34 protein-coding genes and 1 pseudogene (1 of these 35 cut by a window edge) are annotated in these 45,480 nt (G+C 45.3%); 14 read left to right on the top strand and 21 right to left on the bottom strand.

Translation table 11 applies throughout. From position 1 onward, the window contains the following. A partial coding sequence (locus tag ACTHTG_RS06940; protein WP_440360579.1) for a PAAR-like domain-containing protein occupies positions 1 to 494 on the bottom strand: 494 nt, incomplete at its 3' end. Positions 495 to 1,093: 599 nt separating this feature from the next. Here ACTHTG_RS06940 and ACTHTG_RS06935 point away from each other — a divergent pair. The 7 genes and pseudogenes from ACTHTG_RS06935 to ACTHTG_RS06905 form a co-directional block, all read left to right on the top strand. After that, a pseudogene (locus tag ACTHTG_RS06935) lies at positions 1,094 to 2,449 on the top strand (type VI secretion system Vgr family protein); the annotation flags it as partial. A 312-nt stretch (positions 2,450 to 2,761) separates the two neighbouring features. After that, positions 2,762 to 4,024 carry a DNA cytosine methyltransferase gene (locus ACTHTG_RS06930; RefSeq protein WP_004521118.1) on the top strand — a complete coding sequence of 421 codons (1,263 nt, stop codon included), beginning with the start codon at positions 2,762 to 2,764 and terminating at the stop codon, positions 4,022 to 4,024. Beyond that, positions 4,017 to 6,200 carry a sensor histidine kinase gene (locus ACTHTG_RS06925; RefSeq protein WP_004521119.1) on the top strand — a complete coding sequence of 728 codons (2,184 nt, stop codon included), beginning with the start codon at positions 4,017 to 4,019 and terminating at the stop codon, positions 6,198 to 6,200. The genes ACTHTG_RS06930 and ACTHTG_RS06925 overlap by 8 nt, the downstream gene beginning before the upstream one ends. 1 nt (position 6,201) lies before the next feature. Next, the gene (locus ACTHTG_RS06920; RefSeq protein WP_232502774.1) at positions 6,202 to 7,341 is read left to right on the top strand and encodes a response regulator; all 1,140 of its coding nucleotides are present in this window, start codon (positions 6,202 to 6,204) and stop codon (positions 7,339 to 7,341) included. A 100-nt stretch (positions 7,342 to 7,441) separates the two neighbouring features. Then, on the top strand, positions 7,442 to 8,023 hold the full coding sequence (locus ACTHTG_RS06915; protein WP_004521121.1) for a LexA family protein: 582 nt from the start codon (positions 7,442 to 7,444) through the stop codon (positions 8,021 to 8,023). A 1-nt stretch (position 8,024) separates the two neighbouring features. Then, positions 8,025 to 8,441 carry a Y-family DNA polymerase gene (locus ACTHTG_RS06910; RefSeq protein ID WP_440360580.1) on the top strand — a complete coding sequence of 139 codons (417 nt, stop codon included), beginning with the start codon at positions 8,025 to 8,027 and terminating at the stop codon, positions 8,439 to 8,441. A gap of 200 nt (positions 8,442 to 8,641) precedes the next feature. After that, positions 8,642 to 9,211, top strand: a complete 570-nt coding sequence (locus ACTHTG_RS06905; protein ID WP_440360581.1) for a DUF4113 domain-containing protein — start codon at positions 8,642 to 8,644, stop codon at positions 9,209 to 9,211. A 146-nt stretch (positions 9,212 to 9,357) separates the two neighbouring features. Here the strand turns inward: ACTHTG_RS06905 and ACTHTG_RS06900 are convergent, their stop codons facing one another. From ACTHTG_RS06900 to ACTHTG_RS06870, 7 genes are all read right to left on the bottom strand, one after another. Beyond that, positions 9,358 to 10,740: a hypothetical protein gene (locus ACTHTG_RS06900; RefSeq protein ID WP_004521021.1), complete on the bottom strand. Its 1,383-nt coding sequence runs from the start codon at positions 10,738 to 10,740 to the stop codon at positions 9,358 to 9,360. Further along, on the bottom strand, positions 10,737 to 15,698 hold the full coding sequence (locus ACTHTG_RS06895) for an AAA domain-containing protein (protein ID WP_070503864.1): 4,962 nt from the start codon (positions 15,696 to 15,698) through the stop codon (positions 10,737 to 10,739). Before ACTHTG_RS06895 ends, ACTHTG_RS06900 begins: the two co-directional genes overlap by 4 nt. 205 nt (positions 15,699 to 15,903) lie before the next feature. Continuing rightward, entirely contained in the window at positions 15,904 to 16,380 is a 477-nt protein-coding gene (locus ACTHTG_RS06890; protein WP_004521018.1) for a hypothetical protein, read from the bottom strand. Between the two features lie 535 nt (positions 16,381 to 16,915). Then, on the bottom strand, positions 16,916 to 18,382 hold the full coding sequence (locus ACTHTG_RS06885; protein ID WP_049343865.1) for a surface lipoprotein assembly modifier: 1,467 nt from the start codon (positions 18,380 to 18,382) through the stop codon (positions 16,916 to 16,918). Between the two features lie 318 nt (positions 18,383 to 18,700). Beyond that, positions 18,701 to 19,585 (bottom strand): Slam-dependent surface lipoprotein, encoded by an 885-nt coding sequence (locus tag ACTHTG_RS06880; protein ID WP_049343863.1) that lies wholly within the window; start codon positions 19,583 to 19,585, stop codon positions 18,701 to 18,703. A 200-nt stretch (positions 19,586 to 19,785) separates the two neighbouring features. Continuing rightward, positions 19,786 to 23,055 carry a TonB-dependent receptor domain-containing protein gene (locus ACTHTG_RS06875; protein WP_440360582.1) on the bottom strand — a complete coding sequence of 1,090 codons (3,270 nt, stop codon included), beginning with the start codon at positions 23,053 to 23,055 and terminating at the stop codon, positions 19,786 to 19,788. A 665-nt stretch (positions 23,056 to 23,720) separates the two neighbouring features. After that, positions 23,721 to 24,095, bottom strand: coding sequence for an Mth938-like domain-containing protein (locus tag ACTHTG_RS06870; RefSeq protein WP_004520381.1), 375 nt, complete (start codon positions 24,093 to 24,095; stop codon positions 23,721 to 23,723). Positions 24,096 to 24,301: 206 nt separating this feature from the next. Here ACTHTG_RS06870 and ACTHTG_RS06865 point away from each other — a divergent pair, with 206 nt between their 5' ends. The 3 genes from ACTHTG_RS06865 (at position 24,302) to ACTHTG_RS06855 (ending at position 26,678) form a co-directional block, all read left to right on the top strand. Next, positions 24,302 to 25,609 carry a homoserine dehydrogenase gene (locus ACTHTG_RS06865; RefSeq protein WP_004520380.1) on the top strand — a complete coding sequence of 436 codons (1,308 nt, stop codon included), beginning with the start codon at positions 24,302 to 24,304 and terminating at the stop codon, positions 25,607 to 25,609. Beyond that, positions 25,602 to 26,036: a hypothetical protein gene (locus ACTHTG_RS06860; protein ID WP_004520379.1), complete on the top strand. Its 435-nt coding sequence runs from the start codon at positions 25,602 to 25,604 to the stop codon at positions 26,034 to 26,036. The genes ACTHTG_RS06865 and ACTHTG_RS06860 overlap by 8 nt, the downstream gene beginning before the upstream one ends. 147 nt (positions 26,037 to 26,183) lie before the next feature. Next, on the top strand, positions 26,184 to 26,678 hold the full coding sequence (locus tag ACTHTG_RS06855; protein WP_049328665.1) for a hypothetical protein: 495 nt from the start codon (positions 26,184 to 26,186) through the stop codon (positions 26,676 to 26,678). 46 nt (positions 26,679 to 26,724) lie between these two features. Here ACTHTG_RS06855 and ACTHTG_RS06850 read toward each other — a convergent pair whose 3' ends face one another. Further along, complete coding sequence (locus tag ACTHTG_RS06850) at positions 26,725 to 27,441, bottom strand: S-methyl-5'-thioinosine phosphorylase (protein ID WP_049343856.1); 717 nt, start codon at positions 27,439 to 27,441, stop codon at positions 26,725 to 26,727. 66 nt (positions 27,442 to 27,507) lie between these two features. Next, positions 27,508 to 28,578, bottom strand: a complete 1,071-nt coding sequence (locus ACTHTG_RS06845) for an AI-2E family transporter (protein WP_049335191.1) — start codon at positions 28,576 to 28,578, stop codon at positions 27,508 to 27,510. A gap of 203 nt (positions 28,579 to 28,781) precedes the next feature. Here ACTHTG_RS06845 and purM point away from each other — a divergent pair, with 203 nt between their 5' ends. After that, entirely contained in the window at positions 28,782 to 29,816 is a 1,035-nt protein-coding gene (gene purM / locus ACTHTG_RS06840; protein WP_003686290.1) for a phosphoribosylformylglycinamidine cyclo-ligase, read from the top strand. A 74-nt stretch (positions 29,817 to 29,890) separates the two neighbouring features. On the opposite strand, the gene ACTHTG_RS06835 is transcribed toward purM, so the two are convergent. The 10 genes from ACTHTG_RS06835 to recO form a co-directional block, all read right to left on the bottom strand. Continuing rightward, on the bottom strand, positions 29,891 to 31,102 hold the full coding sequence (locus ACTHTG_RS06835; RefSeq protein WP_004520375.1) for an acetate kinase: 1,212 nt from the start codon (positions 31,100 to 31,102) through the stop codon (positions 29,891 to 29,893). 212 nt (positions 31,103 to 31,314) lie between these two features. Next, the gene (gene prpF, locus ACTHTG_RS06830; protein WP_004520374.1) at positions 31,315 to 32,484 is read right to left on the bottom strand and encodes a 2-methylaconitate cis-trans isomerase PrpF; all 1,170 of its coding nucleotides are present in this window, start codon (positions 32,482 to 32,484) and stop codon (positions 31,315 to 31,317) included. A gap of 117 nt (positions 32,485 to 32,601) precedes the next feature. Next, positions 32,602 to 35,208, bottom strand: coding sequence for a Fe/S-dependent 2-methylisocitrate dehydratase AcnD (acnD, locus tag ACTHTG_RS06825; RefSeq protein ID WP_049335194.1), 2,607 nt, complete (start codon positions 35,206 to 35,208; stop codon positions 32,602 to 32,604). A 401-nt stretch (positions 35,209 to 35,609) separates the two neighbouring features. After that, on the bottom strand, positions 35,610 to 36,764 hold the full coding sequence (gene prpC / locus ACTHTG_RS06820; protein WP_063075771.1) for a bifunctional 2-methylcitrate synthase/citrate synthase: 1,155 nt from the start codon (positions 36,762 to 36,764) through the stop codon (positions 35,610 to 35,612). Positions 36,765 to 36,848: 84 nt separating this feature from the next. After that, the gene (gene prpB / locus ACTHTG_RS06815; protein WP_063075772.1) at positions 36,849 to 37,724 is read right to left on the bottom strand and encodes a methylisocitrate lyase; all 876 of its coding nucleotides are present in this window, start codon (positions 37,722 to 37,724) and stop codon (positions 36,849 to 36,851) included. A gap of 766 nt (positions 37,725 to 38,490) precedes the next feature. Beyond that, positions 38,491 to 38,913, bottom strand: a complete 423-nt coding sequence (locus tag ACTHTG_RS06810) for a hypothetical protein (protein ID WP_063075774.1) — start codon at positions 38,911 to 38,913, stop codon at positions 38,491 to 38,493. A gap of 1 nt (position 38,914) precedes the next feature. After that, the gene (locus tag ACTHTG_RS06805; RefSeq protein ID WP_197459415.1) at positions 38,915 to 39,718 is read right to left on the bottom strand and encodes an NUDIX domain-containing protein; all 804 of its coding nucleotides are present in this window, start codon (positions 39,716 to 39,718) and stop codon (positions 38,915 to 38,917) included. A 153-nt stretch (positions 39,719 to 39,871) separates the two neighbouring features. Further along, positions 39,872 to 40,249 carry a holo-ACP synthase gene (acpS, locus tag ACTHTG_RS06800; protein ID WP_003746639.1) on the bottom strand — a complete coding sequence of 126 codons (378 nt, stop codon included), beginning with the start codon at positions 40,247 to 40,249 and terminating at the stop codon, positions 39,872 to 39,874. A gap of 88 nt (positions 40,250 to 40,337) precedes the next feature. Then, positions 40,338 to 41,066, bottom strand: coding sequence for a pyridoxine 5'-phosphate synthase (gene pdxJ, locus ACTHTG_RS06795; protein WP_004520366.1), 729 nt, complete (start codon positions 41,064 to 41,066; stop codon positions 40,338 to 40,340). A gap of 69 nt (positions 41,067 to 41,135) precedes the next feature. Next, complete coding sequence (gene recO, locus ACTHTG_RS06790; RefSeq protein ID WP_049335205.1) at positions 41,136 to 41,879, bottom strand: DNA repair protein RecO; 744 nt, start codon at positions 41,877 to 41,879, stop codon at positions 41,136 to 41,138. A 140-nt stretch (positions 41,880 to 42,019) separates the two neighbouring features. Between recO and ACTHTG_RS06785 the strand changes: the two genes are divergently transcribed. Further along, a complete protein-coding gene (locus tag ACTHTG_RS06785) occupies positions 42,020 to 43,462 on the top strand; it encodes a patatin-like phospholipase family protein (RefSeq protein WP_440360583.1) in 1,443 nt (480 codons plus the stop codon). A 113-nt stretch (positions 43,463 to 43,575) separates the two neighbouring features. Continuing rightward, positions 43,576 to 44,310 (top strand): epoxyqueuosine reductase QueH, encoded by a 735-nt coding sequence (locus ACTHTG_RS06780; RefSeq protein ID WP_004520363.1) that lies wholly within the window; start codon positions 43,576 to 43,578, stop codon positions 44,308 to 44,310. 51 nt (positions 44,311 to 44,361) lie between these two features. Here the strand turns inward: ACTHTG_RS06780 and ACTHTG_RS06775 are convergent, their stop codons facing one another. Then, positions 44,362 to 44,694 carry a hypothetical protein gene (locus ACTHTG_RS06775; protein WP_039862332.1) on the bottom strand — a complete coding sequence of 111 codons (333 nt, stop codon included), beginning with the start codon at positions 44,692 to 44,694 and terminating at the stop codon, positions 44,362 to 44,364. A gap of 391 nt (positions 44,695 to 45,085) precedes the next feature. On the opposite strand from ACTHTG_RS06775, the gene nrdA reads away from it, so the two are divergent. Next, a protein-coding gene (gene nrdA, locus ACTHTG_RS06770) for a class 1a ribonucleoside-diphosphate reductase subunit alpha (protein WP_004520361.1) crosses the window boundary here: on the top strand, positions 45,086 to 45,480 show its beginning. It continues 1,885 nt past the right edge of the window; only the first 395 of its 2,280 coding nucleotides appear in the window; it begins with the start codon at positions 45,086 to 45,088; its stop codon lies beyond the right edge, outside the window.

Below are 45,480 nucleotides of genomic sequence, written 5' to 3'. Positions count from 1 at the left end.
ATACCTTCAAAGGCAAAGTCGGTTTCACCCTCCAAAAACTTCAAACCGTGTATCGGATTGACCGGACGGCCGGCACCGGCAGCCCTTTTGCAGGAAATACAGGGTTTGGGCGGCAGTTTCTTTTTGAACTTATTGTTCATGTGGAACATATCGCCGGCGCGAATGATGTAGCGCTTGCGGATTTTAACCGAGGAAGAATGGCGCATCGGCCAGGCAGGCTTGGTGGCGGTGCGGCTTTTTACCCCTTTACGGCCAGGAAGGGCGATTTCATCGCCATAAGTTTTGTGCGTCTTACTGGCATTAAAGACAAAAGCAGGCTTGCGGTTGAGGCGTACGTCTTTGGCGACGGTTTTGGCACCGCCGAGATCAGCAAAGAGTGGGAAGGGGATGGGTGGAACGGAAGGGGGAGCGGGTGGAGGCGGCCAGCAGAAATCGGGGACGGTAAAGACAACGCGGAACTTGCTGCTTTTACGGGCGATTTTATTGACGGCCATGGGGTGCTTTACTCCAGAGATTGGATAGTGATATGAAGATTGATATCCATTAGCTGAATCTTACTTTATTTAGATATGAAAAGAAAAGCGTACTGAAAAAATTTCAGATAGGCTTTTTGTGTAAGTGATTGTATAGCTAGGAGAAACAGGAATGAATAGACTAAAATACTAGTACTATGAATTTAACATAATATAAATTAATTTCCTTTTCCCTATTCTTCTACAAATTCCGCTGTTTTGTTCCTATATGTCAAATGAGAATTAATGATACTCTAGAGAGTGTGATCATAGTACTCCAATTTTTAGTATAAAATCAATGGTTTTAAGAGAAATGTGGCTACTTAATTTACCACTTTCTCCCTGAATGGTGGAATAGGGCAGGGATAAATATCTCTTTATCCCTTATTTCAACCGTTCAGACGGCCTTTTTTCCATTTGTCCCATTCGCTTTACCATCGGCATTATCCCCGTTACCATACAGTGTTCATCGTCAGTTGGATATTACCCTTATAACCGCCCGCTAATCCTACCACCTCACCTTCGCCCGTTTTTCCCCCTCACTTTCCGTCCGCTCTTTCAACGCATCCGAAGCGGTCAATACCGCTTACCGTGTCGAAATCACCACTACCTCGACCAATTCCTCGCTGCCTATGTCTTCCTACCTCAACCAACGCGCAGCATTTGAGATTCGTCCGCAGGAAGGCTTACTGTCGGAAGTGGCAGGAGCATTCGGGTCTGCTTCAGATGACCCGCCGGCGAAGCAATGGCAGGGCATTATCACCTCATGCGAGAAGTTGTCGGTATTCAAGGATGAAACCGTTTACCGCTTTGTTTTAGAGCCGCGCTTCGCGGCTTTAAAACATTTCCAAACTTCCCGGCTGTTCCAACACCAAACCATTCCCGACATCGTTGCCGCCGTCTTCAAGCACCACGGCTTCTCCGGTGTCGACTACCGTTTCCAAAAAAGCCGCAACTACGCTGTACGCGAGTATGTCACCCAGTATCTTGAAAGCGACTTCGACTTTATCAACCGTCTGTGTGAAGAAGAGGGCATCTGGTATGCCTTCGAACAGCATGAACAACATGGCGACGTAGTCGTCTTCGGCGACAGCCCCGAACACTACTTGCGCAGCCAAGGCTTACCCGTTTTCTACCGTCCCCATGCCGGATTGGAGAGTGTCGGTACCGAAGCACTCTTTAACTTAAGCATCCGCCACAACCCCATCGTCGAAGGCATACGTACGGCCGACTACAACTACCGCAGTGCCGATACCAACCTCTTTGCCGAAACCGACAACAAACAGTCGGAAGAATCTGCCGACAATACCGTCTTATTGGGCAAACAGCAGCATTGGGGCCTTCATCCCAAAACAACCGACGAAGCCCAAGTTCAGACGACCCTGTTGAACGAAGCCAACCTTTGCCGTCAAACCGTCGCCAACGGCAGCGGCAACGTCGTTTCCATGACGCCGATGAAGGTGTTCCAAACCGATGTCTCCTCCCCGGAAGCCTCCGACGGCTGGCTGGTACTTTCCATGGAACACAGCGGCAGCCGCGATACCGCCTACAGCCATACCTTTACCGCCATCCCCGCCCAACTCGCCTACCGTCCCGAACGCACCACCCCGCGTCCGCATATCGACGGTACCTTACCGGCACGGGTAACCGCAACGGAGAACTGCACCTACGCCTATATCGACGATATGGGCCGCTACCGTGTCAAACTGCCGTTTGACCTGGACGAATGGAGTCTCGGCGGAGAAAGCCGTCCCGTCCGACTCGCCAAACCCTATGCCGGTCCCGAATACGGCATTCACTTCCCCTTACACGAAGGTACCGAAGTGATGCTGTCCTTCGTCCAGGGTAATCCCGACCGTCCGTATATCTCCGGCGTCATGCACGACAGCGCCCATACCGACCATATCCCTGCCGAGATGAGAACGCTAATCCTCTAATATTGACTTACGTATAGGCGTTATCCACCCTAATAAATATAAGATACTCACCATAATATGCTTTACAAAATGAACATGATTTGCGGAACGGTCACCATAATCCGAGTCAACTCCTTGAAAAGGTATGGATTAGCTTTTAGAGTCTCTCACGCTCCTTTCCTCCTGTTTGGTAATGGTACGACATAGATCAGGTGTACCAAAAATATCAGTTATCTACTGTTATAAAAGGTAACCTGGTATAATGCGCTTTACTCTACTTACATTCTATTTTAGATAATTTGACTGATATTATTCTGAATTAACAGGCATATAATGACAGATTTACGTTTTCTTGATCTTTTTGCTGGCGCTGGCGGACTTTCCGAAGGGTTCATTCAGGCAGGTTTTAAGCCCGTTGCTCATATTGAATCGGACAAGGCTGCCTGTTTTACTCTGCAAACGCGTATGGCTTATCATTGGTTAAAATCAATAGATAAGCTAGATGTTTATGTGGACTACTTAAATGGAAAATTAAGCCGCACAGAATTTTATAAAATCATCCCTGAGCATATTACAAAAACAGTAATTAATATGGAAATCTCAGAGAATACCTTAAAAACTTTATTTAATGAGATTGATGATTTACTTAAAGACTCACCTCTTGATTTGATTGTAGGTGGCCCACCATGCCAAGCCTATTCTCTTGTCGGTAGGTCATGTGATTCTAATAAAATGCTTGGTGATAAACGTAACTATTTATATAAGTTTTACGGAGAATTTCTTCAGCGCTACCAACCTAAATACTTTGTTTTTGAAAATGTATTAGGACTTCTGTCTGCAAAAGATGCTAATGGCAATTATTATTTTCAAGAGATGAGGAACCTTTTTAAAAAATTAGGTTACGAGACTGAATATCGCATACTTAATGCAAATGATTATGGTGCTCTGCAAGCTCGCAAAAGAATCATACTAGTTGGTAGAAGAGGTCATCAAACCGGATTCTATCCTCAATTAGAGATTGATAAACCAAATGTATTAGTTAATGAAATATTTACTGATCTTCCTGCAATCCATGCAGGTGAGGGAAGTGTTCGTCCTTGTAAAATGAAGAAGTATACTGGTAAGTGGCTGCATGATTCAGGCATAAAAAACAATGATATTCCTGTTACATGGCATATTGCACGACCACTCAATCAACAAGACTCTAAAATATATCGTTTGGTAACGGATCTATGGAGCAGAGAGGGGAAAAGGATGGAATATAATGATTTGCCTGAAAATCTTAAAACTCATAAGAATCGAACTGCATTTGCCGACAGATTTAAGGTTGTAGCAGGTAATTTATCTGCATCTCATACGGTATTAGCTCATCTTGCTAAAGATGGACATTACTATATCCATCCTGATTCATATCAGAATAGATCAATTACCCCTAGAGAAGCAGCACGCCTTCAAACTTTTCCTGATGATTATTATTTTGAAGGTGGGACTGACAAACCAAGTAGAACTGCTGCATTTAGGCAGATTGGTAATGCTGTTCCAGTTATACTGGCAAGAAAGATTGCAGAAAATTTGAAGGAGAATTGGCATGAGTGAAAATGTTTATAAAATAAGACCGGCTGGACGGCATTTATTAACTATCGGTAGAGATTTAATTCAGGACAGTTATGCTGCTATCGTTGAGCTTGTAAAAAACGCTTATGATGCGGATTCAGAATCTGTGGAAATACATTTTAAAGCGACTGAAAAACCATCAGAAAATATAAATGGTAATCCTGAGAAAAGAATAGAGATTACTGTCCGTGACTATGGCCATGGGATGTCACAAGATACTGTGATTAACAAGTGGATGGTTCCATCAACGCCGGATAAGCTTGAGCGCAGAACAAGTCCGAATGGTCGAATTATGCAAGGTCGTAAAGGGATAGGACGCTATGCTGCATCTATGCTCGGTTCTACCTTATTACTAGAGACAGTCTCAGAATGTGCAGAAAAAACAACTGTTTTAGTTAACTGGCATGATTTTGAAACATCTGAATACCTAGATGATGTTGAACTTTTAGTTGAAACTCATTTAACTGATGAACACTCAGGAACTACTTTGACAATTGAAGGTGGAGAAGAGTATTACAAAGAATGGAATAAATATCAGTTCACTAAGTTAAATTTCGAATTAAAAAAATTGATATCCCCTGTGCAAAATTTAATAAATAAAGAAGAGGATAAAGAAGACCAGAATTTCAATATTCATCTTAAAATCAGTGGATTCGAAGATATTGAAGATATAGAAGAGACCATCACACCATATCCTATCTTTGATCTATTCGATTATAAAATTTCAGGGAAAATTCATGCAAATGGTAAAGGTACTCTGACTTATGCTTTGCAGAAGGCAAGAAATACAGTAGAAGAGATTATTTCGTTTGATTTAAATAATTATACTGCTTGCGGTGATTTAATCTTTGATATCCGTGTTTACGACAGGGAAAAGGAATCAATAGAACAATTAATTCACCGTGGTCTTAAAGATGATCATGGTAACTATCTAGGAAAATTGCAGGCGAGAAAAATACTTAATGAGTCCAATGGGATTGGGGTATATCGCAATGGATTCCGGATCAGACCTCTTGGTGATCCTGAATTTGATTGGTTAAAACTTAATGAAAAGAGAATCCAAAACCCCTCTTTAAAAATTGGTAATAACCAAGTAATTGGTTATGTACTAATTGGCTCAGAGGAAGAATCAGATTTAATAGAGAAGAGTGCAAGGGATGGTTTGCGCGATAATTACGCTTACAAACAATTACAGAAAATTACAAATGAGGTTATTAAAGAGCTTGAAATACGGAGATTCAGTTTTAGGCGTAAAGCAGGATTGAGTAAACCTACACTTAATGTTGAAAAAGAGCTGAATCGGATTTTCTCTTTTGAAAATTTGAAGCAAACTGTCCGTAAAAAATTAATTGGCGAAGGGATGAATGCAGAATCTGCAGAAGAAGTCATTTTACTAATTAATAAAGAAGAGGAAGATAAAAGTCAGACAGTAGAAGAAATCCGCCAAGCCATTGCAACTTACCAAGGGCAAGCAACTTTGGGAAAAATTATGACTGTAGTTTTACATGAAGGTCGAAGACCATTGAATTATTTTAAAAATGAGATTCCTCGAATTGATAAATTTATCAAGAAATTCAAAGATACAAATAATTTTGAAAATATAGAAAAGATCGAATTAATTGCGAACAATACAGCTATAAATGCTAAAACATTTTCCGATCTATTTAAGCGACTTGATCCTCTTGCTATGGGAAAACGGGGAGCTAAACAAAATTTGTCTATAGAATCAGAAATTTATAACTGTTTTGAAATATTTCGTCAACAAATGGAAGATAAGGGCATTAAATTCGATATTAGCGGAAGTGCAATTATAGAAGCATGGAAACAGGATATTGCTGCTATATTTACTAATCTTATAGAAAATAGCATCTTTTGGCTGTCAGAAAAAAATCCTGATATTAGGAAAATCATAGTCAATATTATTACTGAAGAAAATTCTTTAAGCCATATAGATTTTTGCGATACTGGACCAGGGATAGAGCCTAATCTTATCGAAGATAATCTTATATTTGAACCTCAATTTAGCACCAAACCAGGTGGTACGGGTATTGGCTTGGCAATTGCAGGTGAAGCTGCTGAGAGAAACGGATTGAAACTTACAGCTTTAGAATCTACTAATGGAGCTTATTTTAGACTTTCTATAAAAGGAGATGAATAACATGAAGTTAATTCTTATTGAAGATTATTATCAAGATGCTGAAATGTGTCAAACAGCCGTAGCAGACTTTAATGATGAAAATGGTGATCCCAATGTCGAATTGGAAATTTATGACAATATTAATGACGGATTAGAAGCATTAAATAATTCATATTTTGATGGGGCAATTATAGATATGAAATTAGCCGCTGACGGTGATGAAGGAAATCAAGCTTTGGATCTAATAAGGGAAAATTTAAAGCGGATACCAGTAGCTATATGTACAGGAACTCCTGATTCCATAAGTTTCTCGGACGATATACCTTTAATTGGAGTATTTAAAAAAGGGGAGGTAAAATATATCGATATCATAAAGAATTTTTGGGATATTTATATAACTGGATTAACCAAAATAATGGGAGGTGTAGGTCAAATTGAAAAAAGTCTAAGTCAAATTTTTATAAAGCATCTTCTTCCTGAAATTTTTATAAAATCTACAGTTTCAGATAAGGGGAGTGCTAGTAGTGAAAGTAATTGGGTTCGTTATGCCAAAAAAAATTCACATGAAACAGAAGAAGCCCTTCTACGTCACACAATTAATCATCTAACTCATGAATTATATAAAAGTGATGGTACGTGTTATCCGGATGAGATGCTTATACGCTTACTGGGACCTACACCCATAAATACAGGTTGCATTTTAAAGCATGAAGAAAGTGGTATTTTTTATATTGTTATGAGCCCAGCTTGTGATTTGGCTGAGCGTAAAAGCGAAAGCAGTGAAGGCGAAAGTAGGAAATGTAATACAGACCGAGCAATGTTGGTTGAAATTCAAAATTTGGATGATATTTTGAGTAATAATGAGAAATATAAGAAGGCCTCTACTGACACGCAAAAGGAAAATATAAAACAATCATTATTTGGAGGCATAAAAGCTAATAAGGGAGGCCAATACTACCATTGGCTTCCAATACTCGATTCTTGCCAAGAAGGTGCTGCCATTAATTTCAGAAGGGTCTCTACATATGATGAAGCAGATTTGAATAAATATTTTGGTAGCCCTGTTATTCAAGTGGCCAGTCCATTTCTAAAAGACATAATATCGCGATTTTCATCCTATTATGCACGACAAGGGCAACCTGATATTAATATGGATCTATGATTTCAATTCTTCAATTATGAAAACAATGGCTGTCCGGATAGACGCGACAGCCTTTTTTTTCTGCTAAAATGATTTCGTTACAAATTCAAAATATAGCATCATGTATGTAATTCCTAAAAAACGTGGTGGTCGTAGAGAAGGTGCAGGACGAAAAAGCAAGACCGGCGAAGCGACGACAGTAAAGCGTATTCCTGTGTCACTGATACCGACGGTAGATGCTATGATCGCTTCTACTGCCCTCCCCCTAGGTAGCTTGATACCTGTCAATCGGAAAAAACTAAAGATCCCATTTGCACTCGAGAAAATTCCTGCCGGTTTTCCCTCTCCGGCAGAGCCTTATGTTGCTGACTATCTCGATTTTAACGAATACCTTATCACAAACCCGTCTGCCACCTTTGCCGCACGTTCCGGCGGCTATTCAATGCTCGACGCGGGTATCGGTAAAGACGATATTATGATCATCGACCGATCTAAAACGCCGAAGCACGGCGATATTGTGATGGCCGATGTTGGCAATGAGTTTACGATCAAACGACTGTACAAAGTTCCAGGTCGCAAGCCCGAGCTACACTCTGAAAATGCCTCCGGCGAGTACCCTGACTTTATACCTGATGACAGTGATACCTGGACAGTCGTTGGCGTTGTAACCTTCGTTATCAAAGATGTTCGTCAGGGAAGCTAAGATGTTTGCCCTTATTGATGGGAACAGCTTTTACTGTTCTTGTGAAAGAGTTTTCAGGCCGGAATTGAAGAATGTTCCGATCGTCGTCTTGTCAAACAACGACGGCTGTGTGGTTGCACGATCTACTGAAGCAAAGGCTTTAGGTATTAAGATGGGGGAACCCTATTTCCGTGTGAAACACTTAGTTTCTCAAGGTCGTCTGAAAGCTTATTCGAGCAATTACGAACTCTATGCAGACCTGTCCCGGAGGATGATGGAAACTATTGCCGGTTGTGTACCGGCGGTTGAAGTCTATTCAATAGACGAATGTTTCGCAGATATGTCCGGCATTGAAAATCTCACCGAGCACCGACTAAGACGCTGGCCAAATTTTGCAACCATCTTGCCAAACGTTACCCTGATCACTTTAGAGGAGTAGTGGTTTGGGGCGATTGGAATGAAACTATCCGTCTTCGTGCCTTACGCAGCCAAGGAGTAGATGAAATTTGGGGGATAGGCAGACGGACTGCCGATAAACTATCCGAACAAGGGATACGAACAGCATTAGACTTCGTGGAAGCAGACACAGCCACCATACGCCGACGGTATGGCGTAACAGTGGAGCGGACGCAAAGAGAGATGCAGGGTATTGTCTGTGACGGATTACATCCCAATGCACAACCGAGACAAAACCTTGTTCGTAGTCGAAGTTTTGGAACGCGTATAGAAACATTAGAGGCATTGCAGGCGGCTGTTACGCATCATGTCAGTTTAGGGGCTGAAGCATTGCGTAAGGATGGTTTAACTGCATCCGCCGTTTCTGTATTCTTACATACAGATTTTTTTCGTGAGGATGAGCCTCAATATCACAATAGCCTAGCCCAGAATTTGATTGTATCGACCGCTGATACAGTTCATTTGAACCGAATAGCACAACGACTGCTGGCAGATATTTATCGCAGTGGATACCTCTATAAAAAATGCGGAATTGAATTACATGGTTTGAAACCAGCTATTCAAATGCAGGTAGACTTATGGGAACCGACAAAAGCCAATCCTGTCATGGTGGCATGGGACCAAATCAACCGTCAGCACGGTAGAGGCCGTCTGAAATTGGCCTCAGAATTACTGGCCGATGACTGGAAAATGAACAGAGATAGATTAAGCCAGTGCTATACCACACGGTTTGCGGATTTGCTCGTAGTCTAAGGATATGATTTCCCCAAAACATCCACAAAATCTGTGGATAATATTCTATAGAAAAAAGGTCGTCTGAAGTTCAGACGACCTTTTTTAACTCATCAATACAGCCTTCCTGCTTCGGTATGATTATTCTGTTGAAAAGTTGGATACAGTTATGATTTTAATAAACCAAAATCTTTTTGACCTATTTCATCTTCATTCTTATTAGGGAATAGAGGAGAACTTAGGTAGTTTTTAGCCAAACTAATGATGTGATTTACTTGTCGAATGTTGGTAGTCATAAACCCGATAGGCAATGTCACAGGATAAGAAGATAGTTTTGCATGATAACAAACCACAGCAAATTGATCTTCTAGAAATAGAATTTCAGTATTTCCATCTAAGAAACCTTCACAGAATCCATAAAGTACTTTATCCGATATATCTTTAAAATGATTTAGCCATTCTTGTTTTTCATGGCGATTTCGTTCGGAAGGCAAAGGTAGGTATAAACGGAAATCATAGCCATTTTTTTGTTTATCTATTAGATTTTGAATTTTGCCATGAATTTTCCGTTGTTTTCCCCAGTAAATATCGCTTGGAGCCAACCAATAGAGTTTTTTAGATGATTTTTTGCTTAATTCATCTAAAATTTTATTGATTTGTTGGAACAAGGTTTCTTGATGATAAATTTGCCCTAGAAAATACAAGCCATTTTGTTGTTCATGCTTCTGATAAACTTTTAAATATTCGTTAAAGTCCAATGTTCCGCCGAATAGCACTTTCAAAGTATCGTCATCACTAATTTCTGCCATACTATTACGCAGTTCACGCAAATTATCATGATGACCAAATCGCTCCAGTTGTGCGGTAATGGCTTGCTGGATATTTTCTTGATGAGTAACTGTCGGTACATCATGACGTTCTTTAGCTTCGCCTGTTTCAGGCAACAATTCAAATTGTTGCGTAAAACGGAAATAATCAGGTACGCCTTTGGGTTCTATAGCATCAATTTTATACAAAGAAATATCTTTCTCATCTAACTTGATGATGTCATCTTCTATTAGCTGCCGAAAGCGATTTTGAAATGTTTTTCGTGCAATTTCGCTACTTTCTGATAACACTTTCGGTTCGACAACTAACTCTATGGCTTGCTGGCGATTTTTATCACAGTCGTTTTTTTTCAGAAAATTACTATCTAATAATTCCATACGATATTCACCACCATATTCCTTTAAAGTGGGAATGTGGGGAGAGTCTTGGATATCTTGAAACAGTCTCTGCCCGTCTGCTGATAATGCAATCAAGCCGTTATCCTGCCAAATAATCCATTTATTGCTCTCCAAATCAGCAAGAGCGACTTCGGTTTCATATTGATTAAAACCAAAGTATTGGGCAATTTGTGCAGGTTTGCACGGTGTTACTTTCAAAAGTCGTAACAAATATTCACGCACGAACGCCACACCTTTATCGCTCATATACGAAAATACGATACGAAAACGCGGAGCCTTAACCACAAAATCAATTTGACTGTAAGTTATGTTTTGTTTACTCATTTTTTCGCCCCGTTTTTCAATATCTTAATTGCATAATCTTGCGGATTATTTTGCTCTTGCTCTTGTATAAAACGTAAAACCTTTGCCAATGGAGTTTTGCTGTTTTTTGGATGTTCCCACATGGTTTTTGCTCCAACGATAATAAGTTTATCCATAGCTCGTGATAAGGCTACGTTAATACGGTTTGGTAGATGCAAAAAGCCTGTGCTACATACTTTATCATGACGGGTCAACGACAAGATAATCACGCGGTTTTCTTTGCCTTGATAACTATCTACACTATCAATTTTAACTAAGCCGCGGAATTCGTCATTCCAACTGCGCTCATTGAATTTTTTACGAATAAGTTTCTTCTGTTCGCCGTACATACAAATTACACCAATGGCTTTTTCGTTTTTCTCTAAACATTTTTGTACAGGTTCACTATTCATAAACGTTTCATCGTTTGCCAAGTCTTGTAATATCCTAATAATTACATCGGCTTCAGCACGGTTGGATAAACTACCACTTTTGCCTTGTTCATGATACGTATTTGGTAATGAAGTTGTATCTAACCATGTTACGCAGGATTTTATCTCTTCAGGTAGCCTGAAATAAATATTAGGCACATCATTGTCAGTTTTACCGTTTTCCAAAACATTTTCATAAAAACATGCTGATACTAAACTGCCAATCGCAGGAGCCATTCGGTATTGTGTTTTGAGTGTGGCGCAAGTTTGCTTTCCATATTCGGATAGGAAAACGCGTTCAAAATCACTGCCTAATGCTTGATCTAATTCCTCACCTCGCTTGGAAATCCCTAATCGGCGGGCAAGTGCGTTTTTATGCTCATCTGAATACAAAGGCGGTAGTTGCTTATGGTCGCCTACAAGCAAAATACGCGTACCAGACTGCATAGCAATCGCCAATTCACTGGAAATAGAACGTGCGGCTTCGTCCACAATCACCCAGTCGTAGAGATTGTCAGCAATGCCGATATGGCGTTGCCCGATACCTACGCAAGTGCCAATCACAAGCTGACGGGAACGAGCCAAAAATTCATCATAATTGGTGCGTTCGTTAGATAGGGCTTCCAACATATCCTGAGTTAAATCAATCAATTTACCTGCTTGGATATTTTCAAACTGCTGAATATTATGCTTGTGATTTAATTCACTGATAAATTTTGGCAGAATTTCGTCAATTTCAACCAATTCACGTAGCCCCATTGCTTGGGCTTGTTCTTTAATGCTTTTTTCTAATTTTTTGCGTAAGCGTTTTTCATCTTCATCAATGTTTTCATTTTTTGATGAATTGACAATTTTTTGATAACGGCGGATTTGTATGCCAATATCAAACGCTAATTCAGCTCGCTCGCGCAAATATCTTTCAGGCAGGCTCATGCTACGTCCAAGCTGACAGATATTGCTAATCTTGTTTACATTTAATTGAGCTCTTTTTTGCCCGACCAAATTGGGTGAAAAGACATCTTCCAATATTTCGGAATCGGCAATTTCGCGATTACTAAACCGCACCAGTTGCAAATCTGTTCCCAAACGCTGACAGTGTTTACGGATACGTTCGGCAGCAGTATTGACTGCTTCATGTGATTGGCTGACCAGTAGAATATTCCGCACCTTTTGCACATCAAATAAATAATGTACAAATGCGGCAATAAATTCTGTTTTCCCTGTTCCCGGCGGACCTTGTAATAAAGATAATGGTCCATTGGCAATCAAACGTTGAAAGGCAATACGTTGTGCTTCATTAAGGCTTACATTTTTTTCAGGCTGGTCATAGCGTTCAAATTCTTCATCGCTGACATGAATCTCATATTTTTCAGACGGCAAGTTGCAATGTTCATCAAAATAATGCACTAGATTTTCCACCGCACTTTCACCGTCTAAAATACGTTGTAATGCGTTTTTTCGACGGGTATAAGAAGCCTTGTTCTGTTTACTTTGCAAATAAATAGGCGTATCTGCTTGAATATTATTTGCATAATTGGTCAAACTTTTGGATTTGATGTGTAATTCATTCAATTGACTTTTAGCAATATCTACCACACCATATTTAAAGGTTCTTTCTCCATCTTCACTTTTCCCAATAGCTTCAACAACTTCATCCCGTTTGAATTGATCTAGTGGACTGATTTCACCATCATAGGGAATATAACAGCCCCCATTTTCTGTTTTTTGCAATGCTTCGCTGGCAGTAATAGAAGGTAAAGCTTCGGTTTCAGTCTCTAAAATTGCCTGCCAAAGTTTTTGAATACTAGGACGCTGTTCAATAACCGGCACTGCAATTTCAGCATCAACAATCTCAGTTTCAGAAACTTCAAATGTTTCAATATGTTCTTCTTCGGTTTGTTTGGAAATATGTTTAGTAATAAATTGGTTGATGGTATGGATAAACTGCTCGTTAGTTTTTAGTGAATGATTTAATGTAGTCATTTCACTATAAGCACCATAAGTGATATTTAAGCCTAACGTTAGGCTCATTACACTATTATCTCTATCTCGCTTACTGATGTAAGCACGGTTGATTGGAACCAACGCATGAGTAAATTGCTTATTTTCTACTGAATAAAATGCTTTTAATACACCGCCCAAACCGATAAATTGCACCAGTACATCACCTTGCTTGCTCTTTTCAAATTGAACAAACAATTCACCATTTTCAGGATAAATCGCAATCGGTGGAAAAGACTCGCGCCCGCCCACTGTAATATCAATCATCAGCGTAGACGGTTTTGGATTGAGGGCTTCTTTGAAACGAGCCAATGAAATAAACGCAGTTTGGCTGTCTGAATACTCTTGCTGTATCACTTTAGCAACTTCAGCAAAACTTTCAGACGACCTATTCCATTCAACGCCCAATAATTCACACGCCATTTTCATCACGGCAAAATTATCGCGTTGTTTCTCGGTAGGATGATCGAATTCTGGCGAATATTCGGTATTGAACTGGCTTTGCCCACTTGGCGAAAAATCCAATATATCCAAAATATGCAGTTGAACAGAATCATCTTCAATCGTTACCAGCACATTGTCAGGTTTCAAATCGCCATGAGTGAAACCAAGACTGTGTAAATGTTCAATGCTTTGAATAAATTGATGGATAAGAGTCTGTTTTTGTTTATCCGATAAATCAAGTTTGCAAATATCTTGCCAAGTATGCCCGTCAATAAAATCACTTACTGCAAAAAGGCAGCCTGATTTTTTGGCAATACCGAATTCTCGGATTTTCGGTAAATAATCAGGCGACAGATTTGCCAGTTTTGCCATATTTTCCAACCAATTCAAAACCACTCTGGCTTTTGAATTATCGGTTTGCGGGTCTGTATTCAGCCATGCTTTAACCAACAAACCATTGGAACAGTAAACTTCTTTTTCACTGGTTTCTAAAATAAAATCATCATCTTCACGATAGGCACGGGAATAGTTGATGTCATGTGTGAACGGCTCTAATTTTGTAAAATCAAAAGAAAAATCTACCGCTTGCTCAGGTTTGGTTTGATTAAATTTATCTAAAAAATCCACCGCACTTTTAAAAGGTTTATCAGACAATGCCTCACGCAAAATTTCGGCATACCATGTGGTTTCATCCGCTAATTTATTTTTCATTTCATCAAGACTAACCGGTGAAATGCGTTTTGCCTGAATGATATGCCATCCCAAAACAGCCAAAGAACGTACATCATATTGGTATGATGTGAGTTTGATGCCGTCTGAAAGTGGAAAGTGAGATTTTGCCAAATCGCCGGAGACTTCCAAAATCTCACGAATGTCGCCGACCGTTTCTTCAGATGAAAAATAAGCGGTAGCAAACCCTGATAGCGTAATTTTGTCATCTGCCGAGAGCCAAATGCTGTGATTACCCAAATCACGATGAGCAATACCGATTTTGTGTAACTGGGCAAATTTATCCAACAATAATTGCACCAATCCCAAACGGCGTTCTGTGCTTAGATTTTCGCCATTGTATCCGCCGACAAATTGGTCAAAACGTTTTTGCTGTGGGAACAACTCAAATAAATCAATATGTTCCGCAGTGATTTCGCCTTTTTGCGGGGTAGATTTGTAATTCAAGCAAGCGTGATACAAGTCTTTATTTTGTAATTTAATATGGTTCAATACATCGTATTCACGGCTGACTAGGCGATAACGCCCGTCAGGCGTTTGAGCTTCAGGGCGGTTGATTTTAGTGAAATCCCAACGGCGCAATAAGGCTTGGTCTTGGTGCTTTTTATTCTCGGTTTGGGCAAGATATTCTTGATAAATGTCTTTAGGGTGGGAAAAAATAGCTCCGTCTTCTGCGTAATATCCACCAATACTGATATTTTTCGGTTTGACTGTGTTGCTACTAAAGATTTTTTTATCAAATAATTCAAAATCCTGGTTTAAAGTTTTGCTATTACGATGTGGACGGAAGCGATCGTTAAATTGTTTTTCATCTTTTAATTGCAAAAAATCAGCTAATGTTACAACGTGCAATTTTTCATTGTCTGGCAGTTGGCTGAAATCTGCGTTGCCTGTCATCACAACTAAAAAATGGATCTGCGGACGAAAGCCTTTATTGGTAAATTGCTGTTTGAATTTATCCAATTTCTTTTCCAGCATAAATTGTTTGTTTCGTGTAATAGAAACTGGCGAACGACCCATATCTTTATCATTCAAATACCATTTATCTTGACGGCAAATAATTGTTCCATTCCAATGTTTCAACTCAATAATCAACACATTGCAATGGGTAACAATAACCAAATCAAATTCACCTTCTTTACGCTCTTTTACATCAGCAAAGCGAAAGCCCGAGTATCCTTTCCAAGGAAAAATGGATTTAAGGGATTTTAATGTGTCAAATCCCTGTCCTTTTACTTTCTTGTTATTTTCAGAAGCTTGAAAAGCCTGTTTGATTTTTTCAATGGCCTCAACCTCATGTTGAGTTAAACCGCCGCCCCAATCTTGTACTTCCATCATATTGACCTTTTTCTTATAGGTAAGTAATCAAATTAAAAAAACATTCTGTCATTCTACCGAATTTTTATACTTTAACGGCATTAAAGTTGAAAATTAGATCTCAATACGATATACCCAGAATGTGCTTACTACACTAAGTAACAAATGTGGTCAATCTACAATCATGGTAAAAACGGCTGCCTAGGCAGCCGTTGGTTTTAAATCAATCATCTTGATCGATCAGTTTTTTCAGTTTTGACAAAGGTTCAGTAACAGGAAACGTGTATCCAATAAATTCTTTGAATTGTCCTGTCAAATCCATCTCGTAGAGAGTTCCTGTCCAATCATTAAAAAACTCCAAGAAAAAAGTCATAGACGACGAATAGGGCGTTAAAACCAATCTTTCACATCTCAACTTGCCTTCGAATCCTTCAGAACCCGCATAACAATGTATTGCAAGGTGATGAAGCTTGTTAGGGTTTTCAGCAAGAATCTTGACGGCGTTATAGAGTGACTCAACATCCACACCAACTGACAAATCAGGAACTGAATAGTCGTATTCGTCAGACTGATGGATTTCAAGAAGCTCCTCGCTTTCCTCCGGGAAAACAATCTGCAACTTTTGCACTCCATCTTCTTTAGAAAGAGTGAATTTTGGTTTTTCAGGAATAACATTGCTTTCGGTTTTAATATTACACATGCTAGTCTCCAATGTGGGAGACAACCCTTTCGGGTTGCTCCCGAAAGGGTAGGTTTATTCAAAAATTACAAGTTATGATAACTACTCGGATTAAATAGGAAATTTAACATAATATAAATTATTTTCTTTTTTCCTATTCTTCTACAAATTCCGCTTATTGTTCCTATATGTCAAATGAGAATTAGTGATACTCTAGAGAGTGTGCTCATAGTACTCCAATTTTTAGTATAAAATCAATAGGTTTTAAGAGAAACTTGGCTATTTAATTTTACCTTACCTCTACTTCCTAATTTATTGTGTAGTGGAGTAGGAGAGATATAAGAATACCAAGTACCATCAAACTCTTGTGAAACAAGAAAGTGTAGGGGATAGCTAATTTATACTGCAAAGGCCGTCTGAAACATTAAGTTCAGACGGCCTATTTGCAAATTTTTTTAGCAAGTTGATAAGTTAAACTGTAAGAAATTTGCGAGTTAATCACATTATGAATATAAGATAATAATCTTACAAGAGATCATCTGGCTGACCTTTAATTTCAAAACCTATGCTCTATTTTAATTAGAAATTCATTCCGTTTATAGCGATTTAGCCAGGACGAGCTTTTGTTGTCAGTGTGTTTTACGGTGAGGATGGGTACGAAGCCGCGGAGGAAAGGGCGATCGAATTTGATGTCCAACTGGTAGGTGCGTTCGAAATCACGGCGGCGGGTTTCCAGCCAGGCATGGTAATCCTGATAGGCTGTTTTGCGCCAGATTGCCTGAAAGGTGGCGTCGATGCCGGATTCGAAACGTTTATTGACGCCCGCGCGCAGGCCGTGCCGGCGGTAGGAATCCACTTTTTCGCGGCTGTTTTTGCGCAGGTAGTCGTAGCCGCCGAATACCAGCCAGTCTTTCGGCAGGGCGTAGATGGCGGTGGTGAACAGAAGCGTCTGCGGGCCGTTGAAATGTTTTAATTCACCGCGGTAGCGGTCGTATTTGTGGTCGAGCTGCACGCCCAGCGAGGCTTGGTCGGAAAAGGTGCGGCTGTATGCCGTGCTGATGCCGGCGCTGCTGTCGCGCAGTTTCCCGCCCGACCATTCGTATTGCACCTGCGGGCCGATACTGAAGGAATGGTCTTTGCTCTGAAAACTGTAAGCGGGGCTGACGTTGATATTGTGTTCGCCGTATTCTTTGTTGCCGGGATAGAGCCGGCCCCATGCGTAGCCGCCCAGTTGCAGGCCGTGGTGGCCGTTGAGCGAAATGCGTCTGCTTAAGTTGGCTTCATATACCCACATCCGGTTTTTCAACGCATCGGGCGCGTAGGCGTCAAGCTGTTCGTTGCGGCAGGACAGCATTCCGGCATCGTCCAGAATCGGCTGCCCGTTCGAATCGAAACCGCAGCTTGTCTGATTGCGGACAACCGTCGTGCCCGACGACTGGTTTAAGTTGGTGTCGTAACCCGCGCCGAACGAAACCGAGCCGCTCCACGCATCGCGTTTCTTCAAAGCGTCGGCAAACACTTTGATTTTCTCATTGACGGCGGGCACTTCGGGAATATCGATGCCGTCGAACAATGCCGCCGATTCTTTGTTTTGTTTGTCTATAAACAGCAGCCGCGCCAAATCCAGGCGGCCGCGCAGAAATTCGGGATTTTTGCGGTAAAGCTCGCGGTATTTCGCCAGCGCGGCCTCCAAATCGTCGCGGGACACCGCCTGATTGGCCTCGGCAAACAGCACTATATCGGGGTCGTAATCATCCTGACGGCGGTAAATGTCTAACAGCCGAGCCGTTTCCTCTTCGTTTTGCGCGTTGACCGCCTTCATCAGCGACAACGCCAAATCTTCGCCGTCCTGCACTTCTCCCGCGCCGAATTCGATCGCCGTATTGTCCGCTTCGTTCCTTTCCTGCTGAGCGCGGCGGAGTTCCGTTCCCTGTTTGAGCTGCATGAAGCGGTCTTCCCTGTCGTCGGCAAACGCGTGGGGCAGCAGGCTGATAAAAAAGGGAAGGAGCAAAAGGCGTTTCATAAAATTCTTTCCTGTGTATCGGGCGGCTTTGTTTTTCAGACGACCTTTTCAAAGAAAAACTGACATTTCATCTTTACCGGGCAGAGCATTTTTTTATTTGAATGACGGGTCGTCTGAAAATGAGCTTCTCAAGCCCATCGAAACAGCACGCCTTCAAACTCACGGGCCGTTCGAAAAATACCGGCTTAAACGCATTGCGAAGCCCGATATTTCCGAACGGCCCTGTACGATGTGCATTGTGTGTCGGATGATTTGTGTTTTATAGGCGGACGGAATGGGAAACGACAAAAACCGTCCGCCTTATCGCATTATGATTCATTATTTGCCGATTTTCGTACCGCCAAAGGCAGTGTTATAGGCATGGTTTCGACCAAAATCAGCCACGCCCGCAATCGCTGCGCCTTGATTGCCGAAGAAATGACCGTGGGTCGTACCGGCCACTTTGTTTGCCGTAGCTGTACCGGAGAAGGAAGCCTGAGCCGTATTAATCGTGGCATTGTTGATGGCGACATTCAAACCTGCGCGTTCCATTTCTCCGTTCAGCGTTCGCTTACCGAAATCAGCTTTCAACGTACCGTTTAAGAGGGCTGTATTTTGCGTATGATATTGGTTGATACCCTTAACCGTATAAGTGGCAGTACCCGTAGTCGGCAGATTGGTGGTTCGACCCGTGCCGCTATAGAAGGCAGTGTAATTCGTACCTTTTGTACCGACAGCCGCACCGGAAGGAACGGCAGACCAGTCGCCGAAGTAAACATCCATATTACCGACTTTGGAATAAGACAGACGGCCCAAATGGGAATGGTCGGGCATTTTGGGAATCAGATGCCATGCACCGTTCATCCGATACAGATTGGCAACAGTAACGCCGTTTTTGTCTTTACCCAAAATACCGTGAGCAAACGTTTTAACAAAATATTTGTTCGCTGTCGCATCGATTTTAGCAAAAGAGACAGGCTTGTTATTGGCAATACCTTTCTCTGGAGTTCCTGAGACAGCCTTGGTATCGCTAACAAAAATGGAAGCTTTACCTTTATGCTCACCTTCGTTTTCAAGAGTAACACCAATATGCTTTACCCCTTCGACTTGAATCGATTCGGTCGTCGCACCAGTCGGGTTGGCTTGAAAACCTTTAGGTAGTGCAAACACAGAAGAAGCAGCAAACGCAACACTCAATACCGCAACGGTTTTTACGAGTTCCATAATTCACTCCAAAATAAAAATTTACAAAATCAACAAACTTTCTCAAGAAGAACCTGGATTAATCTTACAAATTCGCCCTCTTGGAAAAGCAAAGTAAGTATATTCCCATTTTTATAAAATAAAAACGGAAATTATTATCATTTATGATAATTTACATTTTACTAATATTAGAATTTTGATAATTGCATCCTGAAACTATTTTAGAACTTACCTGTAATCCCTATCCTGACCGTTCTGCCCGGTGCAGGCAGATAGGAGCGGCTCATCGGGTCGAGGTAGTAGCGGTTGGTCAGGTTGCTGCCCACAAGCTCGGCAGTCAGGTTCTTGCCGATTTTGTAGCGCAGGTAGGCATCCCATACCGCAACAGGCTGCCAGCGCATATCGTTATGCTGGGGCTTCATATTGTCATTCTGATATTTATTGCGCACATCGTAGAATGGCTGCCAAGCATCGTTGCGGTTTTCATAGACGCGGCTGTGGTAATGGAGGCGCACGCCTGTTTCCAGTTTGTTGGCAAGGAAACGGCTGCCCAATTCGGCATCAATCGACCAGCGTGGTTGAAGCGCGCTTGCCAGATAGCCCGAATCGGTCAAGCCGCCGTGGTTGCAGACAGGACGATTCATAGTCTTACCGTTTTTCACAAAATAGCTTGAATCAACCATGCCCTCTGTTGCGGATGTCCAAGTGAAATTTTCGTCGCACATTTTGTTTTTCAGGCTGCGGAATACGTTCAGGCTGCCGAAGACGCGTCCGGTATCGAAGCGGGTGGACAGCTCGACACCACTGCGGATTTGTCTGTCGAATTGTTCGAATTCGAGATTGCTGTCCCTATCGATAACGTTTTCGGTCTTGTTATGGAAGTAATTGACGCGGAAATCCGCTTTTTTCATTTTCGGTAACAGCCCCGTCAAATCATGAATATAGCCCACTTCCCAGTTTTTGGCGTGTTCGGGCCGCCAGCCATAGCCCATGCGGTTGAATGAGCCGGCGGCGGTAGAAAAGCCGTAAGTCCCTTCAAAAATGCTGGGGTAGCGCAGGGTTTCGGTATAGCGCAAATAGGCGCGGCTGTAATCAGTAAAATTGATGGTGGCAGAAAATGCAGGTACCCAACCGCTGCCCTTCTGCTTCATTGCCCTCTGTCTTTCGGCTTCGGTCATTGGCGTTGTGTAAACACTTGCACTGGCTGCGTAGTATTTAGGTACAAATTGCGGACTGTCTGGAATAGACGGGTCATATACAGGATTGGCGACTTTGGTGTGCAAATCAGGAATGCTGCCATTGGTAAGGGGATGATCCTGCATATTCAGACGGCCTTTATCGTCTTTCAACCAATAGAAATCCACCTTTTCATTAGGATTGACCCATTTTTCGCGATCATCTGTCAAAGTCGGAATATATTGCGAATTGACTTGAAACGAAGTCAGGCTAATTTGTGCATGTTTTTTTCTTTGTTCTGCGTATTCCTCTGTTTCATATAAAACTCCATAATCAAGACTGCCATTCGCCAAAGCATCGTCAATTGCCTTGTAATCCGCGTATTCTTGCGGCGTGGCAACCCTGCCGATCGAATATTTTATTCCCCTGTTCATTTCTAACGGATCGCCGGTCTTATTCGTGCCGCTTTCCAAACGTCTGCTTTTATCCTGAAGTTGGAAATTGGTATATCGCCCACCTGCCGTCAAAGTCAGCCAGCGGAAGGGTTCGTAGCGAAAATTAAAGCCCAGATTGTATTCACGCCGCTTGCCGTTGCGAGGTACACCGTATTGGTTCAATTCATAATTTGCCCTGATGGTGCTGTTTTCGAGTTCTTCCCGATATTTGTCGTATCCTCCCCGCTCCAGCTCGTCTGAAAAATCATTGCGCGATGTCAGTTTTTCATTTTGAAAATCGCCCATCAAAGTCAACGACAGTTTGTCGCTCAATTTCATACGGTTGGAGAATTGAAAGCCTGTACGGTTGTTACGGGCGTAATAGGCGTTGCCTTCAATAGTGTTGAACCTGCCGTTTGTATTGGGCGTTTCGGGTTTGGGCGGTTTTGGGACTTCAAAACCTGCATTCAGCAATTCTTGACGCTCTTCAGGCGTAGCTTTTTGCCATCTGTCGTACTCATCCCATGCTATTTGAAATTTGTTGTCCTCATAAACGGTATCGCCGGGTGAGCCACCTGCGGTATTGGTTTTGGATTTGGTGCGCGTTGTCCAAAGCGTGGCATCGAAATCTATCCAACGGCTGCCCTCGGGCTTCCACGAATAGTCGATATTGTAGGAACGCTGTTTTACCCATGCCTGCGGCCATTCGGCAATTTTGTTGAGGACGGACGCATCCCAACTGATGGGGCCGATAATGCGCGAAGGCATAATTTCGCCGAACGTGGAATCGGTATGGCGCAGGCCGAATTTGAGCGTTTGGCGGTTCGGCAGACGGAAGGTGGTTTTACCTACCCATGATTTGGTTTCGAGCGAGGTATTGCTGACTTCCCCGCCCGGATGATAAAAAAGTCCGATTTTTGAAATATCGGGTGCGCCCAGCATGTTTTCACTGCCGAAAAATTTCTCACCCTTGGCAGCGGCTTCTTCTTTACGACGTTTCAATTCGTCTAAAGTTTCTTGTGTCCAAGGACCGATATAACCGTAGCGTTCCGCGCCTTTTTTGCCGGAAAAATAATTGCCTTTACTGCGGTAGGCATAGGCAAGCATGGCATCGAAATTGTCCTGCTTGGTGGCGGCGGCAATGCGGTAGGCTTTATCCTCCCCAAATTTATTGCGTCCGTTGAAACGCTGGTCGATTCGGTCGGTATCGTCAAAAAACGAACGCCAAATACCACCCGTCGCTACTGCGGGAACAGGCAAGGTTCGATAATCGACTGAATGTTCATAAGCATTCTCACGCCTTTTGATGGAATTGTTGGAAGCCTCCGCCTTCACTTCAAAGCCGTATTTCTGCCCTTCGGGGACAATATCGTCGGCATCGATGGTTTTCAGGGCGACGGAGCCGCCTATGCCGCTTTTCATATCACGGCTGAACGAGGGGCCTTTTTCGATAGAAACGCTACTGATGATGTTGGGGTCGACGTAGTTGCGGTTGTTTGCGCCCGCGTAGCCGCGCCAGACGGTAATCGCCTGCTCCGTGCCGTCGATGGTAACGGGAATCCGTCCTTGACCTTGCACACCACGTATATTCGGATCCAGCGCGCCGCTGTTGCGCGCGTCGCCGCTGTACACGCCGGACATACCGCTTAAAAGGTCGGATACGGTGTTGCCTTTGAAGGTTTCGACTTCGTTTTTGCTCTTGTAAAGATTGACGATTTCGCGGGTATAAACGCGGTTTTTACCGATTTCATCCTTATTTCGAGTTCCTTTGACAGTTATGGTATCGAGAATAACTGTCGAATTATCTGCAGCATAAACGGCAGGGACGAAACCAATGGCGGCGATGCAGGCGGAGAGGGTGGTGACTTTGATCGGTTGCATAGAATGAATCCATATAACTTGATTGGTAAGGCCGTCTGAATGAGACAGATCGAATAGATGCGATTACACTCTGACTAAAATAATACAAATAAGTTTGATTATTATTTATAATTTTATGAAATTCTAACTTGTTTTTAATAATATGGAAATGTTTTTTGAGATTTGATCAATAGAATAGGGAGGGGAAGCGGTAGAGATTATTGAGCCGCTATTTCGATTATGTGAGTTATTTCTGACACTGCACCGTAAATTCCGCTATGCCCGGGCAGTCTATTTGGGGCAGAACAAAGTAAGTGTGCAAAGCCATCTGAAGGCGATGTGTTTGAACCTCTTAAAGGCAGCTAACAGGCTAATTGCGCCAGTTGTCACCTTAATTATCGAGTAATGAAGTCGAGTAGGGAGCAGGGAGCCTTAGTACGATACCAAGTACCTTCATATTCCTTGAGAAGAAGTACCTTGTACTAGACATACTTAGAAAAAGTGTTCCGCTAGTTGCAAGATGTGATTTTTTTAAATCTGGAGGCAGGAATCTCATTGTGAACGTAGAAGTTCTTCTTTAATAAGAGAAACAGGAGTTGGCAGGCTAAAATACTAGTATTATGAATTTAACATAATATAAATTATGCGAACCTAAGCTAGCATGATGCAATAGTCTTTTCTGCAAATTATGGCCACAACCAAGCCCATGCGCTTCGTCCTTCGCCTTGCAGCAAAACTAAAGTTCGGCAAGCTGAGGCTGTATTCATGCATTCGAGGCCGATTCCGTAGGCTGATAAGGCTGCAGCAACTTTGGGATGCAGAAATTTTTGTTTTTCTCCTGTACCTATAATAATGACTTCTGGACGGTTTTCTGCTGTTTCAATTGCTGATATAAAAATTTGTTCGTTTAATTCTCCGATGGTTGTTTGAGGAATGATGCTCACTTTGCCATCTTGCCAGCAAATGGGTTCTGAATATGTTTGTTCACCGATTTGCAATATGCCTTGTGAGGATGAAAAAAATGATGCGGTTTCATCAATATGGTTTTCTGTGATTTTCATGGCAATTCCTGTTTTTATGGTAGAACGATTTTTCAGACGGCCTTGGGAAACTTGCAAAAAAAGGTGCAAGATCAAGCAATATCAGGTAGGATTCAACGTTTGACCTTGTGCATTGATGCTTTGCTCTGAATTTACGATTGCAAGCGATTATAACAAGCCTTGGTTTTTCGTGATTATTTTAAAGTATCGGCTCAAAAGGAGACACAATGAAGCCAGTAAATATCGGTCTTTTAGGTTTGGGTACAGTCGGTGGCGGTACGGCTACTGTATTGCAGGACAACGCTGCGGAAATCAGCCGCCGCTTGGGACGAGAAGTCCGTATTTCTGCTGTTTGTGATTTGAGCGAAGAAAAAGCCAAACAAATTTGCCCGAATGCTGCTTTTATCAAAGATCCGTTTGAGCTGGTTCAACATCAAGATGTTGATGTTGTTGTGGAATTGTTTGGCGGTACCGGTATTGCCAAAGATGCGGTATTGAAAGCGATTGAAAACGGCAAACACATTGTTACTGCCAATAAAAAACTACTGGCCGAATACGGCAATGAAATTTTCCCTTTGGCGGAAGAAAAAAATGTCATGGTGCAGTTTGAAGCTGCTGTTGCCGGCGGTATACCAATTATCAAGGCTTTGCGTGAAGGCTTGGCTGCGAACCAAATCCGCAGTATCGCCGGTATTATTAATGGTACCAGCAACTTCATTCTGACTGAAATGCGTGAAAAAGGCAGCGCGTTTGCAGACGTATTGAAAGAAGCTCAGGCTTTGGGCTATGCAGAAGCTGACCCCACTTTTGATATCGAAGGTCATGATGCCGGCCATAAAATTACGATTATGAGCGCATTGGCATTTGGTACGCCGATGAACTTTTCTGCCTGCTATTTGGAAGGCATCAGCAAACTCGACAGCCGCGATATCAAATACGCTGAACAACTTGGCTACCGTATCAAATTGTTGGGGATTACCCGTAAAACCGACAAAGGCATCGAGTTGCGCGTACACCCTACTCTGATTCCTGAAAGCCGTCTGCTGGCTAACGTTAACGGCGTGATGAATGCTGTCCGCGTCAATGCCGATATGGTTGGTGAAACCTTGTATTATGGTGCAGGCGCCGGTGCATTGCCAACGGCTTCTGCCGTGGTTGCCGATATCATTGATATTGCCCGCCTGATTGAAGCTGAGACTGACCATCGTGTCCCTCACTTGGCATTCCAACCTTCACAAGTTCAAGTGCAAAATATTCTGCCTATGGATGAAATCACCAGCAGCTACTATCTGCGCGTTCAAGCAACTGACGAACCAGGAACTTTGGGTCAAATTGCCGCACTCTTGGCCAAAGAAAATGTTTCTATCGAAGCTTTGATTCAAAAAGGCGTGATTAATCAAAGCACTGCTGAAATCGTGATTCTGACCCACACCACGGTGGAACACAATGTCAAACGCGCTATCGCAGCGATTGAGGCGTTGAGCTGCGTGGATGCTCCGATCACCATGATCCGCATGGAAAGCCTGCATGACTGAGCAACAAACGGAAAGGCCGTCTGAAGAACAACTGGCGGCCAGAAAGAAAGCCAAGGCAAAAATCCGCACCATCCGCATTTGGGCATGGATTATTTTGTCTTTGCTGGCTCTGACCGCCCTGCTCTCACAATGCGCCATGAACAAGCCGCAGATGAAGCAAAATGTGGTGGAATCTTGTGTGAAAAACATTCCTTTTGCTGAAAAATGGCAAACTGATTTGAAGGCAAAAGGTTTGGATGCGCAAAACGAGAAATTGGCTCAAGACTATTGTGTCTGCATGTGGGATCAGCCTTTAAGCAAACTCTCTGACGAGCAAATCCGAAACTTCGGCAAAATCAGCCCTGAGGAGCAACTCAAACTCTTGGGTGGCGCGGAAGCTTTTGAGGCACGCGATAAGCAATGCGTGGCTGATTTAAAGGCTGAGTAAACCAAAATTATCGGTTTAAGCCAAAGCTATAAGGCCGTCTGGACAACAGACGGCCTTTCTTATATTGAATAAATAGTAATAAGAATTGATTTCATTATATTTTAAGTTTAAGATAGCTTGGTTAATTGCTTTTCTATGGTTGTTGCCATGCGTTACCACTTTCCTATTGCCGTTGATATTTATGATTTTTTGTATACCGGCCGGTTTGACTATCTGGAAATCGGACAATCGGCAGAGTCTATTTTGCAGATGTTTCCTGCGCCTGATTGCGTCCCTAAAGGCTTGTTGGTACAAAAAGGCTGGAATATTTGGCTTTATGGCGATATCGAACTGCATTTCTCCGACAATCGTTTGACACAGATTCGCGCTGATTTTCAGCCTGATGCTGCACTAAGCGGCGGCCGTTGGGTAAAATTGAATCCGTGGTTTTTTGCAAATGGCTGCCTTGATGTTTATGCCGTCATTCAGCGCTTGGTACAACGCAATATTGACTTTATTAAAACGGAAACGCATACCAATTTGATTTTACAGCTGCAAAGCGGGGTCGAATTGATTTTTGAAAAATGTCGGGGCATGCAACTTGCCTCGTTCCGCAAACAAAAAGCTTCCCTGCCTCATTGGGCGCGTGAAACGGCTTCTTAACTAAAACAATGCCGTCTGAAAACATCATTTCAGACGGCATGATCAATTACAAACCATTCAATAATTGTCGGATTTTCGTCATCGCCATAGAAGTCTGTTCATTACAGCCTACAGTCCCTACTCCGCTATCAAAGCAATCAATGCTGCTGACGCTGCAAAAGTGGGCATAGGCCATTTTCAACTCTCTGGCCAAAACAGCTTCGGGCATACCGGTCATACCAAGTACATCTACACCATCATTGCGATAACGGGCAATTTCTGCGCGAGTTGGACGGCGCGGGCCTTGCAGGCAGCCATATACTGCTGTGTCGTAAATCGGCACATTGTGCGCTTTCGTGATATTTAATAACTTTTGTCGCAATTCATTGCAATAAGGGTTGAAAAAATCGGTATGGACGACAGGGCATTCTTGGCCTTCAAAAAAAGTATCTTTACGGCCATAGGTATAGTCAATCAAATCGTCCGGCAACACCAGACTGCCGTTTTCAAAATCGGGATTGATACCGACGACTGAGGAAATGGCAATAATGTTTTCAACGCCTAAAGAGTGCAATGCCCAGATATTGGCGCGATAGTTGATTTCATGCGGCGCGATGGTATGGCTGAAGCCGTGTCGGGCGAGAAAAACAATGTCCAAGCGCCCCAACCTGCCGAACAAAATAGGACTGCTGGTTAAGCCGTATGGAGTGCGTACGATTTTTCGTTCAGTAATTTCGAGTTCCGGCAGTTTGGTCAAACCGCTGCCGCCGATAATGGCTAACATATAGACTTCCTTTGTTATCAATGGCCGTCTGAAACTTGGATTTCAGACGGCCTTAATATCATCGATTTATTTATGTTTATAGAAATGGCTGCCGAAATAGGCAGATGCACCTTCACGCAATAAAACCAATGTTACGGCGGCAAGCGGCAGACCGGCAAGCATACCGACAAAACCCATCAGTTGTCCGAAAGCCATCAACGAGAAAATCACCCAGAACGGAGACAAACCGATGCGGTCGCCGACGATTTTAGGCGTAATGAAAAAGCTTTCCAAGAATTGTCCGACACCGAATACAGCCCAGACCATCAACAAACCCTGCCATGAGCCATATTGCAAAAGCGCGGCAACTGTCGCCAGCAAAAGGCCGGTAAATGCACCCAAATACGGAATAAATACCAAAATACCGGCAATCATACCGATGGCAAAGCCGGAATCCAAACCGACCAGCATCAAGCCCAAGCCATAGACCAAGCCCATAATCATCATCACCATCAGCTGGCCACGCAGAAACTCGCCCAAAACTTCATCCATATTGCCGCTGATACGCGTGTAAGTTTCGATAAAACGGCGCGGAACCAATTTGCTGATTCCGGAAGACCAGCGTTTCCAATCCAACAAGAAGTAATACAGCAGCAAAGGTAACAACACCAAATTGCTGACGCCGCTGATGACGTTACCACTTTGACGCATCAAGGTAGGAATCCATTCTTTGAGCGTATTGCTCAACTCATCCGTATGCGACTGCAACCATGCAATAATTGATTCTTGATCGATTTGAATATAATCCCCGCTGACGCTATTGAGCCACGGCAGCAATTTGTTTTGAACAAAGCCTACGATTTGTGGCAGGCGTTCGGCCAGATTGTTAAACTGGTTCAACAACATAGGCACGATAATCAGCACCAACGACAGCAATATCAGCAAAGCCAGTGCCATAATAATCATAGAGGCCGGCGCGCGACGGATACGCTTCAGTTGCAGCCATTCGACCAAGGGATTCAAAACATAGGCCAAAACGGCAGCTACGATAAACGGCGTCAAAACATCGCCCAAGGCATATAAAAGCCAAATAAAGGCCGCGATAACGCAAGCCATAATAATCCACGGTTTTGCGCCGCGCGTTTTCTTTTGATACATAAAAAGGTATTTCCCAATTGATGTTTAAGGTTTTCAAAATCAATAAGCAGTATAACAGATTCACAAAGGCCGTCTGAACGCGTGACGGCTATTAAGATAAAATAAAAATTGTTGACAATAATGCCAAAAAATTCAGCCTGAATCCTCTAATTTAAGATAAAATACGCTCCGACAATCTACCCATACCCGAATAAGGAAATCCAATGAGCACTTCTTTGAGCTATCGTGACGCAGGCGTGGATATCGACGCAGGCGATCAACTGGTCGAAAACATCAAACCTTTTGCCAAGCGTACTATGCGCCCTGAAGTGTTGGGTGATTTGGGCGGTTTCGGCGCTTTGGTCGAAATCGGCAAAAAATACAAAAATCCGGTATTGGTTTCCGGTACGGACGGCGTCGGCACCAAGCTGAAACTGGCATTCGACTGGGACAAACACGATACCGTCGGCATCGATTTGGTTGCCATGAGCGTCAACGACATTTTGGTTCAAGGCGCAGAACCTTTGTTCTTCTTGGACTATTTTGCTTGCGGCAAGCTGGACGTTGCCCGCGCGACTGATGTGATTAAAGGCATTGCCCAAGGCTGCGAAGAATCCGGTTGCGCTTTGATTGGCGGTGAAACTGCCGAAATGCCGGGCATGTATCCCGAAGGCGAATACGACTTGGCAGGTTTTGCCGTCGGCGTGGTTGAAAAAGAACGCGTTATTAACGGCCGCAGCATTCAGGCCGGAGACGTTGTTTTGGGCTTGGCTTCCAACGGTGCACACTCCAACGGCTACTCTTTGGTACGCAAAATCATCGAGCGCGACAATCCTGATTTGGACGCGGAATTCGACAACGGTAAAACTTTGCGCGAAGCCATTATCGCCCCTACCCGCCTGTATGTGAAACCTATCCTTGCCGCTTTGGAAAAATTCACCATTAAAGGCATGGCCCATATTACCGGCGGCGGCATTACCGAAAACGTACCTCGCGTTTTGCCTGAAAATACCGTTGCACAAATCGATGCCAAAGCGTGGGAATTGCCTAAACTGTTCCAATGGCTGCAAAAAGCAGGCAATGTGGAAACCCAAGAAATGTACCGTACATTCAACTGCGGTATCGGCATGGTCGTTATCATTGCTAAAGAAGATGCCGATGCAGTACAGGCATTCTTGAGCGAACAAGGCGAAACCGTTTACCGTTTGGGCGCAGTTCGTGAGCGCAACGGCGACGAACATCAAACCCAAGTGGCTTGATTGAGATGTAATTAAAAAAGTGCGGATGATGAATCCGCACTTTTTATTGTTTATGATCTAGGGGAATCTCCGCCCTAGCCTGCTTCTTCCATAAAGCCGGCTAACTGAGCCGTATCGTGGGCAATCATCAGCTCTTCATTGGTTGGAACAACCAAAACAGCCGGAGAAGAATCGGTCGGGCTGATAATACCTGAATTGCCGTAGCGTTTGTCCATATTGGCTTTGGTGTCGATGTGCAGACCTAAGAAATCCAAATAGGAAACAGTTTTAGCTCGGATATTACGCGAGTTTTCGCCGATACCGCCGGTAAACACGAGTGCATCAATGCCGCCACAAGCTACTGCCATCGAAGCAATGTATTTGGCAAGGCGGTAAGTCATCACTTCCAGAGCCAAGCGTGCGCCTTCATGGCCTTCATCCGCAGCGATTTCCAAAGAACGGCAGTCGTTGGAGAGTTCAGAAATACCGAGCAAGCCTGATTTTTTGTTCAGCATTTCATCAACTTGGGCAACATCCAAACCGGCTTGTGAAGTCAGATAGCTGTACACGCCCGGGTCGATGTCGCCGCAACGGGTACCCATCACCAAGCCTTCAATCGGCGTGAAGCCCATACTGGTGTCAACGGATTTGCCGTTTTTAATGGCGGTAATGGATGCGCCGTTGCCTAAGTGGGCAATAATCATACGGATGTCTTCCAGAGGTTTGCCCAAAATCCGTGCGGCTTCAGGGGCAACGTAACGCATGCTGGTACCGTGGAAACCGTAGCGGCGGAAAGCGTATTTTTTACGCAATTCGCGCGGAACGGCATAAGTGTAGGCACGCTCCGGCATGGTTTGGTGGAACGAAGTATCCATCACGCCGACATTGGGCAGACCCGGGAAATGCTCTTGCGCAGCCAAAATGCCGTTGATATTAGCAGGATTGTGCAGCGGAGCGAGCGGAATGCAGGCATTGAGTTCGTCCATTACTGCTTGATCGATCAAAACAGATTCGCTGTATTTTTCGCCGCCGTGGGCGATGCGGTGGCCGATGGCTTTAATGCGGTCGTGCAGGCCGTGTTTTTCAAGTTCTTTCAGCAACATACCTACTGCACCGGCGTGGTCGTTACGGCCGGTCAAGGCTGTTTGGCATTTTTTGCCGTCTTTGCTGAACGTAATGACTGCTTCGGGCGTACCCAAACGTTCGCCGAGACAGCTTAAGAGAACTTTGCCGTTTTTACGGTCGATAACAGCACCTTTGAGTGAAGAGCTGCCGCAGTTTAGAACAAGAATGAGTTGGTTGGACATGGTGTTTCTCCTTTGATTTTTGATTGTTTTTTTGGCTTCAGGCCGTCTGAAAAGAGCAAAAACATTTGAGAGCTTTTCAGATTGCCTTTGGTTTGATGTTTAGTCAGGCTTTATGCCCAACCATAATCTCCATTGCAGGTATCGCTACCTGACTAAAATCTGCTTATTTGGTTTTCAGACGGCCTTGTTTAGTGCTGCGGCCGTCTGAAAACTTAAAAGCAATCTTCCGGCACTCGGACTTGTCCTTCCATAATCACGCGTGCGCTACGGCTCATGACTGCTTTGGTGGCCGTCCATTGTCCGTCCTGACATTCGGCGGCTGCACCAACGCGCAGTGTGCCTGACGGATGGCCGAAACGGACTTCTTTACGCGCTCCGCCTCCGGCTGCAAGGTTGACCAGCGTACCGGGCACGGCGGCAGCGGTAGCGATGGCGACTGAAGCAGTACCCATCATGGCGTGGTGCAATTTGCCCATGCTCAGTGCGCGTACCAATAAATCGATGTCGGCAGCTTTGACGGTTTTGCCGCTTGAAGCGGTGTAATCGGCCGCAGGGGCGACAAAAGCGACTTTCGGAGTATGGGCGCGGGTAGCGGCTTCGGATACGTCGCTGATTAAACCCATTTTCAGCGCACCATACGCGCGGATGGTTTCAAATTTTTCCAGAGCCGCGGCATCGTTGTTGATATCGTCTTGCAACTCTTTGCCTGTATAGCCCAAATCTGCGGCATTCAGGAAAATGGTTGGAATGCCGGCATTGATAAGCGTGGCTTTCAGACGGCCTATATTCGGCACATCAATTTCATCGACCAAATTGCCGGTTGGGAACATACTGCCTTCGCCGTCGGCCGGATCAAGAAATTCGATTTGTACTTCGGCTGCCGGAAACGTTACGCCGTCAAGCTCAAAATTGCCTGTTTCCAAAACTGCGCCGTTTTGCATCGGTACATGGGCAATAATGGTTTTGCCGATGTTTTTCTGCCAAATTTTGACGGTACACAGGCCGTCTGAAGGGATTTTGTCTTTATCGACCAAGCCTTGCTCGATGGCAAATGCGCCCACGGCGGCAGTCAGATTGCCGCAGTTGCCGCTCCAATCGACAAAAGGTTTGTCGATGGAAACTTGTCCGAACAAGTAATCAACATCGTGATCGGCGCGTTCGGATTTGTCCAAAATTACGGCTTTGCTGGTGGACGAACTGGCATTGCCTAAACCGTCAATCTGTTTGCCGTAAGGGTCGGGGCTGCCGAGTACGCGCAAGAGGATTTTGTCGCGTGCCTCGCCTGCTTCCTGCGCAGCTGCCGGCAGATCGGTGCGTTTGAAGAAAATGCCTTTAGATGTACCGCCGCGGTAGTAAACGGCTGGAATTTTAATTTGCGGCATTTCGAGTTCTCCTTTGTATTTCTAGTATGGTTTTTTCAGACGGCCTCTCAAACATTCGAGGCCGTCTGAAAACCTTTTTGAGCGTAGCCCGGACATTTTGATCATGCCCGATTTACCTTACGCTGCATTTCCTTCTAAAAAGTCTTGTGCGAAACGTTGCAACACACCACCGGCTTCATATACCAATACTTCTTCTGCAGTATCGAGGCGGCAGGTAACCGGAACTTTGACAGTTTCGCCGTTTTTACGGTGAATCACGAGAGTCAGGTCGCAGCGCGGTGTGCGTTCGCCGACCACGTCGTAGGTTTCCGTACCGTCCAGTTTCAGGGTGTGGCGGTTAGTACCCGGTTTGAATTGCAGCGGCAACACGCCCATACCGATCAAGTTGGTGCGGTGGATACGCTCGAAGCCTTCGGCAACAATCGCTTCCACGCCGGCGAGGCGTACGCCTTTTGCAGCCCAGTCGCGGCTTGAGCCTTGACCGTAGTCCGCACCGGCAATGATGATGAGCGGCTGTTTGCGGTTCATATAGGTTTCGATGGCTTCCCACATGCGCATGGTTTTACCTTCGGGTTCAACGCGTGCCAGCGAACCTTGGCGTACGCTGCCGTCTTCGTTTCTCACCATTTCGTTAAACAGTTTCGGATTGGCGAAGGTTGCACGTTGGGCGGTCAAGTGGTCGCCGCGGTGGGTTGCATAAGAGTTGAAGTCTTCTTCAGGCAAACCCATTTTCGCCAAATATTCGCCTGCGGCACTGCTGGCCAAAATCGCATTGGACGGCGAGAGGTGGTCGGTGGTGATGTTGTCGGGCAAAATCGCCAGCGGACGCATGCCTCTCAATGTGCGCTCCCCTGCCAGTGCTCCTTCCCAGTAAGGTGGGCGGCGGATATAGGTGGACATTGGACGCCAGTCGTACAGCGGGCTTGGTGCTTTTTGCGCTGTGCCGGTATCGAACATCGGAATATAAACGTCGCGGAATTGTTGCGGTTTCACATATTCGGCAACGATGGCATCGATTTCTTCATCGGTCGGCCAGATATCTTTCAGGCGGATTTCTTTGCCGTCTGCAACGCCTAGTACGTCGTTTTCAATATCGAAACGGATGCTGCCTGCCAGCGCGTAGGCAACGACCAACGGAGGCGAAGCGAGGAAAGCCTGTTTCGCATACGGATGGATACGGCCGTCAAAGTTGCGGTTGCCTGACAATACAGCGGTGGCGTACAAATCGCGGTCGATGATTTCTTTCTGGATTTTCGGATCCAGCGCGCCGCTCATGCCGTTACAGGTGGTACATGCGAAGGCAACGATACCGAAGCCGAGTTTTTCCATTTCAGGCAGCAGGCCTGCTTCTTTCAAATAGATTTCGGCTACTTTTGAACCCGGGGCAAACGAAGATTTCACCCAAGGTTTGCGTTTCAAGCCGAGGCGGTTGGCATTGCGTGCCAACAGCGCGGCGGCGACAACGTTGCGCGGATTGGAAGTATTGGTACACGAAGTAATCGCGGCAATAATCACTGCACCGTCAGGCATTTGGCCGTCTGAAGGCTCTTCATAAGGTTTAGCCAAGCCTTTGCTGGCCAAATCGGCGGTCGCAAAACGGGCATGCGGGTTACTTGGACCTGCCATGTTGCGCGTTACGCTGCTCAAATCAAATTTCAATACGCGCGGATAAACGGCGTTTTTCAAGGCATCTGCCCACAAGCCTGCGGTTTTGGCGTAGGTTTCTACCAATTTCACTTGCGCATCGTCGCGACCGGTCAGTTTCAAATAATCAATGGTTTGCTCATCAATAGCGAACATCGCGGCAGTCGCGCCGAACTCAGGGGTCATGTTGGAAATGGTGGCACGGTCGCCGATGGACAGGCTTCTTGCGCCCTCGCCGAAGAATTCGACAAATGCGCCAACCACGCGCTCTTTACGCAAAAATTCGGTCAGTGCCAACACGATGTCGGTGGCAGTAATGCCTGGCTGGCGTTTACCGGTCAGCTCAACGCCGACAATATCAGGCAGACGCATCATGGAGGCACGACCCAACATCACGGTTTCGGCTTCCAAACCGCCCACGCCTACGGAAATCACGCCCAGTGAATCGACGTGCGGCGTATGTGAGTCAGTACCGACGCAGGTGTCAGGGAAAGCTACGCCGTTTTTAACTTGGACAACCGGCGACATTTTTTCCAAGTTGATTTGGTGCATAATGCCGTTGCCCGCCGGAATCACATCCACATTTTCAAATGCGGTTTTTGTCCAGTTGATGAAGTGGAAACGGTCTTCGTTACGTCTGTCTTCGATTTCGCGGTTTTTGCGGAAGGCATCAGGATCGTAACCGCCGCATTCAACGGCCAAAGAGTGGTCGACGATGAGCTGGGTTTGCACCACAGGATTCACTTTGGAAGGATCGCCGCCTTTTTCGGCAATCGCATCGCGCAGGCCTGCCAAATCCACCAACGCTGTCTGACCCAGAATATCGTGACACACCACGCGCGCCGGATACCAAGGGAAGTCGATTTCCTGTTTTCCCTCAATCAGCTGGCCCAGCCAGCTTTGCAGCGTAGGCAGGTCGACTTTGTCTGCGCGGTTGACCAAGTTCTCAGCCAAGATACGGCTTGTATAAGGCAGCTTGTCGTAAGAGCCTGGTTTGATGTCTTCACACGCCTGACGCGCGTCATAATATTCCAAATCCGTACCGGGTAAAGCTTTGCGGTAGCGTTGGTTGGCAGTCATGTCGGTTCTCCTAAATCTATTATTTTTTTGGTTTTGGGGTTTCAGACGGCCTGTTGATTCGGACCTTCAGGCCGTCTGAAACCATAAATTCTGTTTTATTGCTTGTTGTCTGAAATCTATTCGCGGTATGAAAAAAAATTGCTGCTCCGCTACCATCATTCCCGTATAGACGGAAATCCAAACTTAAATCTTTCAGCACTCTTTACAGCAGAACATTTCAACTTTTGAATTTCTACCTGTATGGGAATGACGACAGCAGAGCAGCATGTTTTCCAAACGGCCGGCTCTCTCTCTCGCATACTGCACTAGGCCGTCGAAAAACGAAAACATCATTTATTCATTATTTTCAAACGGCATTTCGAGATGGGGCGGGCAGGCGGCCCACCCTGCTGTTACGCGTATTAGCGGTTTTCAATCTCCACGAATGCCAAATCTTCAGGGCCTGTGTAGTTTGCGCTCGGACGGATGATTTTGCCGTCTTTGCGTTGCTCGAGAACGTGTGCGCTCCAACCGGTTGTACGGGAAATTACGAACAGCGGTGTGAACATAGCAGTCGGTACGCCCAATTTTTGGTAGGAAACAGCGGAGAACCAGTCCAGATTCGGGAACATTTTTTTCTCTTCCCACATCACGCTCTCCAAGCGTTCAGCAATGTCAAAGAGGCGCATATCGCCGGTTTCTTTGCTCAAACCGCGTGCCACTTCTTTAATGACAACATTGCGAGGGTCGGAAATGGTGTACACCGGATGACCGAAACCGATCACGATTTCTTTGCGGCCGATACGTTCGCGGATGTCTGCTTCGGCTTCGTCGGCATTGCGGTAGCGTTTTTGAATATCGTAAGCTACTTCGTTCGCGCCGCCGTGTTTCGGGCCTTTCAACGCGCCGATTGCACCGGTAATGCTGGAGTACATATCAGAGCCTGTACCGGCGATCACGCGGGCGGTAAAGGTAGAAGCGTTGAACTCGTGTTCTGCATACAGAATCAGTGAAACGTGCATGGCTTTGATGTGTGATTCGCTTGGGCGTTTGCCGTGCAACAGGTGCAGGAAATGACCGCCGATGGTCTCTTCGTCGCTTTCAACTTCAATGCGTTTGCCGTTGTGTGAATATTGATACCAGTACAGCAGGAGGCTGCCGAGGCTGGCGATCAGTTTGTCGGCGATGTCGCGCGCTTCACTTTCCGGATGGCTTTCACGTTCAGGATGAACGCAGCCCAGCATGGATACGCCGGTACGCATCACATCCATCGGATGGGTATGTGCAGGCAGGCTTTCCAAAACTTTAATCACACGGATAGGCAGGCCGCGCATGGATTTAAGCTTGGTTTTATAAGCGGCCAGCTCGAATTTGTTGGGCAGATGACCGTGAATCAGCAGGTGGGCGACTTCTTCAAACTCGCATTTTTGTGCCAAATCCAAGATGTCGTAACCGCGATAGCTCAAATCGTTGCCGGTACGGCCAACGGTACACAATTCGGTATTACCGGCCGCAACGCCAGAAAGCGCAACGGATTTTTTAGGTTTGAAAGTCGGGGTTTGAGTAGTTTCAGTCATGGTATTTCTCCTTTGTATTTTTGTGGGTTTTATTTTTCAGACGGCCGATGCGGATTTGTTGAAAGGCCGTCTGAAAGCGGTTACTTATTTTTGAAACAATTTATCCAGTTTTTGCTCAAAGGCATGATAGTTCAGATGCTCGTACAGCTCGGCACGGGTTTGCATACTGTCAACCACTGCGGCCTGAGTGCCATCGCGCATAATCGCTTCATAAACATTCAAAGCGGCTTTGCTTGCTGCGCGGAACGATGACAGCGGATACAGCACCAGTGACACGCCGTTTTCAGCCAGCTCGCTTTGGGTATAAAGCGGAGTGGAACCAAACTCGGTAATGTTGGCCAATACAGGTACTTTCACTGCATCTGCAAATTGGTGGTACATTTTCAAATCGGTCATGGCTTCAGGGAAAATCATGTCTGCACCGGCTTCGACACAAGCCTGAGCGCGTTCGATAGCGGCATCCAAACCTTCTACCGCCAGCGCATCGGTTCGCGCCATAATCACAAAGTTCTCATCAACGCGGGCATCTACGGCAGCTTTGATACGGTCAGCCATTTCATTTTTAGAAACAATGGCTTTGTTCGGACGGTGGCCGCAGCGTTTTTGCGCTACCTGATCTTCGATGTGAACCGCTGCAACACCAGCGCGTTCAAAGTTGCGAATGGTACGGGCGATATTGAATGCACCGCCCCAACCCACATCGATGTCCACCAGCAGAGGGGTATCCACGTTATCTGTAATGCGTCGCGCGTCAATCAGCACATCTTCCATTGTGGTGATGCCCAAATCAGGGATACCGCAAGAGCAGGCTGCCACGCCGCCGCCGGACAGGTAAATCGCTTTGAAACCGCTTTGGGTGGCCAATCGTGCAAAATAAGCATTGACGCAACCGACTACGGCAAGAGGGTTTGATTCTTTCACAGCTTGGCGGAAACGTGCTCCGGCAGAGTGTTGACTCATCATATTTCTCCTTTATAGACTTTTTTCATCAGTATTAATCGGACGGCTCGGTTTTTTCACAACTTGAAACGAACCGTTTAAAAAGAAACAATCATTCTAAAAACTGTTTTCAGACGGCCTGTAAAATTTCAATCATCAACCATCTGAAAATTTAAAATCAATAAATACAAATAGTTATCAAAAACAATAAATACAATAAGGCTGAAGCGGAGGTGTACGTTTTTTAATTTTTATTAATCAAAATATGAATTCGATTGGAGATACAGATATTTTAAAACCCGAAGCGTTTGTAGGAATGCGGAAACTGGATTCGGGTTGAGAGCCTTCAGACCGTCGGGACTGCCAATAAGCTGGCGGCGACGGGAGCGGCAGAGATGGGAGAAAATCTATAACAAGAGAGAGTGGTTTGATACAGATTCATGATGATGTTCCTTTGTAGTGCGATGTAGTTTTTATTTATGGAAACAAATTTAAAAAATAAAACCGGTCTTGTCAAACACTTTTTTCAAAAAAATTATAAAAAATTCAGTTATTAATAAACGATTTTTTTGCAACAAATGTAAAAAACGGACAGGCTGTACCACATCAAATCCTTGTGTGGCCTAGCTTCTGTCCGTTTTGTACTTTTGGCTGATAGTCAGAATGATTGTAAACAATCTGCCTAAAAATAATTTATAATTGATTCATTTATAAGGAACTTTTAAATATGCCGTCTGAAAAATTAAAATTTTTGCCTTTAAATTTTCAGACGGCCTTTGCATGATGACTACTCTGCACTAAATGCCGTCTGAAAAGTCTGCTTGCCAATGGTAATGTCGGCAGTGTAATCATGGCGGCCTTCGACGCAAAACGGCAAGCGGATTTGCGCAGCCTGCCAACTTTGCGACGATTGTTGCGTCAGGTTGTAGCGGTTGAAGCCCATGTCCATGTTTTTCATACTGAAACTGATACTGACCGCGCCCGTATTCTTCGGCACATTCTCCACCACAATATCAAACGGATCGTGTGTATTGATGGAGGTCGCACGCACTTTTGAACCGTCAGGCAGGACGCAGCCTTGTGTCAGACTACATTCGACTACATTCGCTTTTGACTGTTGCCGCTGCCACCAATCCAAAAGCAGCAGTTTGGCCGCCGCAAACACAATCAGTAAAACAGCGGCAATCAGTAGTTTTTGATTTTTACTCATTTCAGACGGCCTCAATGTCATTATCGGTCAAAACGGCGTGCGCACCCATGCTCTGCCATTGTTCGCGATAAATGGAAACCATACTTTCCGGAGCTGCCGTAATCAACGGTATAGCCACGCCTTGCGCCAAAATATCGACAACTTGCTTGGCTGCCGCTTCATTCGCCACTTTCCACACGACAGCATCCGCATTTTGCACCTGCTGCCATTGTTCGGCATTTTCAATGATTGGCCACACGCTGGATGCTTCTATCGGCCTGCCTTGTTGCCAATCGGCAAATTCCAACAATACGGCAGAGGCGGTTTGATGTTGAGCCGATAGATATGGCACAACATGATATTCGCCCATGCTGTTTTGACCGCTCAAACCGCTTTCCAGACGGCCTTGAAGCTGGCGAGGGATAGATAGGGAACGTAATAATGCACTATTGGCAGGCAACATCGGCGCAACGGTAAAATCCCCTGCCTTTTGCCATGCCCATTTCTGCCCTTCCCTCGATTGGATTTCGCCTGTCCATTGGTCGGCTTCTACCCATAAAAAATGCAGGCGTACATGTGCGTGTTCGTAGGAATGGACTTTGGTCAGCCACGGCGTAGCGGCGAGGATACGGATGCCGAGTTCTTCTTCAAACTCGCGTTGCAAGGCTTGAAAATCGCTTTCGCCGGCTTCCACCTTGCCGCCGGCAAATTCCCAATAACCGGCATACGGTTTGCCTTCTGGGCGGGAACTGAGCAGGTAGCAGCCGTTTTTGTCGAGCAAAATTCCGGCAACCACTTGCACCAATGGACGTGTGTCTTCAGTCATCATGGGATTATTCTTATATGCGGCAGGCGGCGACACCTGCCAATTTATACGTACAAAAACGATGTCGGGCCTATACGCCCGACCTTCAACAAATATCTAATCCTTCAGGCCGTCTGAAAAGGATGCTCTATTTCAGAATACTTAAATCCGGCCTTATTTTTCCGCAATGACAAAAGCCATAACGGTATCCTCTTCATCGCTCATACTGAGATGACAGCCGCGGATGCCCTGCTCTTCCAGCCATTTGCTCAAAGCCGGTGCAAAAAACAATTCAGGTTTGCCCAATGCGTCATGTCCGACACCGATATTGCGGAAGGACACCACGCCGCGTATGCCCGTCCCGACGGCTTTGGCAAAAGCCTCCTTGGCGGCAAAGCGTTTGGCAAGATAGTTGACCGGTTTACCTGCCTGCGGAAACTCCAACAGCTCTTCCGGGCTGAGAATGCGTTGCGCAAATGCCAGTCCGAATTTTTTGTTCAAACGGATAATGCGTTTGAGGGAAACAATGTCTGTACCGATTCCGTAAATCATGGGTCTGCTCCTTGTTTAAATAGTCAGGCCGTCTGAAAGTGTGAATACAGGCCAAAGCAAACCGCTTTAGCCTGTATGGCTGATGCCGTTAAGGCAGCATTCTGGCTCTGAACATGACTTCCTTCATTTGGCGGACCGCTTCAGGCAAGCCGAGGAAGAGTGCTTGGGAAATCAGCGAATGGCCGATGTTCAGCTCGCGGATGGCGAGAATTTGGGCAATCGGCGTTACGTTGTGAATGGTCAGGCCGTGTCCAGCGTTGACGATCAAGCCCAAATCGCTGGCGTAATGCGCACCGTTTTGAATGCGCTCGAATTGTTTCATCTGCTCGGCGTGGCCGTGTGCATCGGCATACGCACCGGTATGCAACTCGATAACGGGCGCGCCGACATCATAAGCGGCTTGGATTTGCGCGTTATCGGCATCGATAAACAAGGACACGCGGATGCCTGCGTCGGTCAAGATTTTGGTGAACTCGGCCACTTTATCCTGTTGCGCCAATACGTCCAAACCGCCTTCGGTGGTTACTTCTTGACGTTTTTCAGGCACGAGGCACACATCTTCCGGCATGACGTTAAGCGCGTTTTCCAGCATTTCTTCCGTCAGCGCCATTTCCAAATTCAGGCGCGTGCGGATGGCGTTTTTAACAGCGAACACGTCCGCATCTTTAATATGGCGGCGGTCTTCACGCAAGTGCATGGTAATCAAATCTGCGCCGTGGGTTTCCGCAATCAGCGCCGCTTCGACAGGGCTGGGATAAATCGTACCGCGCGCATTGCGGACGGTGGCAATATGGTCGATGTTTACGCCTAACAACATAATAATGTCCTTTCATTAAAGTTTCAGACGGCCTGAGCCTGCTCATATCACAGGCCGTCTGAAAAAAATTCAACTGCCCAAGCCAAACTGCTGCAACTGCTGCAAAACCTGCCGAGACTTGATGCCCTCGGGCAGAAGGTTGTCAATCAAAAGCCGCGTCACTTTCAAAGCCTGCCCCAGACTTTCCTGATGAACGAAACTGCCTTCCCTCAAATCAATTAACGTCGCGCCCAATACGGCAACGCCCTTATTGAGCGCATGGAAACGGTCGGCCTCGGCCAGGGGAACCACAGCCTCTTCCGGTGTGAGCCAATAAGTTTCTTCACCGTTGATTTCATTTCCGTTGCCGTCATGGAACAAATCGGGGGCAAAGCCCAAGCGTGTCAGCAGCGACCATTCAAAACGGCGCAAAGTGGCAATATGGTTGGCCTCGCAACAGATGGTTTTCATGGTCTTTGCCAAAACATCATAAAGCTCGGGCAACGGGTCTTCGCGGACGGTCAATTTCAGCATCAACTCGTTCACATACAATCCACTGAACAAAGCCCTGCCCTGCGGCTGCGGCCAACCGCCTATCCATTCGGCGCGATGCAGGGTCTTCAACTCTTGCGAACCATACCAAGACGCGCTCACCGGCACAAACGGCACCAACACGCCGCGCAATTCGCTCTGCCGTTTGCGCGCACTTCTGGCCAACAAAGCCACCCGCCCATAACGGCGGCTGAAAGCTTCCACCCACAAGCTGCTCTCGCGCCACGGGGCGGAGGCAAGCAGAAAGATAGGTTCGTGGTTGATGCGGTTTGGTTGCGCCATAAGGGTTTGGAAAGATAAAGATTGTGTCGATTATAACGGAAAATCGATGCAAAAAGGCCGTCTAAAAGTCCGCCTTCTATAAAGGCCGTCTAAAAACCTTTATAATCCGTTTTGAATGAACAACCGACTTTCCTGTGTTTATGCCGAAATTCCCTTTTAAATCTGCCCTTTCCCTGCTCTCCGCAGCCCTATTATCCGCCTGTTCGCTGGTGAAATATCAGCCTGTTGCCAGTATTGATACGGTCGACCTGCAACGCGGCTACCGCTTTGAAACCAGCCGGCTTCAGCACAACGATGAAGACGATACGCTTATTGTGTTGATGTTCTCCGGCGGTGGTACGCGCGCGGCGGCCTTGGGTTATGGCGTGTTGGAGCAGCTTCATAAGCAGCAGATTACTATCGGAGGCAAAAAACAGTCTTTGATGTCGAATGTCGATGTAGTGGTCGGCGTATCCGGCGGCTCGGTTTTGGCAGCTTATTTTGCACTCAAGGGCGAAGAAACCATTCCCTTGTTTTATAAACGTTTCCTACACCAAAACTTCCAACGCCAAGTCGTCAAACAAGCGTTTTCCATGTCCAACCTGCCCCGACTGGCCTCGCCTGAATACGGACGCGGCGATCTGTTGCAGGAGCAGTTTGAAAACTACCTTTTCGGCAAAACCACTTTCCGCGATTTGGAAAAAAATGCCAAGGGCCCGTTTGCCATCATTTCCGCCACCGATATGGGCATAGGCGAGCGTTTCAATTTCACGCAGGAATATTTCGACCCGATGTGTATCGACTTGGGCGACTTGCGACTTGCCCGCGCCGTCGCCGCATCCAGTTCCGTCCCCATGGTCTTTGCACCGATCACCCTAAACAACAACGGCGGACGCTGCAACTACACGCCGCCGATCAAAATCGAAGATGCAGACGACAGCGAAACAGGCAGACAACAAAGCCGCACCATAAAAGAATTTTACGAGCGCTTCCAAAAATACGCAGACGGGAAAAACCGACCCTACATCCACCTGATAGACGGCAGCCTGACCGACAATCTGGGTATGCGTAGCCTTTTGGATATGACGGAAATGTACCCGGAAAAAATCCTGACAAACAAAATCCTGCAAAACAACATCCGCCATATCGTCGTCATCAACGTCAATGCGCAAAACCAAGTCAGCAGCAATTTGGACAAAACTGCGGCCGTTCCCGGTTTCCGCGACGTCGTCTCCTCCATCGTCAATATCCCCATTGACCAAAACTCGCAAGAATCCCTGCGCCGTTTCCGTGCCTTCGTCGATCAGTGGAATAAAGACAAACAAACCGACGGCATCAGCTTCTCCTTCGTCAGCCTCAACCTCAAAGACCTCCCTCCTTCCGAGTTGAGGGAAAAAGTATTGAACATTCCGACCAGTTTTTATCTGCCACCAGAAGATGTGGACAACCTGCGCACCGCCGCGGCCGAACTGATGAAGCAGTCGCTGGACTATCGCAACCTGCTGGCAGAATTTGCGGCACACCCCAATCCAGACACCATCTTCGCAGCCCCGCCTCTGGATGAACAAGAGTTCAAGCCATTGAACGAAAAGAAAAAGCAGTAACAAACTGTTCCATAAAGTATTGCTCTGTTAAAATAGACAAATAGATTTCAACCCCTTCAGACGGCCTCAGAGATAAAGGCCGTCTGAAAAAATATCAAAAACAGAATACAACCATGACCGAAAAAACCACGCCTATCGTTACCGATATTGACCGCCCTATTCTCGTTCCGCCCGGCGGCCATAAAAAAGTCCTGCTGCATTCCTGCTGCGCCCCATGTTCCGGCGAAGTGATGGAAGCCATGCTTGCCAGCGGCATCGAATACACCATTTATTTTTACAACCCCAATATCCATCCACACAAAGAATATATGTTGCGCAAAGAAGAAAATATGCGCTTTGCGGACAAATTTGGCATCCCTTTTGTCGATAAAGACGATGACTACGAAAACGACCGTAAAGAATGGTTCGCCAAAGCCAAAGGCATGGAATTCGAACCCGAACGCGGTATCCGCTGCACCATGTGTTTCGACATGCGTTTTGAAAAAGCGGCGCAATACGCCCATGAAAACGGCTTTCATGTCTTCACCAGCTCACTGGGCATTTCACGCTGGAAAGACATGAAACAAATTAACGGCTGCGGCCATCGCGCTGCCGAGCCGTACGATGACTTGGTTTATTGGGATTTCAACTGGCGCAAAGGCGGCGGCAGCGCACGCATGATTGAAATCAGCAAGCGCGAGCATTTCTACCAACAAGAATATTGCGGTTGCGCCTACTCCCTGCGTGACTCCAATGCCCACCGCAAATCGCAAGGCCGCATCCCCATCAAGCTGGGCGTGTTGTATTACGGTGATGAATCCACCCAATACGAGCCTCAAGCCGAAAACAAAATCATTGTTGAGAAATAAATATCAAAGGCCGTCTGAAACATTCAGACGGCCTTTGTTTAAATCAGACGATTAACGGCGGCGGAATTTGCCGTGATCAAAATCATCAAATGCCTGATAAGCAGCTTGGCATTGAATTTTTTGCTCGGCATAAGACAAACCGCGGAACGCTTTTGCCGCTTTACGGTTTTCCCTCAACTCGGCCTTATTGCCTTTGTAGCGATACCAAGCGGCACGGCGCTCAAGGTATCTCTTACAAGCAGGATGCAATTTGTTTTTCTTTGCCTGCTGGTGTTTGCTCACATGATGGCCATGCGGTTTGGCCGCAACTTCGGCAGAATAAGTACCCAAGCTCAATACGGCAACCGCCGTCAGTGCGGAACCTAAATTTTTCAACATTAACATGATTCGCCTCCTAAATAGTTTTTCCATTATATGTTTCGCCAGGGCACCGGCAAAACGCCCATTTTTTACATGACAAAAATGTGGTTAATTACTACATCATACTACTTGCTTTGCAAAATTTAACACTCCTTCCATTTAGACGAAACCTGAATATAAATTTCTTTATTTCATAAGCCTCTAGCCAATGTCTGGCAAAATGTGATGCAAACGCAAAATAATGCCAAATCGCCACAAAGCCACATAAAATCTAGTTTAAGCCTCCCATCCCCTAATCCACACCCCGAAAAAAGCGCATTGTCAAGTCTAGTTAAACAAAGAAAAATACATTATATTGTGCCGTTCAAAGCAATCACATACCGTATCTTGTGTTTTTTAATGGGAAGACTGAACAATGAATGCAGCAACGAATATTAAAGTAACCAAACGCGACGGACGCTTGGAAGATATCAATTTAGACAAAATCCACCGTGTTGTTACTTGGGCGGCGGAAGGCTTACAAAACGTCTCCGTATCGCAAGTCGAGCTCAAATCACATATTCAGTTTTACAACGGTATCCGTACCGACGACATCCATGAAACCATCATCAAGGCCGCGGCCGACCTGATCTCACAAGATACGCCTGATTATCAATATCTGGCCGCCCGCCTCGCCATTTTCCATCTGCGTAAAATCGCTTATGGCGAATTCGAACCGCCCCACCTCTACGATCACGTTAAAAAACTGACCGAAGCAGGTAAATACGACCGCCACATCATCGCAGATTACAGCCGCGAAGAATTCGACGA

The sequence above is a fragment of the Neisseria sp. P0017.S009 genome (assembly GCF_051957375.1).
Lineage (GTDB): Bacteria > Pseudomonadota > Gammaproteobacteria > Burkholderiales > Neisseriaceae > Neisseria > Neisseria perflava.
Note: the sequence above shows the minus strand (reverse complement) of the source record. Positions and strands in the feature narration are given on the sequence as shown.

Coding starts and splice junctions, on each gene's coding strand:
- ACTHTG_RS06930 (WP_004521118.1), top strand. CDS start 2,762: ATGACAGATTTACGTTTTCTTGATCTTTTTGCTGGCGCTGGCGGACTT.
- ACTHTG_RS06925 (WP_004521119.1), top strand. CDS start 4,017: ATGAGTGAAAATGTTTATAAAATAAGACCGGCTGGACGGCATTTATTA.
- ACTHTG_RS06920 (WP_232502774.1), top strand. CDS start 6,202: ATGAAGTTAATTCTTATTGAAGATTATTATCAAGATGCTGAAATGTGT.
- ACTHTG_RS06915 (WP_004521121.1), top strand. CDS start 7,442: ATGTATGTAATTCCTAAAAAACGTGGTGGTCGTAGAGAAGGTGCAGGA.
- ACTHTG_RS06910 (WP_440360580.1), top strand. CDS start 8,025: ATGTTTGCCCTTATTGATGGGAACAGCTTTTACTGTTCTTGTGAAAGA.
- ACTHTG_RS06905 (WP_440360581.1), top strand. CDS start 8,642: ATGCAGGGTATTGTCTGTGACGGATTACATCCCAATGCACAACCGAGA.
- ACTHTG_RS06900 (WP_004521021.1), bottom strand. CDS start 10,740: ATGAGTAAACAAAACATAACTTACAGTCAAATTGATTTTGTGGTTAAG.
- ACTHTG_RS06895 (WP_070503864.1), bottom strand. CDS start 15,698: ATGGAAGTACAAGATTGGGGCGGCGGTTTAACTCAACATGAGGTTGAG.
- ACTHTG_RS06890 (WP_004521018.1), bottom strand. CDS start 16,380: ATGTGTAATATTAAAACCGAAAGCAATGTTATTCCTGAAAAACCAAAA.
- ACTHTG_RS06885 (WP_049343865.1), bottom strand. CDS start 18,382: ATGAAACGCCTTTTGCTCCTTCCCTTTTTTATCAGCCTGCTGCCCCAC.
- ACTHTG_RS06880 (WP_049343863.1), bottom strand. CDS start 19,585: ATGGAACTCGTAAAAACCGTTGCGGTATTGAGTGTTGCGTTTGCTGCT.
- ACTHTG_RS06875 (WP_440360582.1), bottom strand. CDS start 23,055: ATGCAACCGATCAAAGTCACCACCCTCTCCGCCTGCATCGCCGCCATT.
- ACTHTG_RS06870 (WP_004520381.1), bottom strand. CDS start 24,095: ATGAAAATCACAGAAAACCATATTGATGAAACCGCATCATTTTTTTCA.
- ACTHTG_RS06865 (WP_004520380.1), top strand. CDS start 24,302: ATGAAGCCAGTAAATATCGGTCTTTTAGGTTTGGGTACAGTCGGTGGC.
- ACTHTG_RS06860 (WP_004520379.1), top strand. CDS start 25,602: ATGACTGAGCAACAAACGGAAAGGCCGTCTGAAGAACAACTGGCGGCC.
- ACTHTG_RS06855 (WP_049328665.1), top strand. CDS start 26,184: ATGCGTTACCACTTTCCTATTGCCGTTGATATTTATGATTTTTTGTAT.
- ACTHTG_RS06850 (WP_049343856.1), bottom strand. CDS start 27,441: ATGTTAGCCATTATCGGCGGCAGCGGTTTGACCAAACTGCCGGAACTC.
- ACTHTG_RS06845 (WP_049335191.1), bottom strand. CDS start 28,578: ATGTATCAAAAGAAAACGCGCGGCGCAAAACCGTGGATTATTATGGCT.
- purM (WP_003686290.1), top strand. CDS start 28,782: ATGAGCACTTCTTTGAGCTATCGTGACGCAGGCGTGGATATCGACGCA.
- ACTHTG_RS06835 (WP_004520375.1), bottom strand. CDS start 31,102: ATGTCCAACCAACTCATTCTTGTTCTAAACTGCGGCAGCTCTTCACTC.
- prpF (WP_004520374.1), bottom strand. CDS start 32,484: ATGCCGCAAATTAAAATTCCAGCCGTTTACTACCGCGGCGGTACATCT.
- acnD (WP_049335194.1), bottom strand. CDS start 35,208: ATGACTGCCAACCAACGCTACCGCAAAGCTTTACCCGGTACGGATTTG.
- prpC (WP_063075771.1), bottom strand. CDS start 36,764: ATGACTGAAACTACTCAAACCCCGACTTTCAAACCTAAAAAATCCGTT.
- prpB (WP_063075772.1), bottom strand. CDS start 37,724: ATGAGTCAACACTCTGCCGGAGCACGTTTCCGCCAAGCTGTGAAAGAA.
- ACTHTG_RS06810 (WP_063075774.1), bottom strand. CDS start 38,913: ATGAGTAAAAATCAAAAACTACTGATTGCCGCTGTTTTACTGATTGTG.
- ACTHTG_RS06805 (WP_197459415.1), bottom strand. CDS start 39,718: ATGACTGAAGACACACGTCCATTGGTGCAAGTGGTTGCCGGAATTTTG.
- acpS (WP_003746639.1), bottom strand. CDS start 40,249: ATGATTTACGGAATCGGTACAGACATTGTTTCCCTCAAACGCATTATC.
- pdxJ (WP_004520366.1), bottom strand. CDS start 41,066: ATGTTGTTAGGCGTAAACATCGACCATATTGCCACCGTCCGCAATGCG.
- recO (WP_049335205.1), bottom strand. CDS start 41,879: ATGGCGCAACCAAACCGCATCAACCACGAACCTATCTTTCTGCTTGCC.
- ACTHTG_RS06785 (WP_440360583.1), top strand. CDS start 42,020: ATGCCGAAATTCCCTTTTAAATCTGCCCTTTCCCTGCTCTCCGCAGCC.
- ACTHTG_RS06780 (WP_004520363.1), top strand. CDS start 43,576: ATGACCGAAAAAACCACGCCTATCGTTACCGATATTGACCGCCCTATT.
- ACTHTG_RS06775 (WP_039862332.1), bottom strand. CDS start 44,694: ATGTTAATGTTGAAAAATTTAGGTTCCGCACTGACGGCGGTTGCCGTA.